45 protein-coding genes (1 of these 45 running past the window's edge) are annotated in these 57,671 nt (G+C 41.7%); 17 read left to right on the top strand and 28 right to left on the bottom strand.

Annotated elements, in window-relative coordinates:
- The first annotated feature begins 730 nt into the window (after positions 1-730).
- A complete protein-coding gene (locus RMY16_RS20450; protein WP_322737944.1) occupies positions 731-2,326 on the top strand; it encodes an alkaline phosphatase D family protein in 1,596 nt (531 codons plus the stop codon).
- Positions 2,327-2,611: 285 nt separating this feature from the next.
- Here RMY16_RS20450 and vapC read toward each other — a convergent pair whose 3' ends face one another.
- The 3 genes from vapC to RMY16_RS20465 all read right to left on the bottom strand — a co-directional run bounded on the left by vapC (position 2,612) and on the right by RMY16_RS20465 (position 4,843).
- A complete protein-coding gene (gene vapC, locus RMY16_RS20455; RefSeq protein WP_322737945.1) occupies positions 2,612-3,019 on the bottom strand; it encodes a type II toxin-antitoxin system tRNA(fMet)-specific endonuclease VapC in 408 nt (135 codons plus the stop codon).
- Positions 3,016-3,360 carry a hypothetical protein gene (locus RMY16_RS20460; protein ID WP_322737946.1) on the bottom strand — a complete coding sequence of 115 codons (345 nt, stop codon included), beginning with the start codon at positions 3,358-3,360 and terminating at the stop codon, positions 3,016-3,018. The genes vapC and RMY16_RS20460 overlap by 4 nt, the downstream gene beginning before the upstream one ends.
- 196 nt (positions 3,361-3,556) lie before the next feature.
- Complete coding sequence (locus RMY16_RS20465) at positions 3,557-4,843, bottom strand: hypothetical protein (RefSeq protein ID WP_322737947.1); 1,287 nt, start codon at positions 4,841-4,843, stop codon at positions 3,557-3,559.
- Between the two features lie 141 nt (positions 4,844-4,984).
- On the opposite strand from RMY16_RS20465, the gene RMY16_RS20470 reads away from it, so the two are divergent.
- On the top strand, positions 4,985-7,552 hold the full coding sequence (locus tag RMY16_RS20470) for a dynamin family protein (RefSeq protein WP_322737948.1): 2,568 nt from the start codon (positions 4,985-4,987) through the stop codon (positions 7,550-7,552).
- 83 nt (positions 7,553-7,635) lie between these two features.
- Here RMY16_RS20470 and RMY16_RS20475 read toward each other — a convergent pair whose 3' ends face one another.
- The 3 genes from RMY16_RS20475 to RMY16_RS20485 all read right to left on the bottom strand — a co-directional run bounded on the left by RMY16_RS20475 (position 7,636) and on the right by RMY16_RS20485 (position 8,479).
- Entirely contained in the window at positions 7,636-7,962 is a 327-nt protein-coding gene (locus RMY16_RS20475) for a DUF3140 domain-containing protein (protein WP_322737949.1), read from the bottom strand.
- A gap of 9 nt (positions 7,963-7,971) precedes the next feature.
- Positions 7,972-8,187: a DUF2945 domain-containing protein gene (locus RMY16_RS20480; RefSeq protein ID WP_094348753.1), complete on the bottom strand. Its 216-nt coding sequence runs from the start codon at positions 8,185-8,187 to the stop codon at positions 7,972-7,974.
- Between the two features lie 115 nt (positions 8,188-8,302).
- Positions 8,303-8,479, bottom strand: a complete 177-nt coding sequence (locus tag RMY16_RS20485; RefSeq protein WP_322737981.1) for a hypothetical protein — start codon at positions 8,477-8,479, stop codon at positions 8,303-8,305.
- Here RMY16_RS20485 and RMY16_RS20490 point away from each other — a divergent pair.
- The gene (locus tag RMY16_RS20490; RefSeq protein ID WP_322737950.1) at positions 8,433-9,134 is read left to right on the top strand and encodes an ATP-dependent Zn protease; all 702 of its coding nucleotides are present in this window, start codon (positions 8,433-8,435) and stop codon (positions 9,132-9,134) included. The genes RMY16_RS20485 and RMY16_RS20490 overlap by 47 nt on opposite strands.
- Before the next feature lie 93 nt (positions 9,135-9,227).
- On the opposite strand, the gene RMY16_RS20495 is transcribed toward RMY16_RS20490, so the two are convergent.
- Complete coding sequence (locus tag RMY16_RS20495; RefSeq protein ID WP_322667692.1) at positions 9,228-10,493, bottom strand: glycoside hydrolase family 10 protein; 1,266 nt, start codon at positions 10,491-10,493, stop codon at positions 9,228-9,230.
- Positions 10,494-10,899: 406 nt separating this feature from the next.
- Here RMY16_RS20495 and bchI point away from each other — a divergent pair, with 406 nt between their 5' ends.
- Complete coding sequence (gene bchI / locus RMY16_RS20500; RefSeq protein ID WP_322667693.1) at positions 10,900-12,024, top strand: magnesium chelatase ATPase subunit I; 1,125 nt, start codon at positions 10,900-10,902, stop codon at positions 12,022-12,024.
- Positions 12,025-12,229: 205 nt separating this feature from the next.
- A complete protein-coding gene (locus RMY16_RS20505) occupies positions 12,230-12,526 on the top strand; it encodes a hypothetical protein (RefSeq protein ID WP_322737951.1) in 297 nt (98 codons plus the stop codon).
- Positions 12,527-12,585: 59 nt separating this feature from the next.
- On the opposite strand, the gene RMY16_RS20510 is transcribed toward RMY16_RS20505, so the two are convergent.
- A complete protein-coding gene (locus tag RMY16_RS20510; RefSeq protein WP_322737952.1) occupies positions 12,586-13,680 on the bottom strand; it encodes a DNA polymerase beta superfamily protein in 1,095 nt (364 codons plus the stop codon).
- 267 nt (positions 13,681-13,947) lie between these two features.
- A complete protein-coding gene (locus tag RMY16_RS20515; protein ID WP_322737953.1) occupies positions 13,948-14,181 on the bottom strand; it encodes a Nif11-like leader peptide family natural product precursor in 234 nt (77 codons plus the stop codon).
- Between the two features lie 582 nt (positions 14,182-14,763).
- Here RMY16_RS20515 and rplU point away from each other — a divergent pair.
- Together rplU and rpmA are read left to right on the top strand one after the other, a co-directional pair.
- Entirely contained in the window at positions 14,764-15,171 is a 408-nt protein-coding gene (gene rplU, locus RMY16_RS20520) for a 50S ribosomal protein L21 (RefSeq protein WP_322737978.1), read from the top strand.
- Positions 15,172-15,200: 29 nt separating this feature from the next.
- A complete protein-coding gene (rpmA, locus tag RMY16_RS20525) occupies positions 15,201-15,497 on the top strand; it encodes a 50S ribosomal protein L27 (RefSeq protein WP_322667698.1) in 297 nt (98 codons plus the stop codon).
- A gap of 181 nt (positions 15,498-15,678) precedes the next feature.
- Here the strand turns inward: rpmA and RMY16_RS20530 are convergent, their stop codons facing one another.
- From RMY16_RS20530 to RMY16_RS20545, 4 genes are all read right to left on the bottom strand, one after another.
- Positions 15,679-15,810: a carbohydrate porin gene (locus tag RMY16_RS20530; RefSeq protein WP_322737979.1), complete on the bottom strand. Its 132-nt coding sequence runs from the start codon at positions 15,808-15,810 to the stop codon at positions 15,679-15,681.
- Between the two features lie 572 nt (positions 15,811-16,382).
- The gene (locus RMY16_RS20535) at positions 16,383-18,119 is read right to left on the bottom strand and encodes a diflavin flavoprotein (protein ID WP_322737954.1); all 1,737 of its coding nucleotides are present in this window, start codon (positions 18,117-18,119) and stop codon (positions 16,383-16,385) included.
- Between the two features lie 50 nt (positions 18,120-18,169).
- Entirely contained in the window at positions 18,170-18,682 is a 513-nt protein-coding gene (locus RMY16_RS20540) for a phosphate-starvation-inducible PsiE family protein (RefSeq protein ID WP_322667700.1), read from the bottom strand.
- A 116-nt stretch (positions 18,683-18,798) separates the two neighbouring features.
- Positions 18,799-20,529, bottom strand: coding sequence for a diflavin flavoprotein (locus RMY16_RS20545; protein ID WP_322737955.1), 1,731 nt, complete (start codon positions 20,527-20,529; stop codon positions 18,799-18,801).
- Positions 20,530-20,749: 220 nt separating this feature from the next.
- Here RMY16_RS20545 and RMY16_RS20550 point away from each other — a divergent pair, with 220 nt between their 5' ends.
- Together RMY16_RS20550 and RMY16_RS20555 are read left to right on the top strand one after the other, a co-directional pair.
- Positions 20,750-21,733: a 1-aminocyclopropane-1-carboxylate deaminase/D-cysteine desulfhydrase gene (locus RMY16_RS20550; protein WP_322737956.1), complete on the top strand. Its 984-nt coding sequence runs from the start codon at positions 20,750-20,752 to the stop codon at positions 21,731-21,733.
- A 108-nt stretch (positions 21,734-21,841) separates the two neighbouring features.
- The gene (locus RMY16_RS20555; RefSeq protein WP_322737957.1) at positions 21,842-23,629 is read left to right on the top strand and encodes a GmrSD restriction endonuclease domain-containing protein; all 1,788 of its coding nucleotides are present in this window, start codon (positions 21,842-21,844) and stop codon (positions 23,627-23,629) included.
- A gap of 42 nt (positions 23,630-23,671) precedes the next feature.
- On the opposite strand, the gene RMY16_RS20560 is transcribed toward RMY16_RS20555, so the two are convergent.
- From RMY16_RS20560 to RMY16_RS20575, 4 genes are all read right to left on the bottom strand, one after another.
- Positions 23,672-24,829, bottom strand: a complete 1,158-nt coding sequence (locus RMY16_RS20560) for a cysteine desulfurase family protein (RefSeq protein WP_322737958.1) — start codon at positions 24,827-24,829, stop codon at positions 23,672-23,674.
- A 5-nt stretch (positions 24,830-24,834) separates the two neighbouring features.
- Positions 24,835-25,461 (bottom strand): type I restriction endonuclease, encoded by a 627-nt coding sequence (locus tag RMY16_RS20565; RefSeq protein ID WP_322737959.1) that lies wholly within the window; start codon positions 25,459-25,461, stop codon positions 24,835-24,837.
- 109 nt (positions 25,462-25,570) lie between these two features.
- Positions 25,571-26,050 (bottom strand): thioredoxin-dependent thiol peroxidase, encoded by a 480-nt coding sequence (bcp, locus tag RMY16_RS20570; RefSeq protein ID WP_322737980.1) that lies wholly within the window; start codon positions 26,048-26,050, stop codon positions 25,571-25,573.
- A 157-nt stretch (positions 26,051-26,207) separates the two neighbouring features.
- A complete protein-coding gene (locus RMY16_RS20575; RefSeq protein WP_322737960.1) occupies positions 26,208-28,061 on the bottom strand; it encodes a protein kinase domain-containing protein in 1,854 nt (617 codons plus the stop codon).
- 233 nt (positions 28,062-28,294) lie between these two features.
- On the opposite strand from RMY16_RS20575, the gene RMY16_RS20580 reads away from it, so the two are divergent.
- The 3 genes from RMY16_RS20580 to RMY16_RS20590 all read left to right on the top strand — a co-directional run bounded on the left by RMY16_RS20580 (position 28,295) and on the right by RMY16_RS20590 (position 30,745).
- On the top strand, positions 28,295-29,149 hold the full coding sequence (locus RMY16_RS20580) for an FAD-binding domain-containing protein (protein WP_322737961.1): 855 nt from the start codon (positions 28,295-28,297) through the stop codon (positions 29,147-29,149).
- Positions 29,146-29,574, top strand: coding sequence for a hypothetical protein (locus RMY16_RS20585; RefSeq protein WP_322737962.1), 429 nt, complete (start codon positions 29,146-29,148; stop codon positions 29,572-29,574). The genes RMY16_RS20580 and RMY16_RS20585 overlap by 4 nt, the downstream gene beginning before the upstream one ends.
- Positions 29,575-30,424: 850 nt before the next feature.
- Complete coding sequence (locus RMY16_RS20590) at positions 30,425-30,745, top strand: hypothetical protein (protein ID WP_322667709.1); 321 nt, start codon at positions 30,425-30,427, stop codon at positions 30,743-30,745.
- Positions 30,746-30,943: 198 nt separating this feature from the next.
- On the opposite strand, the gene RMY16_RS20595 is transcribed toward RMY16_RS20590, so the two are convergent.
- The 7 genes from RMY16_RS20595 to RMY16_RS20625 form a co-directional block, all read right to left on the bottom strand.
- A complete protein-coding gene (locus tag RMY16_RS20595) occupies positions 30,944-31,267 on the bottom strand; it encodes a DUF2103 domain-containing protein (protein ID WP_322737963.1) in 324 nt (107 codons plus the stop codon).
- Between the two features lie 5 nt (positions 31,268-31,272).
- Complete coding sequence (clpS, locus tag RMY16_RS20600) at positions 31,273-31,599, bottom strand: ATP-dependent Clp protease adapter ClpS (RefSeq protein ID WP_322737964.1); 327 nt, start codon at positions 31,597-31,599, stop codon at positions 31,273-31,275.
- Between the two features lie 286 nt (positions 31,600-31,885).
- Positions 31,886-33,916, bottom strand: a complete 2,031-nt coding sequence (locus RMY16_RS20605; protein ID WP_322737965.1) for an FAD-dependent oxidoreductase — start codon at positions 33,914-33,916, stop codon at positions 31,886-31,888.
- Positions 33,917-34,416: 500 nt separating this feature from the next.
- Complete coding sequence (locus tag RMY16_RS20610; RefSeq protein ID WP_322737966.1) at positions 34,417-38,400, bottom strand: DUF4912 domain-containing protein; 3,984 nt, start codon at positions 38,398-38,400, stop codon at positions 34,417-34,419.
- 402 nt (positions 38,401-38,802) lie between these two features.
- On the bottom strand, positions 38,803-39,915 hold the full coding sequence (locus RMY16_RS20615) for a precorrin-8X methylmutase (RefSeq protein ID WP_322737967.1): 1,113 nt from the start codon (positions 39,913-39,915) through the stop codon (positions 38,803-38,805).
- 3 nt (positions 39,916-39,918) lie between these two features.
- On the bottom strand, positions 39,919-40,470 hold the full coding sequence (locus RMY16_RS20620; RefSeq protein ID WP_322737968.1) for a hypothetical protein: 552 nt from the start codon (positions 40,468-40,470) through the stop codon (positions 39,919-39,921).
- Positions 40,457-41,575 (bottom strand): ATP-binding protein, encoded by a 1,119-nt coding sequence (locus tag RMY16_RS20625; protein ID WP_322737969.1) that lies wholly within the window; start codon positions 41,573-41,575, stop codon positions 40,457-40,459. Before RMY16_RS20625 ends, RMY16_RS20620 begins: the two co-directional genes overlap by 14 nt.
- A gap of 210 nt (positions 41,576-41,785) precedes the next feature.
- Here RMY16_RS20625 and RMY16_RS20630 point away from each other — a divergent pair, with 210 nt between their 5' ends.
- The 5 genes from RMY16_RS20630 to RMY16_RS20650 all read left to right on the top strand — a co-directional run bounded on the left by RMY16_RS20630 (position 41,786) and on the right by RMY16_RS20650 (position 51,063).
- Positions 41,786-43,729: a heavy metal translocating P-type ATPase gene (locus tag RMY16_RS20630; RefSeq protein ID WP_322737970.1), complete on the top strand. Its 1,944-nt coding sequence runs from the start codon at positions 41,786-41,788 to the stop codon at positions 43,727-43,729.
- A gap of 476 nt (positions 43,730-44,205) precedes the next feature.
- A complete protein-coding gene (gene rsmI, locus RMY16_RS20635) occupies positions 44,206-45,066 on the top strand; it encodes a 16S rRNA (cytidine(1402)-2'-O)-methyltransferase (protein ID WP_322667716.1) in 861 nt (286 codons plus the stop codon).
- 454 nt (positions 45,067-45,520) lie between these two features.
- The gene (locus tag RMY16_RS20640) at positions 45,521-45,799 is read left to right on the top strand and encodes a GlsB/YeaQ/YmgE family stress response membrane protein (protein WP_322737971.1); all 279 of its coding nucleotides are present in this window, start codon (positions 45,521-45,523) and stop codon (positions 45,797-45,799) included.
- Positions 45,800-45,858: 59 nt separating this feature from the next.
- Positions 45,859-46,773 carry a hypothetical protein gene (locus RMY16_RS20645; protein WP_322737972.1) on the top strand — a complete coding sequence of 305 codons (915 nt, stop codon included), beginning with the start codon at positions 45,859-45,861 and terminating at the stop codon, positions 46,771-46,773.
- A gap of 687 nt (positions 46,774-47,460) precedes the next feature.
- Positions 47,461-51,063, top strand: a complete 3,603-nt coding sequence (locus tag RMY16_RS20650; protein WP_322737973.1) for a response regulator — start codon at positions 47,461-47,463, stop codon at positions 51,061-51,063.
- A 21-nt stretch (positions 51,064-51,084) separates the two neighbouring features.
- Here the strand turns inward: RMY16_RS20650 and RMY16_RS20655 are convergent, their stop codons facing one another.
- The 4 genes from RMY16_RS20655 to RMY16_RS20670 form a co-directional block, all read right to left on the bottom strand.
- Positions 51,085-51,780: a Uma2 family endonuclease gene (locus RMY16_RS20655; protein WP_322737974.1), complete on the bottom strand. Its 696-nt coding sequence runs from the start codon at positions 51,778-51,780 to the stop codon at positions 51,085-51,087.
- Between the two features lie 225 nt (positions 51,781-52,005).
- Complete coding sequence (locus RMY16_RS20660) at positions 52,006-53,022, bottom strand: ribose-phosphate pyrophosphokinase (RefSeq protein ID WP_322737975.1); 1,017 nt, start codon at positions 53,020-53,022, stop codon at positions 52,006-52,008.
- A gap of 941 nt (positions 53,023-53,963) precedes the next feature.
- A complete protein-coding gene (locus RMY16_RS20665) occupies positions 53,964-56,738 on the bottom strand; it encodes a response regulator (protein ID WP_322737976.1) in 2,775 nt (924 codons plus the stop codon).
- Between the two features lie 2 nt (positions 56,739-56,740).
- Positions 56,741-57,671, bottom strand: part of the annotated coding region (locus RMY16_RS20670; protein WP_322737977.1) for a sensor histidine kinase (this coding region is incomplete at its 5' end). 358 nt of the annotated region lie beyond the right edge of the window; 931 of its 1,289 annotated nt are in view.

Below are 57,671 nucleotides of genomic sequence, written 5' to 3' on the forward strand. Positions count from 1 at the left end.
CGACTACCCGAATTCAATATATTTATTGCATAAATTCTCAAAACCTCACCTGAAAACTGATTTACTAAGGTTTTAGCTTTAGTTTTACCCCACCCTAACCATCACTGCGATTAAGTAGGTAATGTTTGGGATTTAAGAAGAAATTCGACTTGTGTGTACACGGTAGCTCCCAACCTGGGAGAGGGGCTGGGGGTGAGGGCAAAACGTTGTCGCCAAGTGGGTTTCACCTTAAGTTGACACCAATAGGCATTGCCATGCCCTTACCAGCATATTTGTATCATTAGTAAAGTGAAATGGTATTAAACAAAGCGATCGCTCAAGACTTATTTTTCACATTAGCAGATACCACTACAGATTTTTTGGCTACAAGTTCTAATTCCAAGTTTTTTGAATAAACTGGATTTAAAACTTTTTCCTTTACTCTACCAACTGATAATAAATATACTTGAGATGTTGGGGTTGTAGATGTAGGTGAACCAACAATAATTTCAGGGTTACTTGTTGAGCGGGCGCAAGCTATTCCCGAAACAAGTTCAACAATTAGTCTGCTAATTTTGGGAGTTTTAGCAGCATTTCCTGCGTTCAAGCATATCCAAAAATCGCGCTATTAGTTCAGGTAAAACAATTAGGTTTGCGTTTGAATAATCAACCCTTAACCTGATTGCAAATAAGCATTAAAGTTGCGCTGTTACACTTCGCTATGATTCAAACGCGGTAATAAGGAAAATATATGCAAAACTTCAATATTGAGCGCTTGCTATCAAGTCGGCTGAGACGGCGACAAGTTTTAATTGGGACTGGAACCTTAACTGGTTTTGCGATCGCCAATCAATGGTCTAACAAAGTTCAAGCCCTGCCCCGATTCTCTAATTATCCCTTTAGTCTGGGTGTTGCTTCCGGTGAACCACTTCCAGATAATGTAGTGCTGTGGACGCGTTTAGCTCCCGATCCGCTCAATGGTGGTGGGATGCCACCATATAATGTTCCAGTGCAGTGGCAGATTGCTAGCGACGAAAAGATGCGGCAAATTGTCCGCAGTGGCACACAGATGGCTACTCCAGAATTTGGACACTCTGTTCATGTAGAAGTGCAAGGATTAAAACCTGCACGATGGTACTGGTATCAGTTTAGGGTGGGCAATGAAGTTAGCCCTATTGGGCGGACTCGCACAGCTCCTAACCCGCGCGATCGCGTTGAGCGCTTCCGCTTTGCCTTCGCTTCCTGTCAAAACTGGGAGCAAGGATACTTCGCCGCCTACAAAAACATGGCTCAAGAAGATTTAGATTTGGTGGTTCACCTCGGTGATTACATTTACGAGGGAGCGCCGAGAGCGAATGCACTCCGACCTCATGAAGGTAATGCAGAGCCAGTGACACTGGAGGAGTATCGCAACCGCCACGCCCAATACAAAAGTGACCCCAACTTGCAACAGACTCATGCTGCATTTCCTTGGCTAGTCACTTGGGACGACCACGAAGTTGACAATAATTGGGCGGATGAAATTCCTCAAGATCCAGAAAAACAATCACGCCAAGCTTTTCTAGCTCGTCGTGCTGCTGCTTTCCAAGCATACTACGAACACATGCCACTGCGGGATTTTTCAAAACCTAGAGGCATTGATATGCAGCTGTATCGACGCTTAAACTTTGGTAACTTGGTTGAATTTAATGTTCTCGATACTCGTCAATATCGTAGCGACCAACCTTGTAATGACACTATTGAACCACGCTGCCCAGAAGCTTTTGATCCAAATGCCACTATGACTGGTACTGAACAAGAGCAGTGGTTGTTCCGCAATCTAGAGCGTTCTAGGGCACGCTGGAATGTTCTTGCTCAACAGGTTGTCTTTACCCAGCATGACTGGACAGCAGGCCCTGAGGCTGCGTTTAATATTGATGCTTGGGACGGCTATGTAGCTGCCCGCAACCGTATTCTCAACTTTCTTGCTCAACGTCAGCCAGCCAACCCAGTTGTCATTACTGGTGACACACATTCTAGTTGGGTAAGCGACCTGAAAGCTGATTACAATAACCCTAACTCTGCTACAGTCGGTACTGAGTTTGTTGGCACATCGATTACCTCAGGCTTTGGCGCTAGTGACCGAATTGAGAAGGCTTTACCAGAAAGTCCGTGGGTAAAATATTTTAATGGTAGACAACGCGGTTATGTTGTTTGTGACCTCAATCATCAGCGTTGGCGTAGTGACTATCGACTACTAGCTCCATCTCCAGAGACTGGGCCTACTGTGCCTAACCCAAATGCCCCAATCATATCGACAGTCTCGTTTGAATTGCCGAATCAGGGAAAAGTAGAGCGGGTTCAATAGGTTCAAGGCTTTTTTAGATCAGGCTGGCTCCACATGCCAGCCTTTGATGCGATGCCTACGGTGGTAACAGAGCTTGCCGTAAAAGCTACGCTTAGGGCGCAGCCTCTCGTAGAGAAGTGCGGGCTACGTCTACGCACCTCGAAAATTGTGTATTAGTATATGGTAATACAACAGTAGTTTTTTGGAGATTGATTTTATACCCAAAGGAATGCAAGAGAGCGATGCCTACGGCGGGCTACGCCTACGCAGCAAGTTGTGAGATAATGTTTTCTAGCCAGTCGTTTGTCAATTATCTATCTCCCAATCTTCAATCAACAAGTTATTAACCCGCTTAAATTCTCTGGTGTTATGGGTAACAAGGGTTAAGTTGTTTGTCAGTGCGATGGTGGCAATTTGTAAATCATAAGCTCCAATTGGAGTGCCTAATGCTTCTAGCTGAGATCGAATCATTCCAAATTTTATTGCTGCGAGATCGTCAAACGGTAGTGATATAAATTGGGCTAAAAATTCTTGCTGTAAGGTAAGATTACGTTCTGGGTTGACACTTTTCATTGCGCCATAAAATAATTCAGCTTTGACGATTGAGCAAACGGCAATATCTTTGGTAGGAGTGGTTTCTAGTTTCTGCTTTAAGGTGAAATTTTTACCACGCATATAGATAATGCAAGTGTTAGTATCTAGCAGAAATTTCACAGTATGGGTTCGCGTTCTTGTTGTTGTCCTTGGGGATGGCGAAAGAATGTTTCATCTTGAATACATCCATAGAATTTAGCCAAAGGATATTCTGGAGTTTCAATTTGGGTTTCTGGTTGTAAGGACTCAATGAGTGTTTTTAGCAATGTCAGACCTCGGCTAAGGTCGAGTTCTTCGGTGAGTTCAGCCAAGGGGGATTGACGGAAGAATTCTGAAAGTTTGGTGGGTTGGTTTGGGTGGGTGTTGTGTATGGTCAGGCTTTGGGCAAGGAATTGGATAATATATAGTTTATCGTTGGGGGAAAGCTGAAGGAGTTGTTGTTCGAGTTCTGGGATAGCCATGATGGGGTTTAAGTGGAGGATAATTTTATTTTACTTTCATTCTTCAGGGGTTAATTTAGTTTGACTCGTTTTTACCTATTAATAGTTATTGCATTATCTAGATTTATCACAACTCATATAGGATTGCTATATACAAACAAAGTCCGCCTACGCGGACTTTACAAAAATACTTATTTCAATAATTGCCGTAGCTGTTTTAGTTAGCTAAAACTAACTCTGTCTCATCTTTCGATTCATCTCTGATTTTAAAGTAGTAATAAAGATTACCAACAGTTAGGTCTGATGCCTGTTGTAAATTAGATGTAACTAATGTTTTATAACCAGTAATTCCAGCTTGTTCACTAATATAAAATTCGTACTCTCGACGTAGTTCAGGCTCAAAGAGAAATAGCAGCTGGTCACGAAGCGAATAAAAATGAGACTTTTCGGCTAAACTCTTATAGACTAATTGTTCTGGCGGTTCAGCTAAATTAATTGTAGAGTTGTGAGTATCTAAACTATTAAAATCAGTGCTACTTAAAAGTTTTAATTCTGATGAAGGAAGCGATTGCATCCAATCAACATGATTTTGCCACGAATCCAATACTGCTAAATCATGATTTTTAATGCGGATAATTTCGGGAAAGAGAAAATCAAGCTCATCATGTGATTCGCAGCGATTAATCACAGTGAGAGCATCTTTACAAATTTTATCTTGGAGTAGGATGAGGCGATCGCTAACTGCCGAAACCTCATTCTGCACTTGATAAGTTGCAACAATCGCCTGTTCAATTGCCCAAGCACACTCAAGTCTGCGTAATTGACCAGCTGCACAGGTTTCTTCTAGTAGGTGGGGATTGCTATAATCTGCTAAAGCCGTAAATAACATTCCCCTGACACCATCAATTTCAGCGTTTCTGCGGCTAAAATCTTGCAATTGCATCGCTGAACGGAAGCGGTTAATCGCCTGGATAAACACTCCATACGCCCTCACTAAAGCCGTGCGATGTTGTTCAAATTTGATATCTTGGGCTACTTGCTCGATTATTTGTCTAATTTCTACTCCTTGGTCTTTCAAGGCTTGTTTCAAGTCAATAAAGCCGTTTTTAACTTCCAGCCTCATTTGCTCTACTTCTTTTCTTAATTTCATTGTTTGGTGCAGGTTGACTGCTGTTAATGCTACACCTGCGATTGTCCCCACACCAATCAAGGCTGTAGTTGCTTGCAGCACACCCAAGCTAGTCTGTATAGTTTGCAAACCATTCAGTACTGCTGTAAAGCCTTGGTGAGTTTGATACATCTGCGCCCCACTAGTGACTAAATTAGAAGCTGCTATCAGTGGAGATAAAGGGCTGTTGTTAACAGTAGCACCAATAGCATGAGCAACAAACTGGCCGCTAACTTTATCTCTAACCATGCTTATGGGTACTCCATTGCTAAAGACTTGTAGATATTTACCAGTTTCAATACCAGCTTGAATTGCAGGCGCAAATTGGAACAGCATATTTTTAGGTTGCTAAAAGCTAATTTTCTTGAGCCTAACTGGTATAAAAAAGTAAAGATAACCGTATTTATTCGGTATATTAATTAATTTTGTCTAAATCTGGGCATACTAAACCTGAAAACTTATTACCTTACATAGTTTATGGATACTTCACTAGTTAACTCTCAGACTGTTGAGCTATTTTCGCAGATTACCGGACAAAAACTGACTAAAAAGAATCTCACGCCACCTGTGATATTTCTGGCAAATTTAGTCACGGTGCTGCTGGGAGTGATATTTGTAGATGGAACAGTCGCAGAGTCAGAAAAGCAACGTTTGCTAACAACCCTTTATCGATTTAGTAATCCAGAAAGTGATGTGCGTAAGTTGACACATTTGATGATTAAGGGAGTCAAAGATAATCAAGTTTATAAGCAAGTTAATAGCTTATTAGCATTAGCGGCTCCACTTTCAGAGTCAGAAAAGCTTTTGTTGATTAGCTTCGGCTATGAAATGTCAGCAGCAAATGGTGAAATTGACCCCCACGAGAAAAAATATTTGGAGATGATTGGCAACCAGCTAGGCATTAAACCACAACATTTAGCAATTTTAGAGGCTGCTTTTATTCATCAAGAAAATGTGGAGTTTGCTGCTCTAAATGAAGTGAATTTTTTACTCAATACTGCTCGCTTTCAAGAACTGGATAATATATTTGTCAAGGCTGCAAATGATATACTAGCCGCTCTACCTGCTAAACCTGAAACTAAAGTAACTGGACAGCATAGCAATATATCTTATAGAGAATTGGCAAAGTTTAAAGAAAATCGTCAGCAATTAGAGACTTATTGTAATCAAATTTACCAAGTGCTTAAAGATTGTAATGAGCGTAGTTTTTTACCTCATACTTTGATAGAAGAAATAGAAGAAGTATTTAAAAAAATTAAATCACAACGGTTTCGTTTAGCAGTTGTAGGCGAATTTAGCAAAGGAAAATCAACCTTACTAAATGCCTTACTAGGTGAAGAAATCCAACCTGTAAGAGCAATTCCCTGTAGTGGTACAGTTACAGTTCTCAAATATGGAATAAAAAAGCGCGTATTCTGTCGTTACAAAGATGGACGATATGAAGAGATACCTTTTGAGCAGTATAAAGTTAAGGCAGCTATTTCCAGAGAAGCTGCAACAGAGCATCGTAGTGATGAACTAGCACAATCTGATATTGAAGAAATTATTTTTGAGCATCCTGAGTTACTGTTATGCAAAAGTGGTGTTGAAATTCTAGATTCTCCTGGACTAAATGAACACCCTGATAGAACATCTATTACTTATAAATTGCTCAAAAATACTGATGCAGTGATTTTTCTAACGGATGCAATGCATCTACTTAGTGAAAAAGAAAAAGAATTGATACAAGATGTGAGATACCAACTTAATGGTAATCATGAATATCAGCCTGCTGAAAACCTTTTTATTTTAGTGAATTTTATGGATTCACTTGAAGAAGAGGAAGACCGTCAAGATGTGAGACAGCGACTAGAAAGCTTTATTAAAAACAAAAATTTACTTATTTCAAATGGTGAACACCGTGTCCATTACATTTCTGCAAAAGCTTCCTTAAAGGCTATTTTAAATAATAGGATTGATGATGAATATCTAAAAAACTTTCATACTTTCACTCAATCTTTAGAAAAGTTTTTGACAATTGAGCGCGGTTATTTACAAAATAAGCAATTCGTAAATAAAATAAATGGCCGTATTCAAGCAGGATTAGATGGTTTGCGTCAGGCTAAGGATACTTTAGACGGTAATATAAAACTTTCTGAAGCTGGAAAGTTAGAAATATTAGAGCAAATTGGAGAAGCAAGTGGACGTGATGTCAGAATACAAGTTTTAGCTAATGAGGTAAGAGATTTAGCATTGGAGGAAGCAAACAAATCTTGGCACGAATGGATCGAAGGATTAATTGAAAGATTAGCGAATAAGTTAGAACACTGGACTTCATCACATAATCCAATTTTTAGTCAACAGCAACTTAGGCAAGATTATGTTAATCAATTCATCCGTGACTTACAAAATGAAATTGATATATGGGGCGAAAAAGAACTTAAAAATAAAATCCTTAAACCACACTTTGAATTTTTAGATAAATGTATTAATGAAGAATTAAATGCACTTCGAGATAGATTGCAGGTTATTGACAAAGAAGTAAATACTGATTTCAGCAAACAAATAAATTTGGCAATAAATGATATCGGAGATAGTTTTGGTGATTTATTTTCTTACATCAGTGGAGGTCTTTTTGCAGGTGGGTTAGGCGCTGGTTTACTAATGTTACTGGGGCTAGGTGGCCCAATTATGTGGGCAGTAACGGGTGTAGGGGCTGCAATAGCTGGAGCGCTAGGCTTCGGGATGAGTGGAATTCATGATCAAATTAAGCTCAAAGTATTTAAAACAGGCTGTGAAAAATTTGCTAAATCTACAGAACAACTTACAGATAAAATTGGCGAAACTATCGGTTTAGTTTTTGACAATCGAATAGAAGCAGCAGTTAAAGTTATTGAGAAAGCTATTTGTTTGTGCGAAAACCTCCTAGAACAGCAAGAAAAAGCTCACAACGAAACCCTGGAACAACGTGAGGCTGAAAAGATGTGGATTTACCAAAAGCGCGAAGAACTTGAGCAGGTACAGAATGGGTTGGAAGTGATTCTCAGTAAATGCACTATTGTTTAATTGCCTTCCTTACAGGCTTCAGTTCTTAACAAGAGCTGCGATCGCAGGAATTTGCCCACCTAAATGGCGGGCTACAAAGTACTTTACTTCAGTGGATCGTGCCCCCAATTCTTCAAAGAATAGCACCAACGTGTGTGTTCCAAATCACCCGATGGCTTCTGTGCAAGATGACGATGGACGTAACTAATAACTTTCTTCATGTGCGAAAGGTCATCGTTGGTGTAATCATCCTTTTTCTGCAATAGCTGGATGATACGCTGTCCAGATTTATGACCGATTGACTCATCGTCGCCATCCTTTTGCCCGACAGTTTGTGACTCATCCGTATCTAGCCAAGACTCTAGTTCTTTAGGTGTCATATTGACAGCTTGATGAAACTCGTCAATCACCGCTTTAACATCTTTACTCATGACTAGGCATTACTCCTCTACTTTCTTCAGAGCATCAGGCTTGTGAGCAGCTTGTTTCCCTGTCTTATCGCTTTCAACTAAGTACTCAGGGTTATCTTCACTTGCAGCAATATGGTGTTCTTTAATATCTGTAGGTGAAGTCAGCTTCTTTACAACTTTGCCAGTTGTCTTACCTTGTGAAGTGTTCCATTCAACCCGATCACCTTTTTTGAATTGTTCAGCCACATTCATCTCCTGTTTGATGTTTTATACCTACTAAGGTCACATTATGTCTGCGACTGCAAAAGCAGCCATCATTCTAGTGATAGAGAAAACATCCATTATTAAGCCAGTAGTTGAATTAGGCGTGAGATGAAAAAATTAGGCGATCGCTACAACTATCTTGATACAAAAGCGGTACTGCATCTATGCCCGTCGTAGACATTGCCTCATAATAAAGAAAGATTAAGCAGATTGTCAAAAAACTCTCAATGAGCCAAACTAGCCTAAATTTAGTTGCAATATCTATCTTTGTCATGACCCTATCGGTACTGGTGGGGCCATTCTTCAACTTATCTCCGGCAGTACCAGCACTTGCTACTTTCACCATCTTAGGCATAGCGACATTAGATAGCTTCAGCTTGCAAGGCAAGGGTGGTACTATCTTTGTAGATTGGATTGCTGGTTTTTCAAAAGAACACCGCGATCGCATCGTCCACCACGAAGCAGGGCATTTTTTGGTTGCTTACCTGTTGGGTATTCCCGTTACTGGCTACACACTCAGCGCTTGGGAAGCCTGGAAACAGGGGCAACCTGGACAAGGCGGCGTTAGCTTTGATGATGGCGAATTAGCATCTCAATTAGAAGTGGGTAAAATCAGTGCCCAAATGCTAGACCGCTACTGCACTGTTTGGATGGCAGGTATTGCTGCTGAAACCCTGGTTTTTAATAATGCTGAGGGTGGATTTGATGATAAAAACAAGCTGATAGGAGCCTTGACAGTTTTGGGCTTTTCTGAATCAGTTTATCAACAGAAACTGCGGTTTCATGCACTCCAAGCAAAAACCTTACTGCAAGAAAATTGGTCTAGCTACGAGGCTTTAGTTAATGCCATGCGACAACGTACTTCGGTAGAAGATTGTCATGCTGAGTTAGTAGTAGGGAGTGGGAAACAGGAAGTTATATCAAGTTAGTAATGAAGAGTTTGTAGTAAGCAGTTTAGTGCTTAAAAAAGAAGGACTAAAGTCCTTACTACGAACTCATTAACATTATCTTAAACAGAAAAGTTATTCAACTCTGGCGCGGAGTGCAGGAGATGGAAAAAGATTTTCAAATCCAGCTTGTCGCTCAGTTAAAGATTCTAGAGCATCGTTCCAAAGACTTTCATAATAAAAGAAGGTTACGCCTAGACCGCGTTCTTGGGCAGCCCGCACCTGAGACTTAATTTGCTGCATAGGAACAGGGTTATTTCGTAACCCTGTCATAATGCCAACTCCAGTTGGAATTGTTTGTTGCGCTTCTTGAATTTCTGCGCGAGAAATATTGTCCACAAAACTTTTCAGATCCGGACGATAAATTTGCACAATTAACTCGTCCACAATATTTTGCCGCATCCAACCTAGCCAATCTTGCAGGTGAAATTTGTAAGCAAAATCATAGTAATTAGGAGAAACAGAGAAAATTGCCTGGGGTTTTCTCTGCTTCACAGCTTGGTTAAGTTTTACCATGAACGCCGTAATCTTATCTGCTCGCCACTTTACCCATGCCGCATCTTGGGGATTCTTTGGGGGAGCATTTTTCGTTTCTTTGGTGTACAAAGCAACTGTATATTGATCGTAACCAAATTCGTGAGGCAAACTCATGTGATCGTCAAACTGAATGCCATCGGCATCATATTGGGTAACAGTTTCTAGCACAAGATTGGTGATGAATTGTTGCACTTGTGGATGAAACGGATTGAGCCACATCACCTCACCAGCTGCACTGTTTGAAGTTTGGCTACCATCCCGCTTTTGTGTGAACCAATCTGGGTAATTGATTGCTAGTTCTGAGGTTGGGGGAGCCATGAAACCAAATTCAAACCAGGGAATTACTAGCAATCCTTTGCGATGGGCTTGGTTAATCAGGTCTGCGAGAATATCATGTCCATCTGAACCTTTGTAGACAAAAGGTTGAATGCCTGCACTTTGTGCGATCGCACTGGGATGCATTACATAGCCAGAATTCCACACCACAGGATAGATTGTGTTGAAGTTCATCCGTCGTAATTGGCTCACCGCATCCTGCACTTTGTCCCGATTTTTGAGGGTGTCAAAATCATTAGTGGTCATCCAAACCCCGCGAATTTCCTGACGAGGTAACTGTGCGATCGCAGGGGTGAAACTGTCCACCAGCAATACACTAACAAACGATATTAAAATGAGAATGGGAAAAAAAGACTTGAGTAGTCGCCGCCAACTTTGGACAATAAAAGATGATTTCATAAATTTGAATGATGCATTAGCTACCCACACACGCCATTGTTCGCTTTTACGATTGAATCTACTAACCATATAGTCTACAAGTATTTATGCTTAGTACAGAATTGATGAGTTGGTAGTTGTTCGTTCCTTGCTTATGGAACTTTTGCACCAAAAAACTAAAACAGACAAATTAAGATAGTTGACGCAGCTAATAAGCATTTGTGCCCAATAGATATTGGTATGGGGAATGAGTGTTGAGTGCTGAGTGCTGAGTGCTGAGTGCTGAGTGCTGAGTGCTGAGTGCTGAGTGTTGAGTGCTGAGTGCTGAGTGCTGAGTTAGGAGTTAAGAGTTAGAGTTTTGTTTATCTCCTTGTCCCCTCATCTCCCCTGCTCCCCTGCTCCCCTGCTCCCCTGCTCCCGATCTTCACATTCCCCCATGCCCTACCTGTGTCACAATAAAGAACTGTAATAAGAAAAATATTGTTAAGGTAATTTAGTGAGTCCAACTGCTCAATCCACGGCAAGTGCGCGTCGCGTAGTATTTCCTTTTACGGCAATTGTGGGCCAGGAAGAAATGAAACTGGCGCTGCTATTGAACGTGATTGACCCCAAAATTGGGGGTGTAATGATTATGGGCGATCGCGGCACCGGGAAATCCACAACTATCCGGGCGCTGGCGGATCTGCTACCAGAAATTTCTGTGGTTGCTAATGACCCCTTCAGTAGCGATCCTAGCGACCCTGACTTGATGAGCGATGAAGTCCGCCAACTGTTAGAACAAGGGGCGGAAATTCCCGTAGCTCACAAAAAAGTTCAAATGGTAGACCTGCCGCTAGGAGCTACAGAAGACCGAGTTTGTGGCACAATCGACATCGAGAAAGCTTTATCTGAAGGTGTCAAAGCTTTTGAACCGGGACTGCTGGCAAAGGCTAACCGGGGCATTCTCTATGTGGATGAAGTCAACTTACTAGATGACCACCTTGTAGACGTGTTACTCGACTCCGCTGCCAGTGGATGGAACACTGTAGAACGAGAAGGTATTTCTATCCGTCACCCAGCGCGTTTCGTGCTTGTGGGTTCTGGAAACCCTGAAGAAGGCGAACTACGCCCCCAACTGCTTGATCGCTTTGGGATGCACGCAGAAATTCACACCGTCAAAGAACCAGCTTTGCGGGTGCAAATCGTAGAACAACGGGCGGATTTTGACCAAAACCCGCCAGTATTTCTTGAAAACTATAAAGCCCAGCAAGAGGCATTACAACAGCAAATTGTCAATGCTCAACAGCTTTTGCCAGAAGTGAAAATTGACTACGATCTGCGGGTGAAAATTTCTGAAGTCTGTTCAGAACTAGATGTAGATGGTTTGCGGGGTGACATTGTTAGTAACCGCGCTGCCAAAGCGTTAACAGCTTATGAAGGACGCACTGAAGTTACAGTTGATGATATTCATCGTGTAATTACGCTATGCTTGCGTCACAGACTGCGGAAAGACCCTTTAGAATCGATTGATTCTGGCTACAAAGTCGCCAAAGTTTTTAGCCGCGTCTTTGGCGTCGAACTACCAGAAAGTGATACTGCACAAAAGAACGGCACAGGTCAAAAATTAGGAGCTAGGGGTTAAAAGTTAGGAGTGAGGAGTTAGGAGTTAGGAGTGAGGAGTGAAAAGTTTTGAATGGAAAGCTGCTTCGTAACTTATAACTTTAATTCTTCACTCACCACCGACTATATAATTCACAACTTTTAACTTTTAACTCAGCATTCACCACTAACTATATAATTCCTAACTCCTAACTCTTAACTCCTAACTCTTAACTTAGTACTGAAATATGAGATTTTGGTCTTTTTGGTTCAACAGCTTTGTTCTATCTAGCCAATACAACCCGCCCAGGTTTGTAGAATTATTGATGCTCTTATTAGCGATCGCAATGCTGGCAATAGCCAGTATTTTACCCGATATGCCCTATTTAATCTTAGGCTTGAGCTTAGTAGTTGGGGCATCGATTTCTATTTTAGTGCGAGAAGCGATCGCACCCTCACCCCAAACACGAATTACCCAACTAACAGCATCTTTATTACTCATCATCAGCCTCTATGGCTTTGCCGACTTAATGAACACTCTCTAGTTAGTCGTTTGTTATTTGTCCTTTGTCATTTATAAGCACCAATGACCAATGACTAATGACTAATGACTCCATTTTTGCATTTCCACCAATTCCATACACAACTCATTAATTTGCTCCAAATCAGGTTTATGAGGTAGGGCAGATTGTTCGCAAACAACTTCCATTTCGGCGACCAAATCTTCTGCTATTTTCATCACCTGCTCATAAGAATATTCACCTTTTAAAATAGCTTTTAAATCTTCAACATCACCAGCTATTCTCCTATCTACGATCACTTCACCTCGCCGCAATATTTCTACTCCACTGCGTAATAATCTAATGCAGTGCATTCCATGTTTGAGGTCAAAACCCGACTTTCTTTCCATTTCTGCTCTAGATGGATTTCTATTCTCCTGCCAAGATAAGTAAGCCTTCCATTCTCTTAAAGCTATTTGATAGCTTTGGCTTTTCTGAAGCAGACGGATAAAATCTTTACGGCTATTGGTTAACTTTTGGGTATATTCCAAAGTTTCATCAGGTAAAGTATATTGTTTTAACACCCCTTTAAAATCAATATCTCCTGTCAGCAATTGATATAATTGTTCTGCTTCTTCTAAAAACTCAATCCGTTCTCTGATTAAGTTATAAAGATACTCCAGAAAAGCATTTAGCTCATCTTTGCTCAGAGGTGCTTCGTCTTCTATAGCGAAGTCAGATGGTATCGGTTTTTTTTGCGGTGGCTTTAACAACCACTTCCGATGAGTTTCCATCTTTTTGATTTGGGCAAAGGCATAACCAGTGTAAGTATGTTTTACCTTCTTGCTCAAAAATAACTGTTTATGATTAATTAAATGCTGTCCGACTGCGCTTAAAAAAGGATAGTTATTCAACCAGAGCAATTCTAAAACATTGGGGTTCGCGCCAGCTAATAACTGGAGGATTTTTCTTAATTCATATATAACTGTGTCTTTATTGCCATCAACGAATGGAAATATCCCTGGTTCATCCCAACCAGTATCTTTTTGTTCTATCCGATCAAATCCCAAATAGTACCTTTTGGGTGCAATAAATACTCCCCGATAATCAAAGTCGGAATCAGGACGATTTAAACCATAGCCGTGGCTACCAGCCAAACCAATTAAAATAGTTCTTTGCTCAACTTCTATTCTTTTCATATCACCTGATTAAAATATAGTCATCCTAACTCATGAGTTAAGCAGGTGGCGAGATGGAGAGTAGAGAAAGGGTTTTTAACTCTCTTCAGATATTGCATAGATACTATCACAGCATAAATAAGATCCCCGACTTCTCTAGGAAATCAGGGATTTGAGCCTTGTGTTTAACAGGAATACTCCTAAAGGAGATGATGCAACAGTATTCCCTTGAGGAGCAAAACTTGTCAATTCAGTTGTTTCTATACTTTCGGTTTCCTAGAACAGAAATTATCTAGGATTAATGTGGCGTCTATTCCCCCATCCTGGGTTGACAATGGCAGCTAAATCTTCTTCAGATAATTTGCTGATTTCACTATCCAGTTCTTTAGCGTCGAAATCATAGCCACGCTCTTGAGCAATTTTGATGAAGGCTTCTGGATCGGCTGTTGCTTTGAGTCTTTGCTGTAACGCTTGATCTTGTTTTACAGCTTGAAAAAGTCGGGCAGCATTTTGCTGTGTCATGATAATCAATCTCCTGTTTGAAATATCACGTTTTAATGTGATAGTTTAACTCTTGAGGATTCACTAACTTTTGTAAAGAATTTCTAAATGAGACACCTGTATATTTCATCTTAAAACAAAGAAGAAAAATGTGTTGATTTTGATAACAAAATATAACTTTTAAGCTAATACTAACTAATGTTAATTTTTGATAGATTCAGTCTTAAGATAGTAGCAATTTTTTCTAAAACGTATTTGTTCTGACTTTTTGTAAATACAATTGATATTTGTGCGAGTGGATGATGTCTACGATGGGCTACACCTACGCCCATGATGACTGTTGACTAATTCCTCCTCACTTTTAGAAAATGAGCGATCGCACAAAGTAATTAACTAATTTTTCATCTTCAGGCTGACCAGACAGCAATGCCAAACGCAAAAAATCCTATCAGAGCTTGACTTGACGCCTATTAATAAAATAGTATGTTAGATTGTCTGTCTAATTCCTGCTCGGATCAGGTAGACATATTACAAAGGCTGGCAAAAGCATCTCTACAGGAGATAAAAACCAGCTACCTGTACGGCAACCTCAAGGACAATTCCATGACCTACGCGATTATTGAAACTGGCGGCAAACAAATACGAGTAGAGCCAGGGCGGTTTTACGACATTGAACTGCTGGCGATCGAACCAGATGAAAAAGTTACAATAGATTCCGTATTACTCGTGCAGCACGATGGCGAAGTCACCATTGGACAGCCATTAGTAACAGGTGCAACTGTAGAAGGGACTGTACTGCGACATTACAGAGGTCGTAAAGTCCTGGTATACAAAATGAAGCCGAAAAAGAAAACCCGCAAAAAACGGGGGCATCGTCAGGAAATTACCAGACTTATGATTGACTCCATCACCCTTAACGGTGCAGTGTTTGCTGCCCAAGGAGAACCGGAGAAGGAAACCCCCGTTCTAGATAACACCGCTTCTGAAGAAGTTGAAACTGCTGCTGAATAATAAAAGAAGTAGATACACAAGAGGAAATCATGGCTCATAAGAAAGGAACAGGTAGTACACGCAACGGTCGTGATTCTAATGCCCAACGTCTGGGTGTCAAGCGTTATGGCGGTCAAGTTGTACGTGCAGGAAACATTCTCGTGCGTCAACGCGGCACCAAATTCCACCCTGGTAACAACGTCGGTATTGGTAGCGATGACACTTTGTTTGCCTTAATTGACGGTGTTGTAACGTTTGAGAGAAAGGGCAAAACTCGTAAAAAAGTTAGTGTTTATTTACCTATAACTGCTGCTGAGGCAGCCCCTGCTGAAGCAGTAGCAAGTTAGAGTATTAGAGTGGGCATCTGCCACTGGTGTCAAGTTGAGGCATCAGCCCAGATGTCAACAAAGTAAGCAGCCGTTCGTCAGTAATTTTGACGGACGGCTTTAACCAAGCCCATCGAACAATAATGTTCGACAAGGCTCAAAATATTTTCAATGTGATATCCAATCCCCAGTCTCCAGTCTTCTAGAAAGTAAAAGTAGTGCGAAGTGCGCCTACAATTGCTGTGTTATTAGCACTAAAGCCTTCCGGGCTAAAGATGAAATATACATCAGGGGTAATGGAGATAAGTAGGTTGGCACAATTAAACCGAACTATACAAAGTTTTGTATGGGTAAAGGGAAAAGGTTAAAGGGTAAAGGTTTTTCCCTTTTACCCTTAACCTTTACCCTTCTTAATTTAGTTGTGTTTTTTAGCACCTACTGACTTATTGTCATTAACCCGATAGTTATAAAACGTTTCTAAATGGTAGGGAGTCGCGTCTTCTGGACGAGAAGCAATTCCTGCTACAGATTGTCGCTAAAGTGGCTGTCCAAAAATGACGGCGGCGGTGTTTCCTTTATGGAATATATCTCTAAGATGCAACCCAGCCGACCAGCTACTAAAGGTTGTAGAGGCATCTACATTAGACATCTTGCAAAAATATATTTTTGCAAGAGAGGGAAAAGGAAAAAGGTTAAAGGGAAAGGATTTTGAGTTTCTTTACCCTTTTACCCTTCCCCTTTACCCCGACTTTTGCAAGAAGTCTATTAGACTTCTTGCAAAAGTAACAAATGCCAAGATGTTGGGGTGCATGTTAAAGGTTACTGGGTTTGGGAAAATTCCATACCTTTACCCTTTAACCCTGCCCCTTTTCCCCACTTCTGCAAGAAGTCTAGTGAACAGTCAGATTAATAATAGCTGCCAGATTTCCGATGTTCTAAAGCAGTGACACCTTCATTTTCCAACACTTCACCGTGATCGATGACGGCATAGATTAACCATCGATCGCCACATTCAAGCTGATTTTGCACCGTACATTCTAAATAGGCTAATGCCTCATTCAAAATCAAACAACCATTAAGAGCAGTTTTTGTGTCAAGATTCGCAAAGGGATTATCGCCTAAAGTGCTGTGACGAGAAAAATACCGTCGGACATTTCTTCCTTCTTTAAGGATATTCAGCACAAATTTATCACCAGGATGATGCATTAAATCTGCATTCTGCTCGTTAGCGATCGCAATCATAATTCCTGGTGGGTTAAAAGTTGCCTGCGATACCCAAGAAGTTAAAACCCCTTTGTGAGTTTCTTCATCACGAGTTGTCACAACACACAAAGAACCAACGATCCGCCCCACCGCTTGTTCGGTACGATCTACATGGGCTTCTGTCACAATCTGGCGGGAAGAACGCAGTTTTTTAGTTTTCTTCAAGTTTTGGGCAAACAAAGCACCTGCTTCTTGACACTGCTGAAGAATCTCAGGAGTAGGACTGAAACGCACCCGAATTGTTTCAAATCCTAGTTGATAATTAGCATCTTTGAGCTTACTTTCGATTAAATCTATTGCCTCGCCACTCCAACCATAAGAACCAAACACCCCTGCTAACTTAGTTTTAGCCGCCACTGAGAGAACTATTCCTAAAGCAGTTTGAATTTGAGTAGGTGCATGTCCGCCTAAAGTGGGTGAGCCGATAATCAAGCCATCGCAAGTTTCTACAATGCGGTTAATCTCGGCAGAATCGGCTAGTTCGCAGTTAATCGATTCTACATTAACTCCATTTTGGATCAAACCTTGAGCGATCGCATTCGCCAGAATTGCTGTATTTCCATAAGCAGAAGCATAGAGCAAAGCGACACTCAATTCTTGAGATTTTTGCCCTTGACACCATTGACGGTAATCATAAGTAAAACGGCTGAGGCTGTAACGGACAACTGGCCCGTGTGCTGGGGCATAACATCTAGCTCCCAAAACTGACAGTTTATCTAAGGCTACTTCGACTTGTTTAGCTTGGGGCGCATGGAGACATTCAAAATAGTAGCGACGTTCCGCATCTAACCCCTTCCAATCTTCATCAAACAAAGTATCTTCGCAAATATGAGCGCCAAAAAGTTTATCTGTGTAGAGAATTTTTGTTGCAGCATCATAAGTACAAAGTCCATCTGCCCACCGGGGAGTTGGTACGGTAATAAATGATAGATGATGTCCTTGTCCTAAATCTAGAGTATCCCCCGATCGCATCGCTTGAATAGGTGATTCAAATTCGGGAAAGGCAGTTTTGAGAGCATTAGCGGCGGGGCGAGAACAAATGAGAGTGGCTTGAGGAACCAGAGAGAGTAATGCTTGCAAGGTTGCTCTGCGGTTCGGATTGACATGACTGAGAACAATGTAATCGAGGGAGATGAAATCTAGACGTTGTGCTAGTTGCTCAAGGTAAATTTCGGTAAAAGATTCGCCGGGAGGGTCAATTAAAGCCTTTTTATCAGCTTGAATCAGATAAGAATTCGCTGTAGTTCCCCGTTGACGGGAATATTCAACCTCAAATTTTAATCTGTCCCAAGTTCGCGATCGTAGAATTAGAGTATTTTTACCAATTTCAGCAACTTGTACATCTCTAGGATGGCTGGTAATTAAAGTATTTGCAGACATAATAACCTCTGTTAATCATTGAGCATGGCGGAAGATTCTACTCCCTATTCTTAATGGCTATTGGTTTGTGTTAATTCAGACTTAACTCGGCTTCTATAGCGTTTAGATACTTCTTGTTCGGGATCGATACCTTCAAAAGTAGGGGGTAGCCAAACTCGGAGAAATAGTAGTACTCCCAGCACTAATAAAAAGGCACAAGTTGCTAAAACTTGACTCCAACTTGTTTCTAGAACACCTTTAACAATGACTTCTCGCAAGGCGGAAACGATGGAAACTTCAACAGCTACCCCAATAGATACTCGATGTTCTTGCAGGTAAATAATCAGCAGTCGGAATAGCTCAACTAAGATAAGTAAAAAGAGAATATCGGCAGTAACAGCATGAAAATCTAGAGGCGGAAGTAAGGAGAGAAACATATCTCTCACCTGAAGCACCATGAAGCTAAATAACCCGATACACAAACAAATCACAATCACATCTTGGATAAATTCCAAGGTTCGCACGACGCGCCCACGATTGATTTCGTACATTGTAATCGGGGTATTTTCAACAGATTTATACATAGTTTTTTGGGAGACGCGATGAATTGCGTCTGTACAAGAGTGGGTAAAGACGCGATGTATCGCGTCTGTAGGAAGTAGGGGAAAATAATGACCAATGACAAATGACAAATGACTAATTAGTAATGATTGCCAATTTTGCGGTGGTGAGCGGCAGTAAGTGCATGTAAATTAGCAACTCTTCCAGTTTGGACTGTGCTATAAATTACCCAATGATCGCCACAATCCATGCGGCTAGTAATTTCACATTCCATGTAAGCCAAAGCTTCAGCTAAAACGGGCGATTCATTTTTCGCTGGATATGTTTTCACACCAGCAAAGCGGTCTGCACCAGGAGGAAAACGTTTCAGGAAATGTTTCATTAATCCTTGATATTTGCCTTCTTCTAAAACGTTTAAAACGAAGCGATCGCCAACGTGCATCAAGGATTCAATTGCCCGATCTTTGGATACTGCGATCGCTACCCCTAAAGGCTCAAGACTGGCTTGTGTCACCCATGAAGCCAACATAGCACTCTGAATTTCTCCTTTTTTGGCGGTGATAATATACAATCCTGTACTAATCCGCCCTAAAGCTTTTTCTAGCTCCGTATTGATAGATTTAATTTGTTTAATGGTGCGATCGCGGGTCAACCATTGACCCATATCCGTCCCTGCTTCATCACAAAGCTGTTCCGTTGATTGAGTAGGAATTTCCTTAACTAAGATAGGAGGAAAAGCTTCAGTTAATCCCAGTTCTTGAAACTTATTACGTAAAGGATAAACAGGTTCATCTTCTCCCCCTCCTGACTCTAATAAACCAATTGCCTGCTTTTTGTGAACAGCAGCCAAAATTGTACTTAAAGCAGCTTGAATCATCACCGAAGATTGGGGTGGCATTGCAATTACTAAACCAGAAGCTTGTGCAACTAATTCTCGAACTTCTTGAGGCTCAGCACTATTGAGGTCTACTAATTCTATTGCCACGCCTGTTTTCGCGCATCCATGAGCTATTGTACGGACTAAATGTTCGCTATGCCCGTAATCTTCAACATAAAATAGAGCCACTAAAGTCTCTGTTTTTGTTTGTTCTAAACTCCAGTTTTGATACCGTCCAAGCCATTCAGAGATATAGTGTTTTAATAAAGGACCATGTCCTGTAGCAACAGTTGCTATTTCTAACTTTTCAATCCGCTTTAAAGCTGCCAAGACAGACCGGGCATTTGGGCCCATGAGACAATCATAGTAATAGTGAAAATCTTCCTCTATTAAAGTAATATTTTCATCATAGGTGTGGTCATCACAGTAGTGCATCCCAAACACATCACAGGTGTAGAGAGTGGAAGTTTTGTGGTCATAGGTCAAGATTGTGTCTGGCCAGTGTAAGTTTGGTGCAGAGATAAATTCTAATTCGTGTCCGTTACCTAAATCTAATCGCTCTCCACTTTTCACCTGTATTGATTTAAAAGGCTGGTGAACCATATTTTCTAAAAATTGAATAGCCACCTTTGCACCAACAACAGTAATGGAAGGAGCTAATTGCAAAATCTCTTTCACTAACCCACTGTGGTCTGGTTCTGTGTGACTGATAATTAAGTAATCTATCTTAGCCGGATCAATTAATCCCGCCACCACCTCAAGATATAATTCCTCAAACTTGCAGTGAGATGTGTCAACTAAGGCAATTTTTTCTCCTTGAATTAAAAAAGAATTATAGGTTGTTCCATTCCGTAAACCAAACTCGATATCAAAACGTTCTCTATCCCAATCGAGACAACGTATAGCAGTCGTTTGAGGAGCAATTTCAACAGTTTCAATCGTCAAACGTCCGGGATTGGAAATAACTTGAGTAAGCTGTGTGAGTGCAACCATTTCTTTTCTCCAAAAAGAATATTATCTGGAGCGAGTGTTATGTTTCTTATATTTACCTGAAACACTCAATTAGTAAAATGCTAATTTCTAAAGCTAATCATTAGAAAGATTTATTCATCATTTAGCTTGACTTACCATTGAATTACTCAATGTTTATCATTACTTTTATATTCGATAATGAACGTGAGAAAATGCAAATTCTAAGTTACAATCTTGACAGATGTCGTTAACCTTTATTGCTCCTCCTCTACAACAAATCAACAGCGAAATTGCCCGCCACGCTGGTGTTGATTTGTATGTGTTGCGCCTCGATCTCATGCACCCGTGGGTGAACGGCAACAAGTGGTTTAAGCTGAAATACAATCTTTTAGAGGCTAAAGAGAAAAATTTCACTACGCTGTTAACCTTTGGCGGCGCTTATTCCAATCACATCTATGCAACTGCGGCGGCTGGTAATCTTTTCGGTTTTCGCACCATTGGCGTAATTCGTGGCGAGGAGAGGCTACCATTAAACGCAACGCTGAGTTTTGCTGTACAACAGGGTATGCAGCTTGTGTATCTGAACCGTGAAATGTATCGACAGCGCAACACACCAGCGTTAGAAGAATATCTGCGACAACGTTTTGGTGAGGTGTTTATCATTCCCGAAGGTGGGAGTAATTTAAATGGTGTGCGCGGTTGCACAGAAATAATTAGTAATGCGATGCCTACGGCAGTCACTGAGCGCAGCCGAAGTACTGGCTACGCCTACGCATTTGATCATATCTGCGTAGCCTGCGGTACAGCTACAACACTAGCGGGGATTGCGCTTTCGTTGCATGAAGGACAAAGAGCGATCGCTTTTCCCGTATTAAAAAATGGCGCATTTCTTGCACAAGAAATCGAAAGCTTATTGACAAATTACCTCGCCTCTGGTTCACCCACACCATATAATTCTCCCGCTTCTTGGGAATTGGTATGTGATTATCATTTCGGCGGCTATGCAAAGGTGAACGATGAGTTATTATTATTCAGCCAACAGCTCACACAGGAACATGGCGTACCCCTCGATTACGTATATACCGCCAAAATGTTTTACGGAGTGATGGATTTACTACATCAGGGATTTTTTTGTAAAGGCGATCGCTTACTGCTGGTACACACAGGTGGCTTACAGGGTAACGTTGGCATGGAAGAAAGGTTGCATAGATTTTCTAAAATCTGAGTTGCCACTTAATTAAATATCAGTTAACCTTGTATGGAATTTTACTCAAGCAAGTGAAATTGACACGCCAATCTTGATATTTACTCAAAGTTAGATAAGGTTAATTTAATGTCTACATACACTGATCGCATTCAGCCAACTAATTCTGCCATTGCTACTTATTTGGATAATCTCTTAGCTAGAAAGTATCAAATTCCTACTTTTCAACGAGATATTGTCTGGGAAAAAGAGAATGTTAAAAAGCTCTGGGATAGTATATATAAATTTTATCCATTAGGAAGTATTTTAATTTGGAAAACTAGTACCAAGCTTGAAAGTCATAGAGAAATAGGAGGTATTAAGCTTGCTGACGATTTTTCCTCTAACGAATATCAATATATTTTAGATGGACAACAAAGGACTACTGCCCTTTTAACCTCAATATATGGAGATAAGAATAATATTGCTTGCAAAAATAAGTTTAACCCAACACTATATGTAGATTTGACTATTGAATTTACTGATGCGACAGATGATATAAGTTACATCAAAAGATTTCTATTTTGGGATGAGATAGATGATAAAAATGGGCAAAATAAATTAAATAAAAGTAGAAAAAAACGTTATGATGAAAACCTGATTGTCAAGTTAGAAGATATTAAAAATGATTATAAAAATGTTGAAAAAAATCTTTATAAAAGTGGCTACGGTGACTTTGATCATCCCTATAGAGAACAGCTAGCAAAGTGTAAAGAAGTTTTGGACAATTATAGAATGTCCTTTATTGAATTGCGCGGTATTGAAGTTGCAGAAGTCTGCCAAATATTTGAGCGAATTAATCAAGCTGGCAAACCCTTAGATATCTTTGATATCGTGGTAGCTAAAACTTTTCGGGTTGAGGGCAAAAAGAATAATATTTCTGGATTTTACCTTCGTGAACTAATTAATAATTTTAGAGAGTCGATTGCTAGCAGTCAATATGCGACTATTGATGATTGGACATTGCTACAGATGCTAGCTGTAGTAGTAAAATTTGAATTTCCCGAAGCTGGGATACAAAATATTACTGATATGTATCTTAATAAGCTAAAAACAGAACATATTGAAGCTGTATGGTCTAATTTTAAAATAGCCGTTGCTAAAACTTTTGATTTCTTTGATAATATTTTGCATATTAAAGGTGGAAGATTAATCCCTTACCGATATTTATACCTGACGATTACAGCATATTTTTATCGTAATCATAAACCAGATTATAGTTTTTTAAATAAGTATTTTTGGTATTATAGTTTTCATAATGCAGACTTACTAACAAACACTACTCACCTCTGGGAACATATATACTTTTTTAATCAACAAAAGGCTAATAATACTTACTCATTCAATAAATTTGATATTGATAAGAATTCTCTCAGGAAATCTTTCTACAGTTATAGAGGTCGCTTATCCAGAGCAATACTATCACTTTATGCAAACCACAAGCCGCAAGATTGGGCAAAACCCCATAGAGATATTTTGTCTGATGTTTATTATTTGCTAACAGACAAACCTAATTTACATCATATATTTCCAGTTAATTTTATTAAGCAAAGTGGCATTGCTAGCCAAATAGAATGTGACAGCTTGATGAATATTGCCTATCTGTCTCAAATAACTAATTTGCAAATTAGCGATAAAAATCCGTTACATTATCTCAAAGAATATGACGACCCTAGTTTAGAAACAGTGTTAAGTTCTCATCTTATACCGAGGATCATTCTTGAATGGTCAAGAGCCGATGCACTTCCTGAACAGGCCCTAAGCATTTTTATTGAAGAAAGGATAAACCTATTATTAGAAGCTTTGAGGCTGAAGTTAGAAGGAATTGAATTTAATGTTTTTGATATGGGCAATCGCACAGATAATATCTCTTCCTAAATATACGATTGCCCAAAAAAGAGGCTTTGCTGGCTTTTATGCTTACCGTTTATTTTGTAAACTTTGAATAGTAGCGATCGCATGTTTCGCCACAATATCAATTTCCTCTTCTGTATTAAACCTGCCAATGCCAAACCTTATTGAGGCATAAGCTAGCTGTTGGGGGTGTCCCAAGGCTGTGAGAACATGGGAGGGAGCAGTATTTGCCGACGAGCAAGCAGAACCAGAAGATATAGCCATTACTGGCTGCAATCCTAGCAAAAGTGCGGCTCCATCCACTCCCTCAACACTGATACTCAAGTTTCCCGCCAATCGCTGTTGGGGATGTCCGTTGAGATGAATTCCTTCAACTTGCGAAAGCTGTTCCCATAATCTTTGTCTTAATTGGGTGAGGCGTTGGGTTTCTGTTGCTTGTTCAGCCAAAGCAATTTCTACAGCTTTGCCAAAGCCGACAATTTGCGGTGTATACAATGTACCAGAGCGCATCCCCCGCTCATGTCCGCCGCCGTGCTGCTGGGGAGCCAGTTGTACTCTGCGATCGCGTCTGCGGACGTATAGCGCTCCAATGCCTTTGGGGCCATATACTTTATGTGCTGTTAGCGACATCAAATCAATTTTCATCGCTTGCACATCCAAGGGAATTTTACCAATAGCTTGGGCGGCATCGGTATGAAAAATAATTTGGTGTTCATGGCAAATTTCCCCAATTTCGGCTATTGGCTGTAACACGCCAATTTCGTTATTTGCAGCCATCACCGATACCAAAATTGTCTCAGGACGTAAAGCTTTTTTTAACTCAGTTAAATCAATCAATCCATCTTGTTTAACGGGGAGAATAGTAATTTCAAAACCAAGATTTTTTAAATAATTACAAGGGTCAATTACTGCACTATGTTCAGTGGCAACAGTAATAATATGCTGACCTTTTTTAAAACAAGCTTCAGCAACACCTTTAATAGCTAAATTATTTGCTTCTGTTGCACCACTAGTAAAAACAATTTCTTCTGGTGTGGCGTTGATTGCTGCTGCTAAAATCTCTCGCGTTTGTTTGACAGCAGCTTCTGCTTCCCAACCATAAACATGACCGATACTTGCTGGGTTGCCAAATTTTTCTGTGAAGTAAGGGAGCATTGCTGCTAATACTCGTTCATCTACGGCTGTAGTAGCGTGGCAATCAAGGTATATAGTACGAATAGACATAATTATTAACTCAAAATTTGACTCAAATTTTTTAATACACTTAGAACTTGATACAGTTCATTTTTTCTCCTCAACAGCGTAAATTCATCAGACAATGCATACTTTGGTATATTTTGTTGAGTCAATTTTACAAAAATGAAATGACTACCATTTGTTACTAATCCAAAAGTAGGTTTGTCTTGATTAGGATTAGCCAACATATAAACAAGTGCTTGAGGTATGGCTTCTAAAAGAGAAAAGCTAGACCTTTTAGATTCAATTACTAACAACCAGAATTGTTCTTGAATAACTAAAATATCAATTCTACCTCTAATAATTTCTCCTTCATCTTCCGCAGAAATTTCTATTGATTCCTCGCTTCTTATATAAAAAGGCTCATCATAAAACCCAGCTAAATTGAGTAAACGAGATAAAACTACTAATTTCACCGTTTCTTCTGACAAAGGAGGACGCTTGACTAAACGGAGAAAATGGAGTTTTATTTTGTCTAAATCTTGCTTTTCTAAATCTGTAATTTCCGGTAAATTTTCAAACCATTCTGTGAAGAATGCCTCATCTTCGGCTAGCTGTAGGCTAAATCTTTCTTCCAAATAGGCAAGCCCGACATTTTGTGCTTGGATAAATTGAACCATGTTTATTTAAAACTGCAAAAAGTATAATTATTTACTTTAATCATCAGGCTGGCAGTTTCTAGAGCAATATTATGTAGCATTGGTGTAACTATACCTGCATTCAGTTGCATTAGGTGGCTGCTAATTCCCGTAATTTAGTTAAAACTGCTTGAGCGTGACCTTTGGTTTTCACATTAGGCCAAGTATAGACAATAATTTTATCAGGTGAAATTAGAAAAGTTGAGCGAACAACACCCATATATTCTTTGCCCATAAATTTTTTTAAGCGCCAAGCACCGTAGGCTTCTGTCAAAATATGTTCTGGGTCACTTAAAAGGGTGATTGACAAGTTATGTTTATTGATAAATTTACAATGGGATTTACCTGAATCTGGACTTACGCCTAAGATTTTTGCTCCCAGTTCGCTGAAGTCTTGATACAACTCGCTGAAATCTTTCGCTTCGGTGGTACAACCGGGTGTGTCATCTTTAGGGTAAAAGTAGAAGACAACCCACTGACTGCTGAGGTCGTCGAGAGTGACTGCATTACCATTTTGGTCAGGGGTGGAAAAATCTGGCGCTGGTTGTCCGGCTTGGGGAATGTTGCTCATGATGGGGATGTGAGAGATTGTGTAGGCGTAACTCGTCGTGGATATCGCTTTAGAATTGTACATAAGTTGAGCGAGCGAGTAATCTGATTTACTCGTGTGATGAATTTATCGGCAGTGTTCAGATTGGCGCCAATAAGTCTGTGTTCTTAGTTTGAAGCTATTGTATTCGCCATACTTTGATTGTAGAGTCCCGACTACCGCTAACTAGGGTTTGTCCGTCTGGGCTAAATACTAAAGATGTAACAGCATCTGAATGCCCAGTGAGAGTATAAATTTCTTCAGCAGTGCTTAAATTCCAAAGTTTAATCTTTTCGTCACTACTGCCACTAACCAAAGTTTGGCCATCTGGACTTATTGCCACAGAATTAACAACACCTAAATGTCCAGTAAGGGTAAAACTTTCTTCTTTTGAAATCATATTCCATACTTTAATAGTTCTGTCATAGCTGCCACTAACCACAGTTTTTCCATCTGGGCTGATTACTAAAGAACTAACACCAGCTAAATGCCCAGTGAGAGTACAAATTGACCATATCTTAATACTTTTGTCCTCACTACCGCTAACAAGGGTTTTCCTATCTGGACTAATTGCTATAGTAAATACTGGTCCTGAATGTATGCTAAGAGTGCGAACTAGCTCTCCATTATTTAGATTCCATACTTTAATATCACTACTGCCACTGAACAAGGTTTGTCCATCTAGACTGATGATTAGAGCAAAAACCTGGTATGAATGCCCAGCAAAAGTTTGAATTTCTTTGCCTGTAGCTATATTCCATACTTGTATTACTCCATTGATATTACCACTGACTAAAGAATGTCCATCTGGACTAATTGCCAGAGATTTAACTGTGTCTGTATCTGGAGTAATAGTAAAAATTTCCTCTCCATTCTTAAGATTCCACACTTTAATTGTCTGATCATTGCTGGCACTAATTAAAGTCTGCCCATTTGGACTAATGACTATTGAATTAACTGAGTCAGAGTGCCCAGAGTACCAATTTCCAAGAGTGTATTCTAGAGAAATTATTGGATTTTTGACTGTATATATTCCGGTATGAGACTTCGATTTATATAATTTGTGAGGAGATAAAATCTCAGAAATTTCTGCTAATTTTTGTAAAATTACATGAGTATCGGCTGGGCGCTTATTAATTGGACGTGCCATCAATTTATCTATCAAGTCTGCTAACGATGCAGAAATTTTAGGAGCTTTTTGTCGCCAATCCTCTAACTCATCTGTGTATATATCATGATTATATTGATCGCACAGATCAAAAGGATGTATTCCTGTTATAAGATGGACAAAAGTACGACCCAAGGCAAAGAAATCTGACTGAGGAATGGCACTTCCAGTAGCTTGCTCTAAAGGCGAGTAACCATCACTAACTGCTCTCGTGACCTGTCCAGCCAATTTTTTTTGTTCGTATGTTTTACTAATTTCCCTTGCTATACCAAAATCGATTAACACCAATTGCCCATTCGGTTGAAGCATGATGTTAGACGGTTTAATATCTCGATGAATCAACTGCTGTTGATGTACTTCATGCAATGTGTTTGCCAGTTGGTTTAACCAATCAACTGCCAGCTTTTCACTAATGGGGCGATTGCCTCTTTTTTGTAGCCACTCATGTAAATTTTCTCCCTCAATTTTCTCCATTACTAAACAATGCACTGGCTGTTGAATATTTATAGGAAAAAATTTAAAATATTCTTCCCCTTGTGGAATACCTGGATGATTAAGCTTACTTAAAACTTCAGCTTCTCGCTGGAATTGTTCTACAGCCTTAGCATCATTTTTCTTCTCTTCCTTAAGAACTTTTAAAACTTTGGGTATACCACTGCGATCTCTAACTTCATAAATGTCGCCGTAGCCACCTTTATCGCTCAGTAGACGAGTTACCCGATAGCGTCCTTCTAATAGCAATTCAGAGCTACAGCTTTGACAACGAAGTAGATTATCAGGGTTGCCAGTATTTTGGCAGTTAGGATTGATACACAAGTTCATCATCTCGAAAAGTAACAGATTTATCTGACATCTTAGCTTTACTTACTGATAAGCTGGAGAAAATCGGCATCACTGCGATGCCTGCGGCAGACTATGCCTACGCACCCATTCATCTTTGCTTACCATGAAAAAAGTTCTCTCATAAGGTTGAGAGCGATCGCTTATATTTATTCGCGATAATAATGACTTAACCTACAGGTATTTTTGTTTATCTATTCTTACTCTTCAAAGTTCACATGCCTAAAGATATGCAACGCGAATTTACCAACCGCGATGAGTTGGTAGCCTACCTGCGCGAACAATTCCCAGGTGCAGCAGAACGCGATGACCACATCAGCGAAACTCTAGGGGGACGCAAAGCGGCACAAATAGCGCTGCAAAAAATCGATCCTCTTCGCTACGCCCAAACACGTAATTTCTTCGCAGGTGCTATCACGCGTCTTTCGCCTTACATCCGCTATGGCGTTTTGAGTTTGCGAGAAATTCGAGATTATGTCCTTGACAAGGTACAGCACCAAGATGATGCTACGAAACTAATTAACGAGTTAGGTTGGCGCGACTATTGGCAACGGTTGTATATAAAGTTAGGGAATGAAATCTGGAAAGACCAGGAAGATTACAAAACTGGTTACACTGTGGGCGAATATGCACCCGAATTGCCGCAAGATATTAGAGAAGGAACTACAGGCAGGGTTTGCATTGACAGCTTTAGTCATGATTTGAGAGAAACTGGCTATTTACATAACCACGCACGAATGTGGCTAGCGGCTTATATTATTCATTGGCGGCGTATTCGTTGGCAAGCAGGAGCCAAGTGGTTTATTGAGCATCTTTTAGATGGAGATCCTGCTAGTAATAATATGTCATGGCAGTGGGTTGCTAGCACTTTTAGTCAGAAACCATATTTTTTCAACCGTGAAAACTTAGAACGCTACACTAAAGGCATTTATTGCCAGAAATGTCCTCTTTACGGTCATTGTGATTTTGAAGGCAGTTATGAAGAATTAGAACAGCGACTTTTCCCCAAAGGGGAATTTAGCAAACAAGCCAATAGCCAAAGTTGGCAGCGTGGAAAGAAAGGTAAAAAATGAATAAACCAATTGTTTGGGTACATGGAGATTGCCTCAGTCCAAATAATCCCGCATTGCAAAAATACCCTGATGCTCCAGCTATCTGGGTTTGGGATGAGGCTTTGATAGAAGAATGGCAATTGAGTCTTAAACGTCTAACTTTTATCTACGAATGTTTGCTAGAGTTACCTGTTGTTATCCGCCGTGGCAATGTGGCACAAGAAGTTTTAACTTTTGCTCAAGAATATGATGCCAATTTAGTTGTCACAGCCGATAGTCCCAGTCCCCGATTTGATGATATCTGTAATCAAATGGAGCGTTCTATAGCAGTGGAAGTGTTAGAGGTAAAACCATTTTTTGACTATGACAGCTATATTGATTTGAAACGCTTCTCGCGCTACTGGAAAGTGGCTCAAAATTATGTTTATCAAAAGCCCTCACCCTAAATCCATCTTCTAAGCTTGGGCTACGGTGTGTACACATCTTGGTACTGAAGCGCAAACCCTGGGTTTTCCCCCTTAATCCCCCCGATGCATTGGCTACAGTGTACACACATCTCTATGCCAAGTGCAAAATGTGGTTTGATCCCCTTAAATCCCCCGATAAATTGGGAGACTTTGATTCTAGTTCCCCCCCCTTTTTAAGGCCACCGTGTATACACAAGTTTGAAGTAGTTGATAAATATCGATTTTACCCCACCCTAACCCTCCCCTTGGAAAGGGGAGGGAACCAGAAATCTTATTTCCCCCCTCTTTCCAAGGGGGGATTAAGGGGGGTAATTCAACTTGTGTATACACGGTAGCTTTTTAAGGGGGGTTGGGGGATGAGGGCGGTTAATTTTACTTCAAAAATTTTGATTGATTTTTTAAGTAAGATTAACTCATAAGTGAATTACAACAAATGTTGCAATCATTTAAACGTTTCTTATACATGGAGGAGTAATTGTTGCAAAGTATTAAGCCTTTCCAGCAATTGCTTATATATTTCTTAGAAATACTTAAACCTTTCTTATACATGAAGCAGCAATTGTTGCAAAGTATTAAGCCTTTCCAGCAATTGCTTATATATTTCTTGGAAATACTTAAACCTTTCTTATACATGAAGCAGCAATTATTGCAAACGCTTCAATTTTGGCAACTAGTGTTGCAAATTAATGGAGTTACGAATGCTAAGTTGCAAGTGAGATTTTTCACTCAGCACTCTTCAATCTATTGAGGTTTGTAAATAATTTGTAGCTCCGCAAGGAATATTCCTTTAGACTGAGTTTCAACTGAAAAAATGTGGGAATAAACACAAATGCATTCGTTAAATATATTTTGTCACGAATCTGTAGTTGCTGTTTCCTTTGTCGCTTGCATTATTGGACTGTTGTTACTGTGGGATTGTAAGCAGCAAACAAATGAGATGGAAGAAACAGAGCGAATTCTGTTTAGAATGAGCTTTAGTTACTGGCTGGTTTACTGTGTAGCTTTTGGCATCGAAAAAATGGTTTTACCTGGCTGGGAATCTGTAGCCATGACTTTGAAAATAACTACGGCTCTGTCATATTTCTTAACTTTCTCTTGCATCGTTAGTCTGCCGCTACACAAATTTGCAGTACATCGAGTTGAGGAATAGTTATTAGGCATCCCTTCGGCTTTTCTACGAGACGCTACGCGTAGCTTCCCCGGAGGGGTACGCTCAGGGCAAGTGGGCAATTGGGTAAAAAAGTGAGATTCCCAACTCAGCACTCAGCACTCAGCACTCATCACTCATCACTCAGCACTCAGCACTCAGCACTCAGCACTCAGCACTCAGCACTCCTATCAGGCATGATTAACTTCTCATGGCGATCGCTAATGCAGCTTCTAGTTGATCCTGGGATAAAGTCGTTAAAATAAAGACCTCTTGTACCGTTTTTCCCTGCCGTGCAATGACTTTATAGCCGCCGCGAATGGGTACTGAAACACGTAGTTGCATTTTTGGACAGTGACCCTTCGATCGCCCAATCACTCCCGGCGTCACAGTTTGGATACCGTCTTGCTGACAAAGACGTTCTAAAATGGGGATAAGGCCAGAAAGGTGTGTTGAGTGATTCCAAACCAGTCTGGCAGCTTTTTGTGAAGCCGTGCGGAGGGGATCTACGGAGGGTTTGCCCATAATAATTAAGCTGCTTCTAAAGGTGCCATTGTCAAACCTGCTCGCCGCAGCTGCTGGTGATAGAGTTCCGCAGGTTCTTGGGGCCCGACCCAGACGATCGCTTGACCTTCATAGTGTACCTGATTAGTCAGATCCCACGCGCGATCGCCACTCATTCCCGGAATATATTTCATCAAACATTCAGACACGTGTTGGAATGTATTAAAATCATCGTTTAATACAATCACTTTGTAATTCGGATAAGTCTTACGGATAACTTGATTAGACCGTTCAGGAGCTATAGTTGGTGCCGTGGACATCCCGTAAACATTTGCTGAAAGTGTGATAACCATAAACCAATTGGTCAAGATAATTTTACAAAACTACACTACAAATAATTAGTTTAGTTCATTGTTTAGTAGTCTGTTGTCATTTGTCCGTTGTCATTTGTCTGTTGTCCTTAACCAACGACCAATGATATCGTGTCCGGCTAAAGACTTATCATTTAGACCTCAGTTATTGCTGGGGGAAAAGGCTTTTGGGATTTTTGCACAGATTCGGTAATCATAAGTGATTAACCGGACTTGATATGACAAATGACAAATGACAAATGACCAATGACAAATGACAAATGACAATCTATTTCCAATTATCCCAGTTTTCGTTAAAAATAGATGTATCTGGGAAGGCGGTAGGATTACCATTTTGTTGCAAAAGCCGCTTGAGTGCTTCTAGTTGTGGCTCTTGTTTAGGTAAGTCATCAACTAGTTGGTAAGGTGCGATCGCATTTTTGAGTGCAAAACTAGCAATAGTTCCCGCAGCTGCGCCAGCTGACCATTCAAAGGAGTGTACCCGATAGGCAGCAGCGGCAATATGACTAGTTGCAATACTTTTGCCACCTACAAGCAAATTATCAATTTTTTGGGGAATCATTGCTCTCAAAGCAATTTGGAAGGGATAAGCAAGACCCGCACCACGTCTTTCACCTGGACGTTCTGTGTTACCAGGGGCTTCTGGGGGACTATTCACCATGCAAGGATGGAAATCTATGGCGTAGTGACCAATACCCACAGCATCGGGGAAGATGGTAGAACGAGTCCGTCGCATTGCTTTGTCTGGTGGAACTTTACCCTCAATTACTGATACTGCTTCTAAACCTGCAACTGCTGCTCGTAGGCGACGATACATATCTGCTGGCAGAGTCTTGGAGTAATACTCGTCATTATAATCTCGGCGGGAAATATCAATTTCCCAAATACCAAAACCTCCGGTTTGTCCCCAACTAGGGCGGCCAATAATCCGCCGTCCTTCTCGCATATAAGGATATTTTGATAAACCATGCGCTGTCCCCATTGGTGAATTTAAACCGGAAACAAAGCGGTTATTAGTTTGTGGCTGCTTGACACCATCCCCTAGTTGAGAATCCGTAGTTCCAGCTACCAACCAGTAATAGAAAGATAAGGCATTTTCCTCAGCCTTGCGGAGCGCTTCTGTCCGCAGTCCTCCCATCCAACCCCCTGGTTCTAACTGTCCAGTACCTTGTAACTGTTGCCGAGTATAAATTAGGTTATCCTGGGCTGTTCCGGGGCGGTAGTCGTTACCCCAAGTCCAGTTTTGCATGGAGATATCCCCTGGTGTAGCCGCAGTAAAGCTTACACCGCCAAATTTTGCTGGTTTCCCTTTGTTTGGACTCCAAATGCGACGATAGGTAAAAACTAAATCAAAGTTAGCCAGTCGCTTCAATTCATAGCTGAAATATGGCGCATATTGTGGATAAAATGCAGGCATTGTCTGCGGTTGCGGTTCCTTAGTGGCCTCCATTGCAAATGTGTAGGTAAAGCCTTGAGGACAATAGGGGTCATTATTAGCACTGGAAGCAGAAGGTTCTAAGTAAGAACGGGCATCAATACCTAATCGATAAGGGACATCAGCGAGGGCAATAATTTCTCCAGTTTCGCTAGCGTCTATGACATACCATTTAGCAGCATCCTCTTTCACTGCCTTGGGGATGAAACGGACAATAGTTTTAGTAAACCGAGATGAGTTTTCGTAGCGATAGGCATCTTCAATGCTTTGAGATAACGTAAAAGTATTGAGAGGTGGTGCGCCTTTTGGTGGTTGAGATTGAATTGCGATCGCACCATTAATTATTTTGCCATCAGCAGCGATTTCTAAATCCTTAATTACTGTGTTGGGAAACCATTGCAACTTCCCTTTGCCCTGCTTTTCGGCATCTTTAAGCATCTGGGTCAAAATTGTGTGAGCATCGCGGGGAAGAAAACACGAGTCACTTACCCAGCAATCACCAGGGTTAAGCTCACCGTATTTGCGCTCAATGCGGTTTCGCAATTCCAGATAGCCACGAGAATAAAATTGTTTAGAACGTTGGGTTGGTCGTTCATCTAACGCAGATGTCCCTTGAGCAGAAATTTGTCCTCCCAGCCAGTCAGTAATTTCTGTAAGACAAACTGTTCGTCCTGCTAGCAACCCCTCGTAAGCTGTGGCTACACCAGAAAGTCCACCACCCACAACTAAAATCTCGCAATTTACACTTTTGTCTGGGGTTCTCGGTGGTGCTGCGATGGCCTGATTAAATGCGACTAAGCTAGAGATTAAATTAAGACCGACCAACGATGTTAAGCTAAAAGCTATTTTGTGTCTATGCTTCATAGTTAAAAAAACCGTTCCAAATCCTGTGTCACCTTGTAGACGTTAGCATTTAAAAAATCTCTAACTCAAGAAATTTTTCCAGAGCAAGAGACGCGATGAATTGCTGTCTTTACAATACAGACGCGATGAATCGCCGTCTCTACAATACGCGATGAATCGTGTCTTTGTGATGATTTATCAAATTTTTGCGAGCTATAATTTTCATTAAAAAACTTTAATCGAATCGTATTGTAATCACTCCCTCTAACAGGGATGAAAAGGAAAGTTGGCATAATAAAATCCCCTCTTCCTACACTCTCTCAAAACGGAGAATCGGGTTAGAGGGGAATGCCATTGCTTTGACTGGTTCCCAGCCTCTAGGCTCTTAACCCATTCTGGGAGGCTCCGCCTCCAGTAGCCTGACAAGAGGCAGAGCCTCTTTTAAATACATTCCCAGCCTCCAGGCTGGGAACAAGATGACACAAGCCTTTGGGCTTTTATTGGGATAACTCAGCGTAATGTTAGCTTTCGGAAGTTTCCTGAGAGAACTTTTTATGAATAGTTCTTGTGGATTCCCCATCAGCAGCTACCGTGATCAGATAGTCCATTAAACCATCTGAAAAGGGGAGACGTAGGTGGAAAGTACCATCGGGTTTAACTTTGATGGGATGTCCGCCAATGTTTACGTTGGTATTTGGTTGAGTTGCTCCGTGAATAATTAATTCAGCATCAGCCACAAACCAGAAATCTCCGTGGGGACGACTGAAAACCCGGACGTTAGCGGAACGAGCGATAAGTAACCAACGATCGCCATCAGCAATATAGCCAATTTCAACCATGTAATCGCGATCGCTCACGGGAATCGCCACAAAGCGATCGCGTGCTACTTCTTCAGATTCATACTGCTGAACAAGCTGGGGACTTTGATAACTCAAGTCAATGCCGGTGACATCATAGAGTCGCACTACTAATTGAGAACCGCCCTGTTGTCGCAGTGCTTCCGCCTGAGCTTTGGAAATGTACCAAGAGACATAAGCCCACTTGGGAGTGCGGGGTGTGAGGACAATACTGCTCTCTTCTGGGGCAGTTTCTTCTTCTACATCTGCCAAAGCAATAGCGGTTTCGCTTACTAATGCTACATTTTCAACGACGGGATCTTTTGTCGTCGGCTCTGTAGGCACTGGACTAAAGACACGAACGATCGCAGAACGGGCTATGAATAACCAGCGTAGTTTACCGCCGTAGGGATCGCCATCAGCGACATAGCCAATTTCAGCTATGTAGTCGCGATCGCTGATGGGAATTTCTACAAAGCGATCGTGTGCTGTCTCTTCACATTCATACTGCTGGACAAACTGAGGATTTTGATAACTCAAGTCTATTCCAGTCACATCATACAGCCGCACTACCAATTGAGAGCCGCCCTGTTGTCGCAGTGCTGCTTTCTTCGCTTCGGAAATCTCCCAAGAAACTTCAGTCCATTGGAAAGTGCGGGGTGTGAGGACAATACTGCTCTCTTCTTGGACATCTACCAAATCAACATCTGTTTTATCCGCGATTGCGACATCATCAACTACGGGATCTGGATTCACCGGACTGGAGACATGAATGATCGCAGAACGGGCGATGAATAACCAGCGTTCGCCATCAGCGAGATAGCCAATTTCAGCCATGTAGTCGCGATCGCCCTGGGGAATGTCCACTAATCCTTCGTTTTCTGTTTCCTCAGATTCATACAGCTTTACAAGCTGCGGAGGTTGATAACTCAAGTCAATGCCAGTCACATCATACAGCCGCACGATCAATTGAGAGCCGCCTTGTTGCCGCAGTGCTGCTTTCTTGGCTTCGGAAATCTCCCAAGAGACATGAGCCGATCCATCAGTATCGGGTGTGAGTAAAATACTGCTTTCTTCTTGAGTATCTACCAAACCAATAGCTGTTTGGGCTGCCATTGCCACATCATCAACTATCGGATCTGGATTCACAGGACTGAAGACACGAACAATTGCAGAACGAGCGATGAATAACCAGTGTTCGCCATAAGCAATATAGCCAATTTCAGCTATGTAGTCGCGATCATTGAGGGGAATTTCTACAAAGCGATCGTGTGCTGTCTCTGCACATTCATACTGCTTCACCAGCTGCGGAGTTTGATAACTCAAATCAATGCCAGTCACATCATACAGCCGCACTACCAATTGAGTACCGCCTTGTTGCCACAGTTCTGCTTTCTTGGCTGGGGAAATTTCCCAAGAGACATGAGCCGATGTATAAGTATGCGGTGTGAGTACAATACTACTTTCTTCATCTGCATCAACCAAACCACTAGCTGTTTCGGTTGCGAGCGCTTCATTTTGAGTATCCGATCCGAAAGTGCTAGCCCAAGCGCCAACTCCTGCACCCGCTGCTAAAGCTGCGGCTGCGGCCAAATCTGTAGAGTTAGTTTCCCCAATCGGCTCGGCGGGAAGTTCTGACTCTGGCAAAGTTAAAGTGGGTTCGGCTGCGTCCGCTACCACATTCAATGCATCTTTACTCAATAAATCTTCTGGAAATTCCGGTAAATCCAGCAGTGAGGATGTATCTGTCTCTGATGCTTCCACATCGGCTGTCACTTCATCAGACTCTGCTAAGGGCAATTCATCTACTGAAACTGTATCTTCAGTTGAGGTGATACTCTCTAGCCAGTTCAATTCTGCCTGAAGTTCCTCATCTACCTCATCTTCACTAATTGCTGTGTCCCAATATCCAAAATCAGATGATGCTTGTGGCACATCTGGTAATTCTGGGAGTGGGGCTGTCACCTCAGATGAAGGCAGTTCCACATCAGATACCTCTTCTGGAATATTACCTGGGTAAGGATATGAAGTATTTACTACAGCCGCCGGGGCTTCTATATCCCATGCAACTTCATCAGGCTCAGGAGTGTATGTCTCTGTATAATTACTGGGATTTACAGTCTCATCAATGGCGTCTGTTTCTGTTTCTTTGTTGTTAAAGGTAGACCAAGTAGCTGCCCCGATGCCTGTTGCTATAGCTGCACCACCTAAAGCTGCGGCTCCCAAATTGTTATTTTCTGAGCCATTAGCTACGCCCGATGTCGCGCCTTCATAGAGGTTAGAAGTACCATTACTTGTCTCTTGTACTAAATTTGCTGTCTCCTGAGTACCATTTTGGTTCAAGTCAGATTGTGTTTGAGCATAGATGTTGAAAGGAGTGCGATCGGGGGTTTCTTGCTCTTGAAAGTGCGGTACTGCCTGCTCTTCCAGCGTCGTTCCATTCAGGGAGGAAGTTGTGCTAGCATCAAGCGCCGCCGTTTCTCCATTGGGTGGATGAGGATTTGATTCTGGTAAATTGTTTGTTTCCTCGGTGGGCGATGGGCGTTTTTTCACAATCCACCACAGTACAGATCCACCTACAGTTATAAAAAAGACAGGTAGCAGTAACCACAGTGGTGTTTCTTTATCTACAATTGGAGGGCTTTGTGCAGGAGCAGCCACAAAAGGCTGTTCGGCAAATGCAGAACTAGTGGCATTAGGGGAAGACGTAGGCGCTGGTGTCGTTTGGACACCTGGTGAAGCCGCAACAGCAGGTTGTAAGACGCTGGCTGCGATCGCCTCAGCTTCGGCAGCTCTACCTTTTTCTATAGCCTGCTGTCCTGCGGGTGCTAGGGTAAAGCCCAAAAAATCTACTGTGGTTAAACTCTGATCTTTTTTGTAAACGTAAACTAAAGGTTGCGAGAAGGGATATCTCGCATCAGCTGGCAAGGCTTGATGTAATTGCAGAACTCGCACACCTTTCAACTTCGACACCTGATTAGCTAACACATAGCTGATGCCGTCTTTGCCCAGTTGTTTGATGATTTCTGCGGTATTGTCTTCACTTACTTGGGTAGCATTAGCCCCTGTAGCAAATTCAGCAGTTTTAAAGGCTGGATAAGTACGAAAAGTATTGCGAGTTTCACTCGTATTCGGGTGATCAATTAACCGAATCTTGGCTGAAGGCCCTCCCAGTTGTGACCAATTTGTAATTTGCCCCCGGAAAATCCGGGCAAATTGCCTACTAGTCAAGCTTTCTTTGAAAGGATTGTCTGCACCAACCACGATCGCAATCTTTTCACGCTGCAAACGAATTTGCTCTAGTCCTTGAGCTTTTTCTGCTGGCGTCAACCCGCGCCCCATTGCGACTATATCGATTTTGCCATCTAGTAAATCTTTCAGCGCTGTCTCAGTGCCGTTTGCAGCAACTTCAACCTTTTTACCGACAAACTGTTTTTCAAAACTTTCTTTCAGGCTTTGGTTGATTGCACTCAAGCTACTGGAACCGTCAATCCGTACTATCGGTTCATTCTGCACTGTTTGTGGCAGTGGCGAAGAGGTAGTTTCAGGTGTAGATTGTGCCAGCATCGGTGCTGATACCACCAGAGATGCTGCCATTGGGGTTGTAGCTAAAGCAACCCATAATAACAGCCTGACTATCGAAGTATCTTTTTTTTCTTGTTGCCACATAAGCCCCTTAATTAAAGTAAAAAATAGAAAGCCTGCCAGTCCTAAATCGCGATCTTTATAAAGATAATGGAGGAGACGGGCTAATTATACATCTGAGTTATCTTTAGTTCTAATTACTTCAAAGCACTTATGCTGATTTATACTTCGCTGCAACGTGGATAGCATGATAATTTATACTCTAATTGCCAAAGTCTGTTTACTATAAATTTTTCTAAGTTATATTGCAACTTATACCAAGTTGGTAGTTTATGACCGCGATTATGAATCATTGAATTACTAAAACTGGTAAAGTGTAGCAAATTCAATATTATTTAACAATATTATTTTCAGTACTGCTGAGTCTGAGTTATGAGTGCTGAGTTATGAGTGCTGAGTGCTGAGTTATGAGTGCTGAGTTATGAGTTATGAGTTATGAAGATAACAATGACAATCTGGCTTATCTATTAATGACTCAACTAAAGCATTTAGGGCAGTTGCAGCTAAAGCACCACCTCCCAAAGTTCCTTCAACTGTAATATAAGGTATCCCTTGTTGCATCAATTGCCGCTTGGCTGCGGGAGCATGGCTAAAGCCAATGGGCATTCCAATTACTAATGCAGGCTGAATTTTTTGGTTAGCAATGGCTTCGCAAGTTTCCAGAAGTACTGAGGGAGCATAACCAACTACCAGCACACAACCCTTACTTACTTGCAGCAATTTTGTTCGCCATTCTTGATGTTGCCAAAAGGCGAGTTCTGCCTCTGTGGCGGTGGTAATATGAGGGTTATCAATTAAGGTTTCGGTGCGACATCCTAAGTGAAGTAATCGGGTTTGATCTAAAGCAGCAGCAACCGTTTGAGTATCGACAACAATTTGACAACTTGAAGATAAAGCTTCTCGACTAGCTGCGATCGCATCTCGACTCAATTTCACAAAGGACACTAAACTGACATCGCCACAAGCCAAAACCAACTGAGAAATTAAATGTTGTTCAATTTCCGAACGGTGAGACAAATCAGGTAGTAAGCGTTGTAGCGATTCGGTAAAAGCTTCTGAATGGGTATGAATTTCGGCATCCAAGCCACTCCAAAGATTTTCTAATCCCCCCAATCCGGCTTGGGTTTCAACATCAAGTAACTTCAGTTGCGCCAAAACTTCTGCTTGGATAATTTGACAATGGCGATCGCGCCCCAACAATCCTTCTAATGCTGATGCTGTTTGCCGCAGTTGAGAAATTTGTTGCATCACCGCCCGATATTGCTGCTGGAGTTGTCCCATGAGGTTAACCGTTGTGTCGGCTTCTGGTTCCACCTCCAAAATATTGCGGATATGGTTTAGCTGAAACCCTTGCTGCTTAAGTGCGACAATCCGTTGTAACCGGAGAACATCTTTTTTGGTGTAGAGACGGTAATTGCTGCGCGATCGCACTGGTTGCGGTAGCAATCCCAACTGATGGTAATGTCGCACCATCCGCGGAGTTAAACCACCGCCAACTGCATCAGTGAGTTCTTTAATAGTTAAGCAACCAGCATTCATGATTTACTCCAACAAGGGCAAAATTCTTTGTAACTCTTCACAAGCCGCCTGAAGAGATGGCGGCGCATTTTCATCTAAGCCTTGGTAACACTGATTTACCAAGTTTTCTACAGATGGTTTGCAAGCTGACTCATTTTTAGGAAATTTTGGATATTCTGTTTCTTCATCAACAGCCTGTCCCCGTAAATAATGTATCCAAGTTTCAATATTTCTTTTTGGCACGAATATTGCTATAGCTTCATCAGGCTGGCGAATCTGCTGTGAATCTTCTATCAGTGCATCATCTAATTGCTTCAACCTTTCGTCTACCGTTTTTTTGTCTGCATCAATCATTACAACCAGCCCAATAGATAAGTAACTTGCCTTACTGCGGTATGCTTTCACTTCTTTTGGATAACACAATCGCACATACTGTTCTGCGGATTGGCTTCCATCGGGGCAAGGCAAAAATCTGATTGTTCCATTAAAGCCTCGTATTTTTAGAAAATGACGAGCAAAAACTTCTTGTTGCCTATCCTCACACAAGACAAGAATCTGTATTCTACGCTGGCTCATACAGCCATCCCCGCGCAATCAATTCTGAAACGGGTAATCCAGTACTTTCAGCAACCTCATTGCTAATTTTTTTCACTCGCACAGGAGCATTACTCCGACGCTCAAACCAATAACCTATAGGTGATGCTAAAAGATAATTAATTAACTCAGGATGATGAGAAATTAGCAAAGCCTGCATTTTTCCCTCACTGCAAAGGTCATAAAGCTGAACTAGCCAAGGCTGAATTTCTGGAAGTGCTAAAAAGTTTTCTGGTTCATCAATACACAACGTGTAATCTTCAGACTGAGTGCAATATATTAATGTATAGAGAGCAATTAATACTTTTTGTCCATCAGAGAGTTCATTAAAGTAATAATCAATAAGATTTGCACGACTTTCAACAGATGCAAATCGTAATTTTAAAGTTGTATAGCCTACGCCGAACTGGTCAAATTTAAAACTAATAAAACCGTCTAAAACATTTTTTAAAATATTTATTAATTCAGCTACTTTACCCTGGTCGTGGGAAATATAACGATACCAAGAAACAAAGTTTTCTAAGTGAGGACTCAATTGTACCTCTTCTTTTTCACTCCCATTAATTATCATGCTAGGAATAATTTGTACAATAATAAATCGCTCCATTCGCTGTTTGAACCAGGTCATCTTTGTGATATCATTATTTGCCAAAAACAAAGGTAGTATGGACTGAGACCAATTAAAAGGATATTTCGGGCCGACTGAATGATTGTCATAAAAAATTTGAACTTCGCCTCTCTCAAACTTCAATAAAGGTTGGTTATCAAACCACAAACGTTCATATTGTACATGGCGATCTTCTAGATTGTGTTCAATAGCAAGTTCATATTTATAGTTGCCATCATTTCCGTCAATTTCTATTTCAAAACGCTGAATTGGTAAAGTTTGCCAGCGAGTGCAGTCAAAAATTGGGAAAAGTCCTTCTACCTTAGCTGCGCCACTTACAAAAAGTTGAATTCTCCGCAAGACTTCAAAAACAGTTGATTTACCTGCTCCATTACCACCAAGAAACAGGTTAATCGAGTCAAAATTCATCTCGAAATTTACCAACCCGCGAAAGTTATCAATATATATTCGCTTTAGCATAGATTTTTTTCTCCTAGTGCAATTTTAAAGCTAACAGTTAAATCGTCCCATTTACCTACATTCCGCTTCTGAAAAACACTCCAAGAACGCAGATAAAGATTTAACTTTGCGTACCTCAGCGTCCCTGTGCATTTTAAAATCATTATAAACCTTGACATTAACATTAATGTCAAGGTTTAGCGTGAGAGAGTCCTTGTAAATTCACTTCTCATGCTCTACCCCCAACGTTTGGGCCAATTCACCAGAGAACACGCAGATACTGTAGCCGCCCTTTTATGTGGCTTACTGTTACTTTTCGGATGGTTTGCCTTGCATCTCGGTTGGTTGGGATTGGCGTTCCTGCTGCTACCAGCTGCTTATGTAATAGGCGGTTACGAAAGTGCGCGGGAAGGATTGACTACTCTCTTTAAAGAAAAAGAACTCGATGTAGATTTGCTGATGATTGTGGCGGCTATTGGTGCTGCTAGTCTCGGCTTATGGCGAAGAGAATATCATCTAATTATTGATGGGGCAATTTTGATTCTGATCTTTGCTATCAGTAGCGCATTAGAAGGCTATGCAATGGCGCGAACTGAGCGGAGTATCAGGAGTTTGATGAGCCTGACGCCAGATACAGCAAGGGTTTTACTTCAAGGGAGGGAAGAGGAAATTCCGATCAGTCAGCTCAAAGTCGGCGATCAGATTGTCGTTAAACCTGGAGAGCTAATTCCTACTGATGGGATAATTTTATCTGGTTACAGCACCCTCAATCAAGCTGCAATTACAGGCGAGTCTTTACCTGTAGAGAAAACAGTGGGCGAAGAGGTATTTGCTGGAACACTCAACGGCTATGGTGCATTGCAAATTAAAGTACACAAACCAGCCCAAAGCAGTTTGATTCAGCGTGTGATTCGTTTGGTAGAACAAGCGCAGACAGAAGCACCACCTTCCCAAGAGTTTATCGATCGCTTTGAGAAAGGATATGCCAAAGTCATTGTAGTAGCTGGAATATTACTGGCAACTTTACCGCCATTTCTTTGGGGCTGGGATTGGGAAACAACAATTTATCGCGCTCTTACTTTCCTTGTAGTGGCTTCTCCCTGTGCGCTGATGGCTGCAATTATGCCCACCCTGCTTTCAGGAATCGCCAATGGTGCAAGACAAGGGATTTTATTTAAAAATGGGGCGCAGTTGGAGAAGATTGGCAAAGTCCGAGCGATCGCATTTGATAAAACTGGTACTCTAACAATAGGACAGGTGCAGGTATTCCAGGTAGCTTCAGCTAGTAAATACACTAAGGATGATGTATTAAAAGCCGCCGCAAGTATCGAAGCATCTTCCGAACATCCCATCGGGAAGGCAATTGTGCAGGCGGCTGGTGATTTAGATTGGATTGCTGCAATGCAAGTGCAAGCTATACCGGGACAGGGAATTGTCGGAATTGCTCAAGAACAACAGGTAATTGTTGGGAATACAATTTTTTTACAAAAGTATGTAACAAATTCACCTGAAGAATTGCGAGAAATAGTTCAATCTAGGGAGCAAGAAGGTAAAACTGTGGTTTGGGTAGCGAAGAACCCCACCCCCAACCCCTCCCCGCAAGCGAGGAGGGGAGCAGAGGTGATGGGTGTAATTGCGATCGCAGATGAGGTGAGAGTCGAAGCAGCCGCAACCATTAGCCGATTAAAGAAACTGGGAGTTGAACAAATTGTCATGTTAACCGGGGATAATGAAGAAACTGCTCACAGTGTCGCCAAAGCAGTCGGAATTGATCGGGTGTATGCTCAACTTTTACCAGAAGATAAGCTGAATGTTATCCGCCGTTTACAGCAACAATATCAAACAGTTGCAATGGTAGGCGATGGAATCAATGATGCACCAGCTTTAGCGCAAGCATCTGTAGGTATAGCGATGGGAGTATCTGGGAGCGATGTGGCATTGGAAACCGCAGATATCGTACTGATGGCAGACAGGTTAGAAAAAATTGCTGTAGCGATGCATTTGGGCAGGCGATCGCAACTCATAGTAAAACAAAATATAGTTGTAGCGTTGAGTTTCATTATGTTGCTTTTAATCGGCAACTTTCTCGGAAATATCAACCTACCCATCGGTGTCATTGGTCATGAAGGTTCCACAGTATTAGTTACCCTCAGTGGACTAAGATTATTGAAATAAGATAGCACGCCAGATCAGCCCAAAACCCAGATGTAGAGACGCGATTTCTCGCGTCTTCAAAGACCAGAAATACCCAAAATCACTGAAAATTGATGAATTAGAAACTTTCGTCGGGTCGAAAAAACCAAAATTTTGGTATGGAGTGTGGTCAAGACTCAATTCACATTAAACGTAAATTATTATTTTGAACTTTTAATATCATGTCCGGCTAATTAGTTATAATTCCCTTTCTCTATGCAGAAAGCCCAAAAACCCATCCCCTCTGCCCCTCTGCCCCTCCGCTCCTCTGCGGTCTTAATGATAAGTCTTTAACCGGACATGATATAACTCCTAACTCTTACAGCTATTTTCAGGTAAATAAACTACGCGATAGGGCGCAAGGCCTTGCGCCCCTACGACAGGTGTGGTTCAAATACATGAAAACTGCTGTAACTTCAAACTCTTAACTCCTAACTGTTAACTTTTAACTCTTGCTCATGCAAACCGATCCAAAACCAGGAACACTTTACGTTGTCGGCACACCAATTGGCAACCTGGAAGATATCACCTTTCGGGCAGTGCGAATTTTGCAAACTGTAGATATCATTGCTGCGGAAGACACGCGTCATACGGGGAAACTGCTACAGCATTTTCAAGTTAAAACACCCCAGGTAAGTTACCACGAACACAATCGTACTAGCCGTATTCCAGAATTATTAGAGCATTTAGTTAATAAAAAAGCGATCGCTCTGGTGAGTGATGCTGGGATGCCAGGTATTTCCGATCCTGGATATGAACTGGTGAAAGCCTGTATTGAGGCGGGAATTCCAGTAGTTCCCATTCCTGGGGCTAGTGCAGCAATTACCGCTTTGAGTGCAGCCGGACTACCAACGGATCGGTTTGTCTTTGAAGGCTTTCTCCCAGCGAAAACCCAACAAAGACAAGAACATTTAGAATCTCTGCAAACAGAATCTCGCACTTTGATTTTCTATGAATCGCCGCACCGTTTACGAGATACTTTGCAAGACTTAGCTCTGGTTTGGGGAAGCGATCGCCAAATTGTGCTAGGACGGGAGTTAACTAAATTGTATGAGGAATTTTGGCGGGGGACAATTGCCGAAGCGATCGCTTACTACAGCCAACGAGAACCCCAAGGTGAATATACATTAGTAGTCGCGGGAATTCCAGCCAGTCAGCCCCAACTGACAGAAGAAGAATTGAAAGCCGAATTGAAACAGTTAATTAGTCAAGGAATATCGCGATCGCAAGCTAGCCGTCAGTTAGCAAAATTTACTTCCCTTCCCCGTCGCCAATTATATCAACTAGCTCTTTCTATAGTCTCCAGTCCTGAGCCTTGAACGGCCGATATCGCTTTTTTGAAAATCAAAAATTTTCTTTCTTCTTTTTGTGTCCTTTTCTACCAGATGCTACGCGTAGCCATATTATAAGGACGCAAGCTACACGTAGTGTTTCATATATAGCCGTAGTCACATAGATTAGGACAGTGTTGATTGCTCAAAGGCTTGAAACGACTGGGTTTTTACTCAGCACTCAGCATTTTGCTATAAAAGGCGGTTAGCTTGCTTATTTAGATTTTTTATGATGTCAAATAAGACAGCTATATAAATACTTCAATGTACAGAATGTTACTAATTTTTATATTCATCCTCAAAGACGACTTGGTGAATATTCAAATAATACCTAAAGATTTTTGATATTAGTTCTCTAGATAGATCGGAAATTTTGGAGGCAAACTTTAATATGAAATAGTCAAATGCAAACAAAGCAGATTCTCAGTGAAGGAGAAATTCAATGACTAACATTATTGCTTGGCTGGTTTTGGGTTTAATCGCAGGTGCGTTAGCTAAGTTATTTTATCCTGGAACCCAAGGTGGCGGTATTATCTCTACCATTATATTAGGAATCCTTGGAGCCGTATTCGGTGGTTATTTGGGTCAAGTATTGCTAGGAAGTGGTTCGGCAGCAGCTGCATCCGCAGGAGCTTTATCTCTGGGAAGCATTTTATTTGCTGTTATTGGTGCAATGATACTAATTTTCCTTTGGGGTTTAGTTACTCGTCGAGCTGTGTAATTACCTCAATTTGAGGTAACAATTTTGGGAATCACTTCTAACTGCAATAAACCAGTAAAATGACATTAGAAAAAGAGCGAAGAACTATAGGAGTTTTCGCTGGGTATTCCGATGCACAATTGGTACTTCAAGAACTAAAAGCTTCTAATTTCCCAATGCATAAAGTTTCTGTTATTGCACGGAATACAGAAGAAAAAACTGATATTGCTGGTGTTGAAATCATCGAAAACACTGGCAATATATCCTCTGAGGAGGATACTGCTGGAGCCGTTACTAGTGATGCCTTAGACGGTCTTACTAGTTTATCAGTCGATCTAGTCCTCTTGGTAATTCCTGGTATAGGGCCAGTAATCTTAGCCGGAGCGGAAGTAACTGCGATCGCTACTACTTTAACAGGTGGTTTGTCTGCTTTGTTCCTAAGTTTAGGAATTTCTGAAAATCTTGCACAGGGTTATAGCGATCTTGTCTGTAAGGGTTACTATTTGGTGATAGTAACCGGTATAGACATAGAAATTCGTCTTGCCAAGAGGATTTTTAATCGCCGTGATATTCAACAATGGGGAGTCTTTGAACCATACTCGACCCCAAATAATCGTTATAAACACGCGCTTGGCGTTTTTTATCGGCGTCAAGACGCAGAAAAAGCGCTTACTGAACTGAGAACTGCTGGCTTCCCAATGAGTCAAGTATCAGTAGTTACTAAAAATACAAGTAACCTAAGTGAGATATCTGAGGTAGACATCAGCAGTTTCCAAAATAAATATACTTCTTTAGGAATTTCTGATGAGTTAGCTAGAGATTATGAGCATCATTTGACTCTTGGTCATTACTTATTAGTACTCAAAGGTACTGATATCTATGTAGCAGGCGCCAGAGCTATTTTAGAGAGTAACAAGATTCAACATTTTAGTATTTATAGTCAATCCGAGCTTGATGTAGCTAGAAGCGATCGCCAGGTAATTACCAACTTCTAGTTAATCCTCAAGTTAAAATTAATAGTTTTTACGACACATCATTATTGTGCAGATTACTAATAATTTATAGTCCAAGCAATACGATTGTACTATAAATTCTATACTTCTATGGGTATAGGTTGTGTTTTGAAACCTTAACTTTTATGTGGAATGAATGCTGCTTGCAATCCCTAAGGTTACGGTTGCTCTGTAGATTGATGTACAATGGCATAGATGTTATGTACAACCGCAAAAGCCACTATATTTTAGTATTTAAATAAACTGTATTTTCATTAATTTAATTTTTACTATTCGGCTGTTTAATTTTACTATCCAGCCTTTTTGTGAAGTTCAAATAACTTTGAACTTCACAAGATAATTTTAAAAAACATCATTTTGTAGTAAAAATTAGTAGTTAATAAATTTATAATTTGAGCATAATTTTTTAATTATTCCCGGCGAGATTCAATTACAAAATTAGGTAGTTGCTTATTAAGTTATACTATCAAATATTTTGTTAATAAACTTATCAAAGTTTTCAATAAAAATATTATTATTTAAACTAACGTTACATTGGGAAAAATGTTGGTATGCAAAAAACTGTGCATATTCTAACATAAATTAAATATCCTCCATTTATTTGGGATAGCCGAAACATAATCAAAATAGTCTCAAAAACAGAAATAATTTGAATACCTGTTTGGAATAATGTTTAACCGTTTGAAGATTGGAACCAAGATTGGAGTAAGTTTTGCTTTGAGTTTGGCAACTCTGACCACCATTGGTCTAATCTCCTACCAAAGCACCAATGAGCTAATTGAAACTTCGGGCAAAGAAAGCCATACTTACCAAGTGTTAAGTCAGCTTGAAGACCTCAACTTGCAACTGACAAATGCTGAGACTGGGCAACGCGGTTACATTATTACTGGAGAAAAGCGCTATTTAGAACCTTATAACGCTGCCATTCAAGTACTGAATCAAAAAGTTAGGGAGCTTCAAAGATTAACGGCAGATAACCCCAATCAACAAAATCGGCTTGATATTTTGCAGCCACTACTAACCGAGAGAATGGCTGTAATGAAAGAAGTCATAGAGCTACGCCAAAGCCAGGGTTTAGAAGCTTCTCAGAAAGCTGTTTTGACAGACCAGGGTAAGCAGCTGATGGATAATATTCAGAAAGTTCTCCAAGCGATGAAAAAAGAGGAGAATGCACTGCTAAAACAGCGCTCTGAGAAGGCACAAGCAGCTGGTCGGCAAACGCTCGTCAGTATTGTCTATAGTATTCCCTTCTTTTCTTTGCTCTTAGCTTTAATCGGATTCACACTGACCAGACATATCTCAGTACCGCTGAAGCAAATCTCTGATTTGGCAGAAAAAATGGCGGATGGGGATTTATCGGTAAGTTTACCAAATAGCGATCGCCAAGATGAAATTGGCGTGTTGACGCGCACCTTTAACCAGATGATCGTTAATCTGCGAAACACAACTCAAAAAAATGAAGAGCAAAACTGGCTCAAATCTAACTTAGCTGAATTTACCCAGATGCTCCAAGGGCAGCGAAATCTGGAAAGCGTTTCTAATCTAATCTTGTCGAATTTAGCACCACTAGTTGGAGCATCACAGGGCGTTTTTTATGTGATGGACTCCATAGACGACCAGCCTGTGCTGAAGTTGCTGAGTGGTTATGCTTATAAAGAGCGAAAAAACCTCGCAAATCAGTTTCGTTTGGGTGAGGGATTAGTGGGACAATGCGCCCTAGAAAAACAAAGAATCCTCCTCACAAAAGTTCCCAGTGACTATATCCGCATCGCTTCCGGTTTAGGAGAAGCACCACCGCTAAATATTATTGTGTTGCCCATACTATTTGAGGGGCAGGTAAATGCTGTAATTGAACTTGCCTCTTTTGGGTCATTTAGTGAGTTACACCTGATATTTCTAGAACAATTGAGTGAAAATCTAGGTGTATTTTTAAATAACATCGCCTCACAATTGCAAACCCAGCAACTACTCGAAGAGTCTGTTGCTTTAACAGAAGAACTGCAAACCCAGCAAGAAGAACTACAGCAAAGCAATCAACGCTTGGAAGAACAGGCGCACGAATTAGAAGAATCACAATTTCTTGTTAAGCAATCTAACGAAGAATTGCAACAACTAAATGAGGAGCTAGAAGAAAAGGCAGAATTATTAGAAGTTCAAAATCGAGAAGTGGCCCGCAAAAATCAGGAAGTTGAGCGGGCGAGGAAGTCTTTTGAAGAAAAAGCTGAACAACTGGCCTTGTCTTCCAAATATAAGTCAGAATTTCTGGCGAATATGTCCCACGAACTACGGACACCGCTAAATAGCCTGTTAATTTTAGCAAGGCTACTAGCAGATAACTCTCTTAACAACTTGACCGACAAACAGGTAGAGTACAGCCGAACTATTTACTCGGCTGGGACTGATTTGCTGGAATTAATCAATGACATTCTAGATTTGGCAAAAATTGAGTCGGGTACTATGTCGCTTAATATTGAGCAAATTGCTCTTGCAGATTTGGAGACATCTCTAGAGCAGACTTTCCGGCAAGTTGCCCACAATAAAGAACTCAGTTTTACTATTGAACGGGACAAGAAGTTACCACCGACAATTTATAACGACTCCAAACGTCTGCAACAAGTGCTGAAAAATCTCCTAGCTAACGCCTTTAAATTTACAGAAGAGGGAGGCGTGAAGTTACAAATATTCCAAGTTGATAATTCCACGATCGCTTTTGCCATCAGCGACACGGGCATAGGCATTGCAGCCGAAAAGCAGAAGGTTATTTTCGAGGCATTTCAGCAAGCAGATGGTACCACCAGCCGCAAGTACGGCGGGACTGGCTTGGGCTTGTCCATCAGCCGTGAATTAGCTCAACTGTTGGGAGGGAGAATTGAACTACTCAGCCAACCAGGACAGGGAAGCACCTTCACCCTTTACTTGCCCAGGCAACAGGAAAAGCATGGGCAAAATATCACTACACCACCTCTTGAGCCAACTACCATAAAAGAAGTGTCACTGGTGGAAAACAGACCCATAACTGTGGACATCTCTCCATCAGTAAAAGTGCTTCCCAGCTTACCCCAGGATATTCCAGATGACCGGGAAATAATTCAACCAGGCGATCGCATTTTGTTAATTATCGAGGATGACGATAAATTTGCCCGTATCTTACTAGATATGGCACGTCAGCAAGGCTTTAAAACCATCGTTGCTTTACAGAGCAAACAAGGTCTAGCACTAGCTGAACAGTTTAAACCCAATGCGATTATGCTAGATATCCACATGCCAGAGATGGATGGTTGGACGGTGCTGGATCGTCTGAAGCATAAACCAGATACCAGACATATACCAGTACACATACTTTCTGTTGATGAAAGACAACAACGGGGATTACAGCTAGGAGCAATTACTTATCTACAGAAACCTGTATCTCCAGAAGCGCTAACTCAGGTATTGACTGAGATTAAAGGCTTTATTGAGCGTCAGGTAAAAAATCTCCTAATTGTCGAAGATGACCCCGTACAAGCCCAAAGTATTATCGAACTGATTGGTAATGGCGATGTCCAGAGTACAGCAGTAGGTACAGGGGCAGAAGCCCTCTCGATTTTGCGATCGCATCACTTTGATTGTATGGTACTCGATCTCGGTCTGCCCGATATGAGCGGGTTTGCCCTAATTGAGCAGATAAAACTTGAACCCAGGCTTTTGAAACTGCCGATCATTGTTTACACCGGCAAAGAACTCAGCCGGCAAGAAGAAACCCAGCTGCGGGGACTTGCTGAGACAATTATTATTAAAAATGTGCGATCGCCAGAGCGATTGTTAGACGAAACTGCCCTGTTTTTGCATCGAGTGCAAGCAAATTTGCCCACACCAAAGCGGCAAATGTTAGAGCAACTACATCAAACTGACCCGGTGCTGGCTAATCGGAAAATTTTGATTGTAGATGATGACCTGCGAAATATTTTTGCCCTAACCAGCTTTTTAGAAAGTTATCAAATGCAAGTGCTGTTTGCCGAAAACGGCAGAGATGGTATAGAGAGGCTGCAAACTAATCCTGAAATTAATATAGTTTTGATGGATATCATGATGCCAGAAATGGATGGTTACGAAACCACCCGCGCCATCCGCCAGCAACAACAGTTTCGCTCACTACCAATCATCGCTTTAACTGCCAAAGCCATGCCAGGCGACAAGGAAAAGTGCATCGAAGCTGGAGCCTCTGACTACATCACCAAACCTGTAGATACTGAGCAATTGCTTTCACTACTCCGGGTTTGGCTGTATCGGTGAGATTATAGAAAACTGCTGTATTTATTCCCTCTTTGCCATATTCTCATTCAACTTTTGCATAAACTCTTGATGTTCAGTGGCAGCTAAACCTGCTTGCAGGACAGATAACACCGTTTCCATTTCTCCTGACAGCAAGGCAGATATTGCCAACCACAACCCCGGAAACACCTGACTGCGAATAATTCCCTGCTCATCGGTTGGTAGCAAAACATATTCGTCTGCTTGCAGCCTAAACCAATCCAACTGATTATCTAATGTTCGCCAGACAATATACTCCTGTACTCCATTCCGTCGATAGCTGCGTTTTTTATCATGTAAATCGATGGCTGCACTACTTGCTGCCACTTCTATCACTAGTTCGGGTGCGCCTTGGATATAATCATCCTCACTAATCAATGCCTGTCTGCCCGGAATAAATAGTACCGCGTCAGGCTGTGGTTCATTATCCGGATCTAAACGCACTGTGGGTTCAATTCCCAGAACAAGGCCAGGCGTTGCCGTTTTATAATTCCACAACCACCCGATCAGGTTTCCATGTGGTTCCCCATGACTTTTAATTCTGAGTGGGGATGCCATAATATACACAACTCCTTCAACCAGTTCAGCTTTTCTTAAATGCGGCATTGCCTGATAGCGCCGCTCAAATTCGCAGCGAGATAAGCGATCGCCATTTTCCAGAGGTAAAACTGAAATCATTTTTTTAGGAGTTGCAACCATCCCTTTGTCCTCTTTACCCAAATTGTCCAAACTGAATCAAAGTATTCTCATTTGGCAGTGCTGCATCCATTTTACTACTGCACATCAAAAAGGTCTTGGGCAGCGATTAGGGTGCTTTCGCCCACAAGGGACGTTAGTGTTGGCGTAATAACTAAAAGCAAAAGCCCACACTGCACCCGATCAAGGAGTCAATGTGGGTAATTTATCCCTGTAACGGGAATGTAGTTAGCGGAACATACTACTCACTGAAGTATCTTCATGAATTCGCCAGATAGTTTCTCCTAAGAGATTAGCTACTGACAGCACCACTAGTTGGGGAAAACGATTATTTTCTGGTATGGGAATGGTATTGGTGACAATAACTTCCTCAAACAAGCCACTAGACAACCGCTCCATCGCTGGTGGAGAAAATACCGCATGAGTTGCACAGGCATATACCTGACGCGCTCCTTCTTCACGCAGTAATCGCGCTCCTTCTGCGATCGTTCCCCCAGTGTCAATCATGTCATCTACTAACACTGCCGTTTTGCCTTTAACATCGCCGATGATATTTAACACTTCGGCAACATTATGTGCCTGACGACGTTTGTCAATAATTGCCAGTGGGGCATCATTAAGTTTTTTGGCAAATGCTCTGGCACGCGCTACACCGCCAACATCGGGGGAAACAACCACAAGATCGGGCAGTTCTTTGCTTGCTAGATAATCCAGCAATACTGGCGAACCGTAAACATGGTCAAAGGGAATATCGAAATAGCCTTGAATCTGAGCCGAGTGTAAATCCATTGCTAGAACGCGGTTGGCACCGGCTTCGGTGATCAAGTTAGCAACTAGCTTGGCGGTTATTGACTCTCTTCCTGCCGTTTTGCGATCGGCACGAGCATAGCCATAGTAGGGAATTACTGCCGTTACCTGTCGCGCAGAAGCCCGACGACAGGCATCAACCATAATCAATAATTCCATCAAATGATCGTTGACGGGTTGACAACATGGCTGGATTAAATAGACATCACAACCCCGAATTGATTCTTGGATTTGAACGTAAAGTTCTCCATCCGCAAATCTTTTGCGAATCATTGGTCCCAAGTCCATGCCCACATAACGAGCGACTTCTTGAGACAGCTGTATATTAGCAGAACCCGAAAACAGCCGCAGGCGATGATTCTCGTTCAGCCCTGTTGCAGATGGTTGCACTTTGAAAGTTGCAGAACTGAGCACAGCAGATCCTTTATGTGCATTCATAGCAATATTATCATTAGAGATTTAATAGATCTAACCAAGAAATAGCCTAAAAAAACATCTGTAAGTTTTATTGAAGCTTCCATACAAAATTTAAACATTTTTGCATAAAATTACTATCCGCTAACTACCTAGTTTTCTTGGCAAACAAGCTATTGATAGCTTAACTGACATCAAGTTCATACACTAGGTCTATAGTTAAATTTTTTGGTTGAGGTAAATAACCCCAATCGCTTAAACATTATTGGTGTGGTAGGTTCTTCTAGTTACCTCATTGATAGCTGATAGTAAGCATTGACAACTTTAGTGATATTAAAGAGTTTGTTCTCACACAGTATAGCACCTCTAGCTAAGTAGTAAAAATGTAATTTATTATTCCACAGCATACGTATTGACAAAAATGATAATCATACAGCCTAGAAGCCGCTAGCAGTGGACAAAATTATTCCACCCGCGTACAAGCACGTTTTTAGACAAAGTTTGAATAAATATTAAATAAACATATTTTTTTGATACTAAAATATTGTTCAAAAAAATACTTATCTGTAAGTAAATTTATGTAACTAGTTTGACTTAATTTTTTTAATTAAATCTAGAAAAGTTATTCAATATCAATAACATTGTAAATGTTTAACCTGAACCTGAGCATTCTGTCAAGTGTAAGCTCCCAATTGCCGCTGAATTAGTTAGCATCCGTATTGCTGCCGGAATAAAATTATTACTGTTGGGTGTACTCTCAATACGGTTCGGTTAAAGGGTAAAGGGGAAAGGGGAAAGGTTTTGAATACATCCTTTCCCCTTTACCCGCAAACCCATTCCCCAGATCATAAGGAAAGTGAAAAATGCTTATCCGAACCGTATTGGGTGTACTCTAATCTTTGGGTGGTTGCAGCACCTGTTTAAATTCATGCCCCTGTTCTACAACGCCGAATTTTGAATTGGTATTAGTTGTGTTCTAGCAGCTTGACAATCTTACTCACTAACTCTTCTGGTTCTAATGGCTTGGTAATGTGAGCTTGAAACCCAGCAGTTAAGGCTTTTTGCTGGTCGATATCTGTGGCATAACCAGTAAGTGCGATCGCCGGAATCGTTCCTCCCTGATTCGGTGGGCGCAAACGAATCTGCTGAATCAGCATGTAGCCATCCATATCAACCATACCGATATCACTCACAATTACATCGGGAATGAAACTATCAAGTACTTGCAATGCTTCTAGCCCAGATGCAACAGCTGTCACTTTTGCGCCATTTTGTTCTAGCAAAAATGCTTCAAACTTGCGTGAAAACTTATCATCATCCACGAGCAAAATTTGCAGGTTGCTTAAGGGAGTCTGGGCGCTTGATGTTTCAGCCTCGGTTTGCTCAAGTACAATTTGTGCTGATTGGTTCAAGATCGGTATTTGAACTGTAAAGGTTGCGCCCTGATTCTCACCCAAGCTTTCTGCCTTGACTGTGCCACCGTGCAGTTCGACAATTTGGCGGACGATCGCTAGCCCTAAACCCAAGCCACCAAATCTGCGTGTCGTCGAGCTATCCTCTTGTCGGAAATAATCAAACACATACGGTAGAAATTCCGGTTGAATGCCAATGCCTGTATCGCTCACTCGGATTTGAGCCTGCCCTGCAATTTGCCTTAATTCAATGATTACTTGTCCGCCATCTGGTGTAAATTTGACGGCATTGGTAAGCAAGTTCCACACCACTTGCTGCAAGCGGGCAGGGTCACCAGAGATAGGTGCAGGCGGATCGAGATCGATCTGTAAGCTAATATTCTTTGCTTCTGCTGCTAAACGCACCGTTTCCAGGGCAGCAGAAATAACAGAGATTAAATTAAGGGGAGCCACCTTTACGGACAGCTTGCCCTGCATAATCCGCGAAACGTCGAGTAAGTCTTCAATTAATTGTGATTGCAGTTTGGCGTTGCGCTCAATCGTTAGTAGTGCTTCGCGTTGATGGGCGGCGTTGAGCTTGCCTTTTTGCAGCAGTTGTGCCCAGCCCAAAATCGGGTTGAGGGGCGATCGCAACTCATGAGACAGCACCGCTAAAAACTCGTCTTTAATCTGGTTAGCTCGTTGCAACTGTTCTGCCTGTTGCTGAATCGAAACAATTAAATTGGCTCGGTCGAGGGCGATCGCTATTTGCTCAGACATTAATTGCAGCAAATCGATTTCTTCTGGGGTAAAGCGAGTTCGGGTGCAGCTAGCAAAGCAGATAGTTCCCAATAACCGTTCTTGGACAATTAACGGTTGACCTACATAAGCGGTGGCACCCAGGTCGCGGTGTGTTTGGGCATGAGGATGAGTGGCAATTTGGGCGCGATCGAGAACGAGTTGCTGTCGTTCTTGAGCTACCCATCCACAAAGGTCTTCACCGAACTCAAGCCACTTGATCGCCTCTGCCATTTCTTGACTAATGCCCTCATAGTTTTGCAAATGCAGTCTGGGGCGGTTGTCTTTTGACTCGACGATGTAGTTGTAGTAATAGTCCAACCCTAGCTGGGGTGAGAGTTTGCTAAATAAATTGTGCATCAGCGTCATCGGTTGCTCAACCGCAAGTAAATTGCTGGTGATGTCATAGAGCAACCGCAAGCGTTCATCGGCTTGCCTCTGTGAGGTTACGTCGCGCATGATTTTGATAAATCCTTGCACGTCGTCGGCTTCATCGCGTAAGGGCATCACAAAGCCACTACCCCAAAAGCGGCTACCGTCTTTTCGGATATGCCAGCACTCATTTTCTGCCTGTCCTTGAGTTTGGGCGCTCTGCAATTCCCTCCCAGCGCGGTCTTGTACGTTGTCTTCGGGGCTGTAAAGGCAGCGACTGTCACGGCCAATCATTTCTGCTTCTGAATACTTGAATAATTGTTCAGCACCAGCACTCCAACTCGTGATCGCAGCGTTGGGATCAACGGTTAAAATGGCATATTCTTTTGCACTTGCCACCATTAACCGAAAGCGAGCTTCACTTTGTTTGAGGGCAATTTCGATTTGTTTGCGATCGCTAATGTCGTAGGACATTGCCAGCACAGCATCAACTTCACCGCGATCGTTGCGTAAGGGTGTGCCGTGAGAGATATAGTAGCGATTGTGGCTGTTGTGTTCTAAGGTAAATGATTCGCCATTGAGAGCTTGACGGAAGTAGGGTTCGTAGCTGTCTGCTAGGGCGGGTTCGACGGCTTCCCAGAGTGTTTTGCCGACAAAGTTTTCAGTAGTCATACCGACCCACTCCAGCGCTTCGCCTTCTGCCAGCTGGTAGCGCAAATCTCGATCCACAATGAACACAGCGCCATGAGGCAGTTTGGCCGCAACTTGACGCAGGCGGGCTTCGGCAAGTTGGCGATCGCGCTTTTCTTGGGCTTCTCGCAGCGCTCGTTGGACACAAGGAACCAACCGCCGTAAGTTGCGCTTTAGCACATAGTCGGTGGCTCCCAGTTTCAGCGCTTCAATTGCCAATTCTTCGCCCATACTGCCAGAGACGAAAATAAAGGGCGTGTCAGGACAGAGGTTTTGGGCAATTTTCAAGGCGGAAATGCCATCAAAACCAGGCAAGGCATAGTCTGCCAAAATCAAGTCAAATGCATTGCTTTCTAATGCCTTTACAAACTCAGCGCGAGTTTCTACCCGGAGCAGTTCACAATCAGTGCCGCCATCGGTCAGGGTGACATCTATCACCTCTGCATCAAGGGGATTGTCTTCCAGCAAAAGAAAGCGCAGTGCTGTCATAATTATTCTGCCTCATGTTTCGGCAGCGAAAAGTAGAACGTTGCGCCTTGGTCGATTGCGCCTTCTGCCCAGATGCGTCCGCCATGTCGATGAATAATCCGCCGGACAGTGGCAAGCCCGACTCCCGTGCCAGGAAACTCTTCCTGGGGATGCAGCCGTTGAAACATGCTAAATAATCGATCGCAGTATTTCATGTCGAACCCTGCACCATTATCTTTGATAAAGAAAATCACTTCTTGCTCCTGCTCAATCCTACCAATTTTGATGGCGGCTTCGGTGTTATTGCGCGTGTACTTGACAGCATTCGACAGTAAATTTTGCAGTACTAGCCGTAGCAGTACTGGGTCAGCCTCTACCGTTGGCAATGGCTCGATTTCCCAGTGGAGCGATCGCCCGATTAGTTCCGGCTGCAACTGTTCTCGCACCTGCTGCACCAATTGACTGATATTAACAGTAGTCAAATGCATTTCTGTCTTCCCCAAGCGGGAAAATTCCAGCAGGTCGTCTACCATTTTTTCTGCCTCAAGAGCAGATTTCGTGATAATGTTGAGAGTCTGCAAACTGGATGCATCAACGAGGGTCGCATTGAGCTTGCCTTGCAATCGTTCGGCAAAGCTGCTGATGTAGCGTAGCGGCGTTCGCAAGTCGTGGGATACCGAGGAAGAAAACGCCTCCAGTTCTTGGTTGATGGCTTCTAGTTGAGCAGTCCGCGCTTTTACCTGTTGCTCCAAGCGTTCGTTGAGTGTTTGTACTGCCTGCATTACCTGTTCGCGGTAGACTGCTTCGCGTCGCAGTTGTGCTAGTTGGAGGTTGGCATTGACTCGCGCTAACAATTCCCGTGCCGAGAAGGGTTTAATTAAGTAGTCATCTGCGCCAGTTTCTAACCCCTCCACCCGTGATTCTTCGCCAGCACGGGCAGAGAGCAAAATAATC

The sequence above is a fragment of the Nostoc sp. DedQUE12b genome (assembly GCF_034530835.1).
Classification (GTDB): Bacteria; Cyanobacteriota; Cyanobacteriia; order Cyanobacteriales; family Nostocaceae; genus Nostoc.

Excerpts from the sequence above, each read along its gene's own strand:
- RMY16_RS20510 (WP_322737952.1), bottom strand. The coding sequence starts at position 13,680 with ATGAAAAGAATAGAAGTTGAGCAAAGAACTATTTTAATTGGTTTGGCT.
- RMY16_RS20460 (WP_322737946.1), bottom strand. The coding sequence starts at position 3,360 with ATGGCTATCCCAGAACTCGAACAACAACTCCTTCAGCTTTCCCCCAAC.
- RMY16_RS20595 (WP_322737963.1), bottom strand. The coding sequence starts at position 31,267 with ATGGGCAAACCCTCCGTAGATCCCCTCCGCACGGCTTCACAAAAAGCT.
- rsmI (WP_322667716.1), top strand. The coding sequence starts at position 44,206 with ATGCAAACCGATCCAAAACCAGGAACACTTTACGTTGTCGGCACACCA.
- RMY16_RS20565 (WP_322737959.1), bottom strand. The coding sequence starts at position 25,461 with ATGGTTCAATTTATCCAAGCACAAAATGTCGGGCTTGCCTATTTGGAA.
- RMY16_RS20575 (WP_322737960.1), bottom strand. The coding sequence starts at position 28,061 with ATGATGAACTTGTGTATCAATCCTAACTGCCAAAATACTGGCAACCCT.
- RMY16_RS20505 (WP_322737951.1), top strand. The coding sequence starts at position 12,230 with ATGAGATTTTGGTCTTTTTGGTTCAACAGCTTTGTTCTATCTAGCCAA.
- RMY16_RS20560 (WP_322737958.1), bottom strand. The coding sequence starts at position 24,829 with ATGTCTATTCGTACTATATACCTTGATTGCCACGCTACTACAGCCGTA.
- RMY16_RS20665 (WP_322737976.1), bottom strand. The coding sequence starts at position 56,738 with ATGACAGCACTGCGCTTTCTTTTGCTGGAAGACAATCCCCTTGATGCA.
- RMY16_RS20605 (WP_322737965.1), bottom strand. The coding sequence starts at position 33,916 with ATGAAGCATAGACACAAAATAGCTTTTAGCTTAACATCGTTGGTCGGT.
- RMY16_RS20465 (WP_322737947.1), bottom strand. The coding sequence starts at position 4,843 with ATGCTGTTCCAATTTGCGCCTGCAATTCAAGCTGGTATTGAAACTGGT.
- RMY16_RS20515 (WP_322737953.1), bottom strand. The coding sequence starts at position 14,181 with ATGACACAGCAAAATGCTGCCCGACTTTTTCAAGCTGTAAAACAAGAT.
- RMY16_RS20645 (WP_322737972.1), top strand. The coding sequence starts at position 45,859 with ATGACATTAGAAAAAGAGCGAAGAACTATAGGAGTTTTCGCTGGGTAT.
- RMY16_RS20550 (WP_322737956.1), top strand. The coding sequence starts at position 20,750 with ATGTCGTTAACCTTTATTGCTCCTCCTCTACAACAAATCAACAGCGAA.
- RMY16_RS20615 (WP_322737967.1), bottom strand. The coding sequence starts at position 39,915 with ATGAATGCTGGTTGCTTAACTATTAAAGAACTCACTGATGCAGTTGGC.
- RMY16_RS20535 (WP_322737954.1), bottom strand. The coding sequence starts at position 18,119 with ATGTCTGCAAATACTTTAATTACCAGCCATCCTAGAGATGTACAAGTT.
- RMY16_RS20655 (WP_322737974.1), bottom strand. The coding sequence starts at position 51,780 with ATGGTTGCAACTCCTAAAAAAATGATTTCAGTTTTACCTCTGGAAAAT.
- RMY16_RS20475 (WP_322737949.1), bottom strand. The coding sequence starts at position 7,962 with ATGAGTAAAGATGTTAAAGCGGTGATTGACGAGTTTCATCAAGCTGTC.
- RMY16_RS20625 (WP_322737969.1), bottom strand. The coding sequence starts at position 41,575 with ATGCTAAAGCGAATATATATTGATAACTTTCGCGGGTTGGTAAATTTC.
- RMY16_RS20590 (WP_322667709.1), top strand. The coding sequence starts at position 30,425 with ATGCATTCGTTAAATATATTTTGTCACGAATCTGTAGTTGCTGTTTCC.
- RMY16_RS20660 (WP_322737975.1), bottom strand. The coding sequence starts at position 53,022 with ATGAATGCACATAAAGGATCTGCTGTGCTCAGTTCTGCAACTTTCAAA.
- RMY16_RS20545 (WP_322737955.1), bottom strand. The coding sequence starts at position 20,529 with ATGGTTGCACTCACACAGCTTACTCAAGTTATTTCCAATCCCGGACGT.
- RMY16_RS20610 (WP_322737966.1), bottom strand. The coding sequence starts at position 38,400 with ATGTGGCAACAAGAAAAAAAAGATACTTCGATAGTCAGGCTGTTATTA.
- RMY16_RS20620 (WP_322737968.1), bottom strand. The coding sequence starts at position 40,470 with ATGAGCCAGCGTAGAATACAGATTCTTGTCTTGTGTGAGGATAGGCAA.
- clpS (WP_322737964.1), bottom strand. The coding sequence starts at position 31,599 with ATGGTTATCACACTTTCAGCAAATGTTTACGGGATGTCCACGGCACCA.
- RMY16_RS20470 (WP_322737948.1), top strand. The coding sequence starts at position 4,985 with ATGGATACTTCACTAGTTAACTCTCAGACTGTTGAGCTATTTTCGCAG.
- rplU (WP_322737978.1), top strand. The coding sequence starts at position 14,764 with ATGACCTACGCGATTATTGAAACTGGCGGCAAACAAATACGAGTAGAG.
- RMY16_RS20640 (WP_322737971.1), top strand. The coding sequence starts at position 45,521 with ATGACTAACATTATTGCTTGGCTGGTTTTGGGTTTAATCGCAGGTGCG.
- RMY16_RS20585 (WP_322737962.1), top strand. The coding sequence starts at position 29,146 with ATGAATAAACCAATTGTTTGGGTACATGGAGATTGCCTCAGTCCAAAT.
- RMY16_RS20580 (WP_322737961.1), top strand. The coding sequence starts at position 28,295 with ATGCCTAAAGATATGCAACGCGAATTTACCAACCGCGATGAGTTGGTA.
- RMY16_RS20485 (WP_322737981.1), bottom strand. The coding sequence starts at position 8,479 with ATGACAAAGATAGATATTGCAACTAAATTTAGGCTAGTTTGGCTCATT.
- RMY16_RS20450 (WP_322737944.1), top strand. The coding sequence starts at position 731 with ATGCAAAACTTCAATATTGAGCGCTTGCTATCAAGTCGGCTGAGACGG.
- RMY16_RS20650 (WP_322737973.1), top strand. The coding sequence starts at position 47,461 with ATGTTTAACCGTTTGAAGATTGGAACCAAGATTGGAGTAAGTTTTGCT.
- RMY16_RS20630 (WP_322737970.1), top strand. The coding sequence starts at position 41,786 with ATGCTCTACCCCCAACGTTTGGGCCAATTCACCAGAGAACACGCAGAT.
- RMY16_RS20540 (WP_322667700.1), bottom strand. The coding sequence starts at position 18,682 with ATGTATAAATCTGTTGAAAATACCCCGATTACAATGTACGAAATCAAT.
- RMY16_RS20495 (WP_322667692.1), bottom strand. The coding sequence starts at position 10,493 with ATGGTTAGTAGATTCAATCGTAAAAGCGAACAATGGCGTGTGTGGGTA.
- RMY16_RS20555 (WP_322737957.1), top strand. The coding sequence starts at position 21,842 with ATGTCTACATACACTGATCGCATTCAGCCAACTAATTCTGCCATTGCT.
- rpmA (WP_322667698.1), top strand. The coding sequence starts at position 15,201 with ATGGCTCATAAGAAAGGAACAGGTAGTACACGCAACGGTCGTGATTCT.
- RMY16_RS20490 (WP_322737950.1), top strand. The coding sequence starts at position 8,433 with ATGAGCCAAACTAGCCTAAATTTAGTTGCAATATCTATCTTTGTCATG.
- bcp (WP_322737980.1), bottom strand. The coding sequence starts at position 26,050 with ATGAGCAACATTCCCCAAGCCGGACAACCAGCGCCAGATTTTTCCACC.